The following is a 50791-nucleotide window of genomic DNA, read 5'->3' on the forward strand; positions in this document are numbered from 1 at the left end:
CCATGGAGAACGTCAAGGCCACGGCCACCGACGCAGCCCAAAACGTCAAAGCCGAAGGCCAACACGCGGCCACCGACGTCAAGGACCGCGCCACCGACGCCAAAACCAACGTCCAAAACACCTGACGGGTCTGCTGCGGCACCCGCAAGTACTAAGCACCACCCGACAGGCCGGCCCGCCAAACGCGGAGCCGGCCTGTCAGGTTCAGGCCCTGACCGAGAGGACACCCCATGGCCACTCACGACTCTTCCGAAACCAGTACTGCCAAAGCAGGACAGGCACCGGATCCGAACGACTCCCGGAAGCCGGACAGCCCCAGAGACCTGGACAAGCCGAACTGGAAATACATCCTCAAGAAGACCCTGCGGGAGTTCAACAAGGACCAGTGCCCGGACCTCGCCGCCGCTTTGACCTACTACGCGGTGCTGTCGCTGTTCCCGGCGATTCTGGCACTTGTGTCCCTGGTCGGAATCTTTGGTGACCCGCAAAAGACCACTGACGCGCTCCTGCAGATCGTCAGGGGATTTGTCCCGGCCGAGACTGCTGACACGGTAGGCGGAGTGGTCGCAGACCTTGCCAGTGCACCTGCTGCCGGTTTGACCCTGGTGATCGGCCTTGCCACCGCCCTGTGGTCTGCATCCGGCTATGTGGGCGCCTTCGGCCGTGCCATGAACCGGGTGTATGAGGTTGACGAGGGCCGTGCCTTCGTCAAACTGCGTGGCACCATGCTCGCCGTCACCCTCCTGGCCGTGGTCATCGTCGCCATCCTGGCAGGCATGCTGGTGCTGAGTGGTCCCGTGGCTGAGGCCGTGGGCGGCCTGATCGGCCTGAGCGGCATTTTCCTCACGATCTGGGACATCGCCAAATGGCCGGTCATGGTGGGGCTGATTATCGTTATCATCGCGGTCCTGTACTACGCAACCCCCAACGTCAAGCAGCCCAAATTCAAGTGGATGAGCATGGGCTCGGGCATTGCGCTGTTCGTCTTCCTCCTCGCGTCGGTTGGTTTCGGTTTCTATGTGGGCAATTTTGGAAACTACAACAAGACCTACGGCGCCCTCGGCGGCGTGATTGTCATGCTGCTGTGGCTGTGGATCCTGAACATGTCGCTGCTCTTCGGTGCGGAGTTTGATGCGGAGATGGAACGGGGACGCCAGCTCCAGGCCGGCATCAAGGCGGAAGAGACCATCCAGCTGCCGCCGCGGGATACCAAGAAGAGCGAGAAGCTGCAGAAGCAGGAAGAGGAGGACATTCAGCATGGCCGCGAGCTGCGCGAGAAGTACAGCGCTGACAACGGCCAGGACGGTGCCTCCGAGGGGGATGAAGGCAAGGCCGACGACGACGGCACGAACGGCGCCCAGCCTACGGAACCACATCGCGACAGGGTCCGGAACAAGCTTCGTGACCGCGCCAACGGCGGAGAACAAAACTAGGGAAGCGATGGAGCCATAGCCGGCGGGACTGTCCCCCGTTAGGCCCTGGCGGGGACTAGGCAGGACCTTCACAATGAGGGAAAATTGTTGTGGAGGTCCTGTTGAGTTTCCCGGGTTGGCATGGTGATCCGGGAGCAGGCGGGGTCGGCGGTGAGATGGCCTCTTCTGAGACCGAGGCCAGTCCCCCCAGTCGCCGTCGGCCCCCTCCATCCACTTCTGGAGTTGGGCCCTGTTCGGTGTGTCGTACCGGGTAATCCCGGGGTAACTGGACAAGCAGGGAATACTGCAATATTTTCAAGACTACGCTGCTGGCTTCTCCGGAGGCCGGCAGGACCGCTGAAGCAGATACGGCGGCATCACGGTCGACCCCGAATGAGCGGACATGCCTGCTACACACTTTGAAGAATTTCTTGCCGAAGCCGTCATACCGGACAGGGAGCCGGGACTGGGACTGGGACGGGATGAGCTCTACGGGCTTTACACCAGCTGGTGCCTCCTCCACAAAGCCCAGCTGCAGCCTCCCGAGGCACTGTGGGAAGCCCTGCTGGAGCACGGCATCAATCCGGACAGCAACAATCTGTCAATGACCGGTCCGGCAGCAGCCGACTACATCGTGGCCAGCGCGCCGGACCTGGTCTAACCCCATCAGCCCCCACTCGCGGACGCTGCCCGTCCACGCCTGCAAGGCCAGCCGGATCACCACCTTCACAGAACCTGTTGAAGTTACCTGGTGGTGGCTAGCATGAAGGCATGGCGGGGGCGTCGGCGCCTCCGGCACCAGCCGAAGGGAGAAATGCCATGGGTTTGGATGACAAAATTGACAATGCGGCCGAGAAAATGGGCGGCAAAGCCAAAGAAGCAACCGGCAAAGCAACTAATGATGAAAGCCTCCGGACCGAAGGCCAGATGGACCAGGCCAAAGCTGATTTGAAGCAGGCCGGCGAAAAGGTCAAGGACGCTTTCAAGAAAGAGTAGCCGCGGGGAAAAGGGGCTGTTGCGTAACGCAGCAGCCCCTTTGCCTTTAAAACCACAGCCGGCTTTACCTCTCAGGCGTCAGCTCAGGGTCCATGCCGAGCATCCGCAAATAGCCGCCGAACCCCTCAGGAGCGCGGGCTTCTGTCCGGCCGGAGGTCCGGACACGCACCGTATCTGTCGCCCGCACGTCAAACCCCTTCTCCCGCAGCCGTGCCGCCAGCACCCTGTCCTCATGCACCAGGTACCGCGGGAAACCGCCGGCCACCAGATAAGCGGAAGCACGGATGCCAAAGTTCGCGCCGAAAACGTGGGTATGGTCTTCCTCGAAAAGATGCAGCGACTGCCAGCGGCTGAGGAGCTCGGGCGCCACCCCGGCAGGGTCCATTTCAACGGAGCCGAGGACTGCATCGGCTCCCGCCGCGGCCAACGCCAGCTGTCCCACCAGCCAGTTGGCAGGAACGACCGAATCGGCGTCAGTATTTGCCAGCCACAGCCCGGCGGCGTCATCCGGGCTTCTGTCGTTTGCCGCACCCAGAACCTCCCATGTCCCGGATCGCCGGCTCCGCCCGACGCTTCGAAAGTCGACGGTATGGGCTGAAAAGCACCTGTTCCTGGTGGTGAACCCTGAGGTTATTTCCGCAGACCCGTCAGTGCAGGAATCAAGGACCACGAGAACAGTGACGTCCGTACCCGGCTGGACGAGCTGTACCGCGGATGCGGCGGCCTCCACGCCTGAAAGGGCGCGCTCCAGGTGCTCTTCCTCGTTGTGCACCGGAATCACCACGGCCACCCGGTCAATCGGGGTCAAGGGGCCGGCGCCGTTGCCCCGGGTGCTGTTAACGTCTCCAGGAGAAAGTCACGCTCCCGGTACACCGCGGCAGTGGGCCAGGACAGCCGGTTCCTCGCCATGGTGTGGACGGCTTCACCATCAAGCTCCCAGCCGGAAACGGGATGCCGCCAATGGCAGAGCAGCAGGGTGCCGCCCGGCAGCATCGAGGTCCTGATTTTCCTGAGCAGCAGATCAAACTCATCTGCGCCGAAGTAGTACCCCACCTCGGACAGCACCACCAGATCGTAGCTCCCGGAGGGCCACGCGGCGGGAAGCGTCAGTTGACGCAAGGAGACGCCCGGGAAGCTGAGCAGCCGTTCTTCCGCCCGATCCAGTGCTGCCCTGCTGGCGTCCACGCCCAGCAGAGTGGCGCACCGCGGCGCAAGATCAGCGGTCAGAGTACCGATGGAGCATCCAATTTCCAGCCCCGCGGAATAGCTTTTGTTGGGAAGTGCCGCCACCGTCAGGGCGCGTTTCCGCTGCTCGTACCAGCTGGTGGTGTAGTTCCAGGGGTCCGGATCCTGCGAGTGGACCCGGTCAAAGAGGCGCTCCGCCTCCTTGCTGGTGTAGGGCCTCTGTCCGGCCCCGGGAGTCCAGGCGAAGGTTTCGTAAGGGCGGGAAAAATGGCTCAGGAAGGAGCTGCCCAGGAGGACTTCGTCACCGGGATGCGGCGAAAGCGGCCTGGTCTGGCTGGCGTGCGTCTGCATGGCACGTTCTTTGACAGCCTGCTCTGCAGGTTCCAGCGGCAGCCGTAGCCAGGACTCCCATTCGGGGTGCCCGGGGTTTGCCCAGAGCCAGTACCAGACGGGGTACTCCAGCAGGGCATGGCCGCGGCCGGCGGCAACACCGGCGGCCACTGTCCCCAGGGTGTCATGGTCGCCGTGCCCGTCCGCGCGGTAGGGAGCAACGATGACCAGCTGCTCGGCCGGTCCTTCCAGCCGCTCCGCGGCTTCGGTGATGGAGCGGGCGATGTCCTCCGCGTGCTCCGCCAGGCCGCTGTCCGGAAGACCCAGGTATTGCCAGCGGTCTTCAAACCCCATCAGCCCCAGCGCCGCTGCGAACTCCGCCAGGCGGATGGATTTCAGCTCCTCCGGCGAGACGGTCTGCGAGTTGGGATGCGAGGCCTCCCCGGCCGTGCACAACAGGACGTGGGCCTCCGCCCCTAGTCCGTGGAGCCGCGCCAGCAGTCCGCCTGCTCCGAGCGTTTCGTCGTCGGGGTGGGCTGCGAGCACCAGGAACCGCATGGCGGCCAGCTCCTCTGGAGCCAGCGGGAGTTCGGGGATGAGCGGGAGTCCCCCGGCCGCCCAGGATGCTTCGTCAGTCCCTTCGTCAGTGTGCGCGAAGGTCACCACGCGGCGTCACCTTTCAGGGTCAAGGCGCCCAGCTGGGCGTCATCTCGCATGGCGTGGTGCTGGCGGACGTACAACGCCAGGTCCGCCATCCGCTTGGCATACTTCCCGTCAAAGGCCAGCGGGCCAGGTCCCCGGTTGCTGCCCACCATGGACAGCACGCGGTCGACGGCGGCGGCACAGGTTCCGCGCACCCGCAGGGCGTCGCTCCATGCCGAGGCCTGCCCGCCGGGAAGCCGGGCCCGGTCGGTTCGTTCCGCCGTGTGCGCAAGGTGCTGCAGTGCTGAGGTCAGCACGCGGTCCAATTCCCCGAGCGCGGCCAGCGCAATCTGGTCCGGTTCCCTGCCGGCGGACTTTCCTGCCTGCAGCGAATCGCGGTAGTCCCGGGCAAGACCTACCGCTCCTCCGATCCAGCACGCGGCCACGCCCATTCCACCCCAGGCAAACCCGGGCCGGCTGAAATACCAGTTTGTCCCCTGCAGCGGCTCGGCGGGGACCCGGTCAAAGTGAACGGTGCCGCTGGGAATTTCCTGCAGGCCCCTGGCCACCCAGGCAGGTTCCTCGCAGGTGACGCCGGGGTGGCGGAGGTTGACCGCGAAAGCCGCCCTCCCGCCGTCGTCCGTGTGCGCAGTGATCACCGCGTGGTCAAGGACGGGGGCGAGTGAGCACCACGGCTTGGCCCCGTCCAGGAGCACCCCTGAGCCGTGCGGCTCTGCGGAGAGCCGTGTTCCTTGGCCTTCCGCAGCAAAGACGCCCCAGGAACCGGTGGCACGTGAAGGGTCCCGGCCTGCCTGCTTAAGGATGGCCAGCGCATCCAGGTGCGGCTCGAAGACCCTGGCAGCAGCAACGTCGATGGCGGCCACAGTTGCCAGGAACTCCCACAGGAGTCCTGTGCTGCCACTGCCGGGTTGGGGCCACCGCTTCCCCGCTTCCCGGGCCAGGGCAAGCAAAGCGGGGACGTTCCCGGCAGCGGCGGCGATCTCCTGGAACAGGGGATCCGTACCGTGGGGCCCTCCCCCGTGAGGGGACAGGCGGACTACAGGGTTGGCGCGTTCCGGGAGGGAGACGGCGGATGGTGCGCTGCCTATATCGGAGCGTTCCGGCATCAGGGGCCGGGCGCCTAGTTGCTTGCCGGTTCGGTCACCTTGGCGGTGGGGGCCATGGTTTCGGCGTTGACCATCCAGGCCAACTGCTCCAGCCGTTCGATCGCCGCGTGCAGCAGGTCTGCGCTGGTGGGGTCTTCCTCGTCAACGTCATCGTGGACGTCGCGCATGGTCTGGACGGCCCGTTCCAGCCTGGCGGTGATGAGTTTGACGGTGTCTTTGGTGGAGGTCAGCCCTTCGGGGAACTCCTCAAGCCGGCTGCCGGCGGAGACCGTGCTGCTCCGGCCGTCGGGAAGTGCATGCAGGGCCCGCATCCGCTCGGCAGCCTGGTCAGCGAAAAGCCGGGCGGCAGCGATGATCTCGTCGAGTTGCAGGTGCAGGTCGCGGAAGTTCGCACCAACCACGTTCCAGTGGGCCTGCTTTCCCTGCACATGCAGTTCGATGAGGTCGGTAAGCACCATCTGTAGATTGCTGGCAAGGGTGGGTGACGCTTTCATCAATTTCCTCCACTGCTGCTGTCGGTCCCGGCTGAACTCCAGCCGGACATTATTCTAAGCATACTTAGCAGTTTCGATGGGCGGAGATGCAGGTGCTACCTGATGCGCGCCAGCGCGAACCCGTCCCAGCCCTTGGAGCCGACGGTCTGGATGACGGTGGCGTCCAGCCGGGGGTGCTCACCCAGGAGCTTGAGCGCATCGATGATGCCAGGGGCATTGGCCGGGTCAATCGAGGGGTCCAGGATTGCGCCCTCCCAGACGGTGTTGTCCAGCACCACCGTGGAACCGGGCCTTCCCAGCCGGACCGCCCAGTCCAGATAGCTGCTGTTGTTCTCCTTGTCCGCGTCGATAAAAATGAAATCGAAAGGCTCACGGCCTTCCTCCTCAAGCGCAGCCAGGGTTTTCAGCGCCGGCCCCAGCCTGATCTCCACCTTCTCCCCCAGCCCCGCTGCATCAATGTTGGCCCATGCGACCTCCGCGTGCTTGGGGAGGAATTCGCACGTGACCAAAGTGCCGTCGTCGGGCAGGCCGCTGCTCATCCAGATGGTGCTGAAGCCGGCGAGCGTGCCAATTTCCAGCACGCGCCGGGCGCCGGAAAGCTGGACCAGGAGCTTGAGCAGCTTTCCGGCATTGGGTGCCACCTCGATGGCGGGCATGCCTGCCTCGGCGGCGGAGCTGATGGCCCGTTCCAGCGCAGGATTAGGATGCACCACGACGCGGGTCAGGAAGTCTTCAGCGGCTGTCCACTCCGGCCGGGTCTTGTGCTCGAACATGGGCACAGTTTGGCACGCGGCGGGGTGCGGGTCCAGAGAAAAAGGGTCGACGGCGGGCAATGCCGCCCCGGTCAGGAGCCGTCGGCGAGGGCGTTTTCCAGGCGCTCGACTTTTGCCGTGAGCTCTCCCGTGTAGCCGGGCCGGATATCGGCTTTGATCACCAGGGAGACGCGGCTGCCGTACCGTCCCACTGCCTCCGTTGCCCGCTTGACGACGTCGAAAACCTCGTCCCATTCACCTTCGATGGTGGTGAACATCGAGTCCGTCTGATTGGGCAGCCCGGACTCGCGGACGATCTTGACAGCGGCCGCAACGGCGTCGTGCACCGAGGCGTCGGAGGAGCTGGAACCTTCGCTGGGGGTGCCGGACGGGGCAACTGAAAACGCGAGCAACATGATGCCAGTGTCCCACGCCGGGCCTGGACCACAGGCGTGAAGGCAGCCGGGAGCGTCACATAACCCCCTACCCTTCAGTAACGGTGAATGGTGCATGCTCCATTGCTAACCTTTTCGCATGAGCCTCGCAGTCGCCCGCAAGCCGCTCCGCGCCGACGCTGCGCGGAACGTGGACAAGATCATCACAGCGGCGCGCCAGTGCTTCCGCGAGTTTGGGCCCGAAGTGCCGTTGCAGACCATCGCGGCAACGGCCGGAGTTGGCCCGGCAACCCTCTTCCGTAATTTCGCTGACAAAGAAGAGCTGGTTCTCGCCGCGCTCAACCGGCAGCTCCGCCTCACGGTGGATCCGGTGATGGACGGTGCCCTCGCCGATATTGACGCGGCCGCCGGACTGTTCCGGGTCCTTGAGGCGCTGATGGCTGCTGCGAGTGCCGATGCCAACCTGTTGGGTGCCGTGGCAGGCAGGCGTGAGCTCCTGACCGGCATCACCGGATCGCTCATGGAATCCATGAGCGTGCTCCTTGTGCGCGCCCAGGGCCAGGGAAGCCTGCGGGAGGACATCTCGATGACTGACATGTTCCGGTTGCTGGCGATGCTCATCGGCGTGGTGGACACCATGGAACCCGGTTCCGACGCCTGGCGCCGCCCGCTGGCCCTGGTGGAGGACGCTATCCGGGCAGCAAGGCCCGCCCGCCCGCTTCCGGCCCACGTACCGGTTCCGGGCTCCGCCGTGGCAGGTCCACTGCCGGCCTAGCTCCCCGGGATCCGGGCAGGGGGAGCGCGAACCCGCGCCGGTGCCCCCGAAATGGTCCCGTTGTGGGCGCGCAGGCGGTGCAATACACTCAAGGAGGGTTACGCAGCCAGCCCGCCTACGTGGCATGGAATGGAGTGACCCTTGAACCAGTTTGGCTATTTCCGGCGCACCATGGCCGTGTCACGATGAACAGCTCCAAGCTGAACCACTATCTGAACGATCCCCGCGGGCCGGAGGAAGTCCTTCCCGGCCTGACTCCGGAAGAGCTGACAAACCTGCTGGACGGCCTGTACCAAAACCTGGACACGCCAGAACCCGAATTCGGCGCGCAGGCCTGGTACGAAATGGCTGTCGAAGAAAGCTGCCGGCGCGCCGCTTCGCCTGACGGCTACGGCGTGGCCTAGCCAGCCTGCTGAGCCGGTAAGTGTCCTGACCGGCGTCACCCCCCGGACGCCCTCTTTTTGATGCAGTACCACTTCCCCACAGGGTCTTAACGTGATGGGCCCTGGCCGCCGTCGCCATGGTGCTCATTGGGAATGTGGTCCTTCGCTTCGGCGAGGTGCTGCTGCAGCTTTTCCTCCGCGTCCCGGCGGCGCCGGGCCGTATCCCGCATCTCCCTGGTGGCTTCCGAACCGCGCGGATCGAGATAGTTTTGCCGCGCCTTTCCGTGCTGCTCGGTTGATGGCGGGCGGGAAGCTTGTTTTTCGGCGGCTTTTGGTGGCATCTCCCGGTGGGCGGCGCCCTGGGGAGCCCCGGCACCTGCGCCTTCCGTACCAGGGTTCGGAGCACCACCGTTCTCAGTGCCCTGCGCATCTTCCGGCTGTTCCGGACGTGACGGATTGTTCATCTCGGCTCCTCCTTGATGGCCGCCGCAGTGGAATGCGGCCCTGGTTCCAGTCCACCACACATCGGCCCCGGGATGGCTTTGCTACTCGCTGCCGGCTTCCCCCCTGGCATGAAGCTCCTGGCGCACCAACGCGTGCAGCGCCGGAATCCGGGACGCAGGATCCAGGTCAAGCGACGTCCGCAGGCTTTGGGCCAGGAACTCCAGGTCCTCAGCCGGAACGTCGGTCAAGCCGGCAAACCGGGTGAAGAAGCGTTTGGCAGGGAGGCCCGCCCGCCGTCGAACGTTCTTTTTGTGGGGACGCCCGGCTCTTTCCCCGGCTGCATGCAGCTGATTTTCCATCGTCACCGTTCATACGAGATCCCATGGCCGACTGCATAGCCGCTTTTATAGTACAACCGGACAGGACCGGCACAGGTGATGGTGCTCACAGCATTATTTCCTGCTGTTAATCAGTTCCAGCCAAGGATGCGTAACAAGGCAGCCGTTCCCGCACCTGCGAGCACCACCACCAGGAATGGCGCCCGGAGCGCCAGGGCCACGCCGGCGGCCACCAGCGCTCCGAGTCTGGCGTCAGCGGCGAGGGACTGTCCCGTGGCAAAGGTGTTGACGACTGTCAGGGAGGCGAGCAATCCGATGGTCATGGTGCCTGCCACCCGCGACATCCTGGGGTCTTCCAGGAGCCGGGCGGGAACGAAATAGCCGACGAGCTTCCATGCGTAAGCAAGGGCACACGCGATCAGCAGCCATATCCACAGGCTCATTCGGCTGCTCCCGGACGTTCGTCGCTCGACGCGCCTGGAGAGAGCCTGCCGGGAGAGTGGCTGTCCTGCCTGCCATGGTGGTGGCGGTCCCGGTAGGGGTCCACGTCGGGCTCCAGGCCTTCATCGCTGCGGCCATGGCTGAACCACCCGATCACGGCTGCAACCACGGCCGCCACCAGGATGGGCACCCCGGCGGGGACGAACGGCACCGCGATGACAGTTGCCACGGCGCACACCACGGCAATGGCAACCGGCTCGCGTCCCTTGAGCCGCGGCCAGAGCAGCCCTAAAAAGGCGGCCACAGCGGCCCCGTCCAGACCCCACTGCTTGGGATCGCCCAGGCCGCTGCCGGCGAGCGCGCCGATGGCCGTGAAAAGGTTCCACAGGACGTAGATGCCGATGCCGGCCGCCCAGAACCCGCGACGCTGCTCTGCCGGGTCAGTCTGGCCCGAGCTGGTTGCCGTGGATTCATCGATGGTCAGCTGGGCCGCAACGTATTTGCGCCAGCCCGTGGGGTGCAGGAGGGCGTTGAGCTGCATGCCGTAGATCCCGTTGCGCATGCCCAGGAGGGTGGCGGCGCTCATGGCGGCAATGCCGGAGCCGCCGCCTGCCACCACGCCGATGAACGCGAACTGGGAGCCGCCGCTGAACAGGAGCAGGCTCAGCGCCATGGTCTGCCAGAAGGTGAGCCCGGAGGTAACGGAGAGCGCCCCGAAGGACACGCCGTACAGCCCGGTGGCGATACTGATGGAAATGCCCATCCTCACCGCCGGAGAGGCCAGCAGGTTCACGGGCGGGCTCTCCCGGTCTCCCGCCGCAGGCTCCAGGCCCAGGCTATGAGCGGGGCCTGGAGCGGAAGCCTCAGGGTGTGCACCCTCTTCCGGGCCCGGCTTCCCTGCGGTCCGTAAGCCTGCCGGAGCGCGTCGAGGTGTCCTGCCAGGAAGGCGGTGAACATGATCGCCGTGCCCGTCGCGGTCACCCTGCGCGTTGCCGGGATGAGGATTCCGACGGCGGCTGCCAGTTCCACGAGTCCGCTGAGCGCGATCCATTCCTCCCGTGAGAGGAGGGCAAGCGGATGCGCCGACGCGGCACCGCGCGAGGCACCACCGTCGGACATCCCTGCAGCAGCGGCAAGCCCGGCAGCGGTGCTGCCGGAAGGAGCGTCCTCGCGGCAGAGGTAGTCCGGTACCACCTGGCGGTAGAAGCCTGGGTCACGGAAATGTTTCATGGCGCTGGCCAGCAGCAGCGTACTCATGGCTGCAGCTGACAGGTTTTGGACGGCCCGGCCGGAGCGGGGAAAAGGCATGGCTCCACTCAATCACAGGCAGGGCGGGCACCTTAAACCGTCGGGCCCGGGCCCGCTCCCCTACCTTCCCTGCGCCGGGGCCACCTGCAGCTGACCCAGCACCCTGGCAGGTACGTTGGTGGTGATCTCCTGGATTCCCAATCCCGCACACACCGCAACATCCTGCTCCGAGTCCACCGTCCACACGCGGAAGCGCCGGCCGGAAGCAAGCCAGCGGCGGACGGTGGAGGGATGCTTGCGCACATATTCGATGCCGGGCCCGGCGAGGCCAACCTCGCCATTGTTTAGGATCCTCTCGCCTTCCACCTGGGCGGCCTTCATCATGTTGGCGATTGCGCCCCCTGCAATCAGCCCGAATCCCAGTCCGCCGCGGATCACCCGGATGTCCACGTCGTCCACCAGCTGGCAGATGAATTCCGGCGGGACAGCAGCGAGCAGGTGCCGGACAGAGTCCGGGCTGAAACTCATGAACGTCACGGAGATGTTCCCTATCGAGGAACTCACGGCGTCCCAGCCCTCGCTCCGCAGCACCTCAAGCACGCGGTCCTCCAGCTTAAGCTGGTAGGGGCTGGGATGCTTGAGCTCGATGGCCAGTTTCACCGGCCGTCCGGCACCCCGGAGGATTTCCAGGAGCTCCGGAAGGGTCAGCAACTGTTCGGACCGTGCACCGTACAGCTCCGGGATGCGGACGCCCTTCCAGGATGAGAAATCCAGGCGCCGGAGCTCCCGCAGCGTCCGTTCCGCCACCGGCCCGGTACCGTCCGAGGTCCGGTCCAGGTTGGCGTCATGCAGGAGGACAACGTGCTGGTCACGGGTCAGGTGCACGTCGCACTCCACGCCGTCGGCGCCGTCGGCCAGGGCCTGGCGGTAGGCGGCACGGGTATGTTCGGCAAATGCGGCACTCGATCCCCGATGGGCAAACACCAGGGGCCGCTGCGGCGCTGACTCGTCAGTAGTCATGGAGCCACGGTAGCGGACCCGCCCCGTCCTGCGGGACTAGGCTTGGCACATGCAGGTGAACTCTGAGCCAACTACCCGGGAAGCACCCACCAGGCCCGCCCCTTCCGCACCCCCCGGCGCAACGGGCCGCACAACGGCCCGCGCCGCCGTCGGCCATGCCCTGAGTGAGGGTGACGCCGAAAAGGCGGCAGCGCTGCGGAAGATGAAACTGGTGGCGCTCGGGCTGCTGGTGGTGATGGCGGTGATTTTTGTCTTCGCGTTCGCGCTGCAGAAGGAGTATCCGTGGCTTCAGTACGTGCGGGCGGCGGCCGAGGGCGGCATGGTTGGCGCGCTTGCTGACTGGTTCGCTGTTACGGCGCTGTTTAAGTACCCCATGGGCATTAAGATTCCGCACACTGCCATCATTCCGCGCCGGAAGGACCAGATCGGCGCCTCTTTGGGCGAGTTCGTGGAGACCAATTTCCTTTCGGAGCAGGTGGTCCAGGACAAGCTGGCCAGCGTGAACATTGCGCGCAGGGCGGGTGAGTGGCTTGCCACGCCCGCAGGCTCGGAGCGGGTGGCCAAGGAAGGCGCCGCCGTCATCCGCGGCCTGTTCAAGGTACTGAATGACGACGACGTCCAGACGGTCATCGAGGGAATGGTGCGCAAGCACCTGCTGGCTCCCCCGTGGGGACCGCCGGTGGGCAAGCTGGCGGAACGGATTTTCCACGACGGGCACCACCACAAACTGGTAGACCTGCTGGTGGACCGCGCGGCCGACTGGGTGGACGACAACCACGAAACGGTCACGCACCTGGTGTCCGACCGCTCCCCCACCTGGGTGCCGCAGTTCGTGGACGGGCTGGTGGGTGACAAGGTCTATGTGGAGATCCTGAAATTCGTCCGTGCGGTACAGGCCGACCCCAACCACCAGGTACGGCAGTCCATCGACAAGTACCTGAACGACCTGGCGCAGGACCTGCAGCACGATCCCGCGATGATCGCCCGGGCTGAGGACATCAAAGCGCAGGTCCTGGGCGATCCCGAGGTCCGCGAACTTGCCTCCCGCACCTGGGGCACCGTCAAGAACGCGCTGCTGGGCGCCGTCGATGATCCGGACAGTGAACTGACCGTCAAATTCAAGGCGGCCGTGCGGGACTTCGGCTCCCGGCTGGTCAGCGACCCTGAACTGGCCGGGAAGGTCAACGCGTGGATCGGCGACGCCGCGGGCTACCTGGTGCGGACGTACAGGTCGGACATCGCCGGTGTGATCACGGATACCGTGGCCCGCTGGGACGCCGAAGAGACGTCGCAGAAGATCGAACTGCAGGTGGGCAAGGACCTGCAGTTCATCCGGATCAACGGCACCGTGGTGGGCGCCTTGGCAGGGCTTGCCATCTTTACGGTGGCGCACCTGATTTTCGGCTAGGCGAAGGACTCCAGCCCGATGCCGGCAGCTTCCAGCCCCGCCCGGACAGCGGCGGCCATCTCCACGGCACCCGGCGTGTCACCGTGGATGCACAGGGAATCCGGGCGGACCTGCACCACCGTGCCGTCAACAGCCACCACCTCGCCCTTGGCAGCCAGCCGCACCGCCCGCTCGACGATCGCGTCGACGTCGTGCAACACGGCACCCTCCTGCGAGCGCGGCACCAGCGTGCCGTCCCCACGATAGGCGCGGTCCACGAAGGCCTCGATGAACACCGGGTGCCCGGCGTCCCGGGCCTGCTTCAGCAGCTCAGAGTCCGGCAGCCCCAGGATGGGAAGGCCCGGATCATAGGCGTTCACCGCGGCAACCACGGCAGAGGCCTGTTCAGCGTCGTGCACCAGCCGGTTATAGAGGGCTCCGTGCGGTTTCACGTAGTCCACTGAGGCACCCACGGCGTGGGCCACGCCGTCGAGCGCTCCCAGCTGGTACAGCACATCGCCGAACAGCTCGTCGAAGCTCATGTCCAGGGAGCGGCGGCCGAAACCGGCCAGGTCCCGGTACCCAACGTGGGCGCCGACGGTCACGTCGAGTTCATAGGCCGCCCGGCAGCTGTCCAGCATGGTGACGGGATCCCCGGCATGGAAGCCGCAGGCAACGTTGGCGCTGGTGAGCAGCTGGAACATCGAGGCGTCGTCCCCCATCTTCCAGGAGCCGAATGATTCGCCGAGGTCAGCGTTAAGATCCAAAAGTATTGCCTTCCAGCATGTGGTTGTCCGGGGCTGCAGCCGCGGCTTTAAGCTCTCCGGGGATGGTGTCCGGCATGGGCCCGAACGCCTCCTTGGCATTGGCCACCACCGCGCGGCCCATCATGAGGTTGCCGGCTCCGCCTACAACGGCGCCGATGCCAAACGGGAGCGCCCGCCCGAACAGCGCGGTCCCCTGCCGCTTGAGGAGGTTCTTGAGGAACGCTTTCTGGATTCTGTTCCGGATGCTGCCGAAGCCCGGCACCGGCATGGACTTGGACAGGACGTTGCCCCAGGTCTTCGTGGCATTCATGCCGCTGCCGGCCGCCTGGCCGCTGAGTGTCCCCAGAAGCGCGGTCCCTTCCTCGCCCAGCATGATGGCCATGACCATGGTGCTGGCCTTTTCGGGGTTGGTGAGCCTGATCCCGTGCAGTTCGGCGAGGGAGGTGGAGTAGAGGGCTGTCGCTTCCAGGAACCCGACGGTGGCAGCGGCAGAGAGCCCGAGCGACGCGACAGTGCCGACACCGGGCACGACGGCGCTTGCACCAACCAGCGCACCGCCACCGGTGACCGCGCGCAGGTAGTCACGTTCCAAAATGTCCGCAAGCTGCGCGGCGGTGGCCCGGGGATGCTTCTTCTGCAGCCTGCGGATGTAGGCCACCACCAGCGGGCGCTGGATCTCCACCGCTTTCAGGAGCATGTTGTGGACACCCGGTTTGGGCTTTCCATCTGCGTCGAACACCGCACTGTGGGCGGTTTCCTGTGCGATTCGTACTGCCGGGTTGCTGCGCTTGGCCATGGTCACCCCTGTTTGTCTCGCCGGCCATCCTGATGCCGGAATTCCTAATACTAAGGTTGCTTAACATTAGGCCATCGCAGGAGCTGTTCCCCACCCGGGCCCCAGTGAAGGCGGCCTGGCTGGGCTCCCTTGGGACAGGCCCAAAGCCTAGACTTACCCTATGCCCACCCCGAAGGCCCTGCGGCCCTTTGCCCATCGCGAGTACCGGGTACTGATAGCGGCGCTGGCCATCTCCATTTTCGGTTCCGGCATGTGGGCCGTGGCCATGGTCTACCAGGTGATCCATCTGGGTGGCGGTCCGCTCGAACTTTCCCTGGTGGCCGCCGCCGGCAGCGTGGGGCTGGTGGCGTTCGTCCTGGCCGGCGGGATTGCTGCGGACCGGATTCCCCAGCGAAGGCTGATCATCGCGGTGGAAGGAGCCAACCTGGCGGTGATCGCCACCGTGAGCGGGCTGGCCATGGCGGACCTGCTCCAGTTGTGGCACGTCGCGGCAGGTTCCTTTGTCCTCGGCGTCGGGGCTGCCTTCTTCTTCCCCGCCTATTCGGCGATACTGCCGCGCATCCTTCCCGCCCAGGACCTGCTGGCAGCAAACGGGATGGAAGGCTCCATGCGCCCCGTCCTCCAGCAGGCGGCCGGTCCGGCCGTGGCCGGGATGGTGGTGGCTGCCCTCTCGCCGTCGCACGCGGTCACGGCGGTGGCGGCATGCCACCTCCTGGCATTCATCGTGCTGAACTTCCTGGGCCAGCATGCATTGGCAGCTCCCGTGAACGGCGTGGGGAGCACCGGCGGCGGACCGGAAGACGGGGACGTCCGCAGGCAATCCTTCGTCCAGGACCTGCGTGAGGGAGTCGTCTACACCCTGCGCACCCCATGGCTGTTATGGACCCTTTTGTGGGCGTGCATCTCGGTGCTGTTCCTGATCGGCCCCATCGAGGTCCTGCTGCCATTTGTGGTGCGCGACCAGCTGGGCGGGGATGCCCGCATGTTCGGTTTCCTGCTGGCCGTGATGGGGGTGGGCGCCGCCCTGGGCTCGCTGCTGACGGCGTCCTTCCGGCTGCCGCGCCGCTACCTGACAGTGATGATGGTGTCCTGGGGTGCGGGCAGCCTGCCGCTGGCCGCCGTCGGCATCATGGACAATTTCTGGGCCATCGCCGCGGCGCTGTTCATTTTCGGCGCCACCGGCAGCGTGGGCATGGTGATCTGGGGCACGCTGCTGCAGCGCCGGGTTCCGCCACATCTGCTGGGCCGGGTGTCCAGCCTGGACTTCTTCGTCTCGCTCGCCCTGATGCCGGTCTCCATGGCTTTGGCCGGGCCGGCAGCCGAAGTCCTGCCCATCTGGCTGATCTTCCTGGTGGCCGGCGGCGTGTGCCCGGTCATGGCGGTGATCGCCATGGCTGTTGCGCGGATGCCCGACGACGAACTCGCCCACCCCCTGGACCATTCCCCGCAGGTGGAGCGCACCGGGGCCGGGGGCAGCTAGCCAGCGGCGCCCCCGGCGCCTACTCCTGGACGCGAACCACCGGGATGCTGGCCGTCGGATGTCCGCTGGGAAACACTGTCGGATCCGGTTGCAGCACCGGCTCCAGCGCCACCTTGACCGGTTCCGCGCCTACCGTGAGCTGCTCGCCGCGGACGTTCACCTCCAGGGCCTCCCCTTCGCGGAGGGTGAGCAGGATGGCGCCGGTCTCGAGTTCCACCAGCAGCAGGCGGCCCCGGATCTTGAGGTGGAAGGCGAGCCCGTCCCACTCCAGCGGCAGCCGGGGGTCGAAGTAAGGCACCGGGCCCTGGTCACGCAACCCGGCGAAACCGCAGACCAGGGAGCTCCACACTCCGCCGGTGGAGGCGATGTGCACGCCGTCGATGGTGTTGCCGTGCGTGTCATCCAGGTCGATGAACACGGCGTTCGTGAAGTGCTCCAGCGCTTCACGGGAGTACCCCACCTCCGCGGCCATGATGCCCTGGACACAGGCAGACAGTGTCGAGTCCCCGGTTGTCAGGGGGTCGTAGAAATCGAAGGCGCGGTGTTTTTCCTCGGCCGTGAAGTCCTGCCACTGCAGGAACATGGCCAGCACCGTGTCCGCCTGCTTGAGGACCTGGTGGCGGTAGATCACCAGCGGATGGAAGTGCAGGAGCAGCGGGTACTTGTCACGGGGCGTGGCCCAGTCCCACGGCTCCAGCGTCATGAAGTCATTGTCCTGCGAGTGGACCTGCATCCGGTCATCAAAGGGCAGCTGCATGCGGTTCGCGGCCGCCTCCCACAACTGCCGTTCCTCGTGGCTGATGCCGTCGTGCTCCAGCGCGGCCGCGGCACGCAGGTTGAAGCGCGCCATCACGTTGGTGTACAGGTTGTCGTTGACCACCGCGGTGTATTCATCCGGCCCGGTCACGCCGTGGATATGGAAGAGCCCGTCCTTGCCGAAGAAGCCCAGCGAGATCCACATGCGTGCTGTCTCAATCAGCAGTTCCGCGCCCATCCCGTCGCGGAAGCCGGTGTCTTCAGTGGCCCAGACATACCGGTTGGCAGCGAAGGCGATGGCGGCGGCAATGTGGAACTGCGCTGTACCCGCCGCGTAATAGGCACTGGCCTCCAGCCCGTTGATGGTGCGCCACGGGAACAGGGCGCCGTCCACGCTCAGCTCCTTGGCCCGGACCTTGGCGTCGGGAAGCATGCCGTGGCGGAACTCGAGGACCTGGCGGGCGCCGTCGGGATTGGTGTAGGTCAGGTAGGGCAGAAGGTAGACCTCCTGGTCCCAGAAATAATGGCCCTCATAACCGGAGCCCGTGACGCCCTTGGCGGGAATGCCGGCAACATCGGCGCGGGCTGTTGCCTGGGCAAGCTGGAAAAGGTTCCACCGGATGGCCTGCTGCAGCTCGGACTGGCCGTGGACCACAATGTCCGAGCTGGCCCAGTAGTCGCGGTAATGCGCTTCGCTCTCGGCAAAGATCTCGGCTACGGAACGGAGTCCTTCTTCCGCAGCCGCGGCAGGGTCAACAGACGGATCCTGGATTGCGGGGCCGGCCGCGTAACTGACGCTTTTTTCCAGGCGGAAGGGCTCGGCCGGCCCGACAGCGAGCACATACCGGACGCTGCTGTCGTCCTGGTCCACCAGCGTTTCGAAAGGCTGGTGGCCCGCGGATGTCCAGTGGTCCACGGCAACGCCCACCCGCTGCTTCGATTCGGCAGCTTCCCAGGCAAGACGGAGCGACCCGTCGCCGCCGTCGAGGCGCAGGGGCAGCAGGACGCGCCCGGCGTGCCGGCCTGCCCTGCGGGGATCGTGGACCGAGTGGTCCTCCACCGGCTGGTCCTGCCGGTTGATCAACGAGGAGGTGACGTCCACGGAAACATCACGGTCCGTGGCCACCTCGAGGGAAATGCCCAGGGCTCCGCGCGTAGCGAATCCGACGGCGCGCTGCTCGGTGGTGGTGACGACGGCGCCGGAGCGGCACTGCCAGGTGACACGGCACTCGTACACACCGGTGGAGAAGTCAACCGAGCGGCGGTAGTCCAGCACCTCCGATTCGGCAAGGCTCAGCGGCTCCCCGTCCAGGATGACGGTGAAGTTGTTGGCATCGGGGATGTAGAGAATGCGCTGGCCGGTGCGGGCAAAGCCGAAGGCGTTCTCCGCGTGCTTGATGTCCCAGATTTCGTGCAGCCCGTTAATGAAGCTGCCCGGCAGGTCGGCATCAGCGGCCGCCCAGTGGGCGCCCCGGATCCCCAGGTGCCCGTTGCCCAGAGCAAACAGGGTCTCCAGTGTCCCCTCGCTGCCCGGGTCGTGGCGGGTTTCCACGAGTTGCCAGGGTGTGTTGGGGAATCTTTCGCGGTCCGCGGAGATCAGAGCCATGGTGTTGGGGTCCTTGTGCGTGTGCTGCAGCTGTCATGGGCCGCTTTTGGGCTTGGCAGCTTGGGGGTGCTGCTTGCTAAGTAATTCGTTGGGTTGCGGTGCCGGGGTTGGGGTGCCGGCGGATGCGAAAGCTGTTAGAGGAGCTCGTCGAGGTCGTTGACCACAAGGGTGGCTCCGGCGTCGAGCAGGGTTTGCCGTCCGGCGCCCCGGTCCACGCCGATGACGGAGTGGAAGGACCCGGCGTCCCCTGCCTGGACGCCGGAGACGGCGTCCTCCACCACGACGCATTCGCGGCTCGGCAGATCCAGCAGCCGGGCAGCGTACTCATAGGTGGCAGGGCTCGGCTTGCCCGGCAGGCCTTCGCCGGCCGCCACCACGCCGTCCACCACCACGGGGAAGTGGGAACTGAGTCCCGCTGCCGCGAGCACTGCAGGTGCGTTGCGGGAGGAAGAGACGACGGCGACCTTCAGCCCACGCTCCAGCGCAGCTTCGAGGAAACGCACCGAGCCTTCGAAGGGCTCCACCCCGGCGCTCACGATGTCGTTGAAAATCCGGTTCTTTCGGTTTCCCAGGCCCTGCACGGTGGTGCTGGAGGGGTCATCGTCAATGGGACCCTCGGGAAGCACAATGCCGCGCGAGGCAAGGAAGTCGCGGACGCCGTCGAAGCGCGGCTTACCGTCGATGTGGTCGAAGTAGTCGCTTTCGCGGTAACCGGCCACATGCGGCTGTGACGCGAGGTAGCCCTCGAACAGTTCCTGCCATGCCTGCTCGTGGACGGTTGCCGTGGGGGTCAGCACCCCGTCCAGGTCGAAGAGAATGGCGGACGCACCTGCCCAGGCGGAGAGTTCGCCGGCTGCATGGTTTGTTGCCGTGGTTTCACTCATGGGGATGGGTTGTCCTTTCAGGACGGCAGGCAGCCTCGAAGGAGGAATGCTGTGGAGTGTGGAGGCGCCAATGCCCTGATGATCTGCCGGTGCGTGGTCGAATGCCTGCGGAGGAATGCGGCGGCCGCGACCCTGCTGATCGGTGTATCCCTCTAATCATGAGCACCTTACCGCCGCCAGACAAGCCCGGGAACGACCAATTCCCGCCTGCCGGGCAAAAAGTATCGGCCCGCCTACGGTTGCAGCACTCCGCTCCCACCGCGCCGATCTCCTTGTCCGCCCAGTTCAGTGCCCATATCAGGGCCGAGGACGAGTGTAAGCGCTTACAAATCCGATCAGCAACTGTTTTTTCTCCAGCCGCTAATGTGACGCACTTCTCACTTCTCCGGCAGCACCCGGCGTCAGCTTTTGGACGAACCGTCCGGCCTGAGAACGTAGTGGCGCAGGAAGACGCTCACATCCACCATCTCCGTCTTGGACATTGCATGCCCCATCCCGGGGTAGGTCCTGGCCGTGAGCAGGGTGTTCTGCTGAAGCCACTCCCCTGTGTAGGCGATGGCGTCCTCGTTGATCACCAGGTCCGCCTTGTCCCGCCCCCAGAAGAAGGGCGGCTTGGTGTCGAACGATTCCGTCAGGGACAACAGTTCGTTTTGGAGCACAAAGCCGGATAGCCCCACAACCGCTTCGTAATCCTTGGGGTGGAGCCGCAGCAGCGTGCTCGCCATCGCCATGCCCTGGGAGTAGCCCAGCAGGCTCACGCTGCTGTGCTGGGCCTTGACACTGTTGATCCACGCCTGCACCGCGCTCGTGGCCCTGATGACGTCGACGAAGTCATTGGCCAGGAAGTAGTCCAGCAGGAACCAGCCATAGTGGTCCCCAATGTCCATGGGGGCGCGCAGGGCCGCGCACGTGAATTCCGCCGGAAGGTACTCAAACAAACGGACCATGCGCGATTCATCAGTGCCATACCCGTGCATCATGACCAGCAGGGGCGTGCCCGCGCGCTCGCCTTCCGGCTTGGACCAAACGACTGTTTCCATCGAATCAGCCTAGCCAAGCGGCGGCGCCCACACGGCCAAGCCGTGCCGGCGGGGACGCGGCAGGACCACGGGCCCATAGGCCCCATCCTCCACAGTGGCACCAGCACAACGAAAGGGTTACACGCCACCCGGAAGCATTGAACACGGCAACGCGGCGCTGTAGCGTGACGATTAACGGACAGCATGCTTAGCAACCGTCAACGGGTTAAGACCAGGCCCGGCCCACAATCAAGGAGCAACTCCCATGAGAATCGGATCTTCCATCTTCCTCATCGCCCTCGGCGCCATTCTCGCCTGGGCGGTGGCCCCGGGCCTCATCCCCTTTGTGGACCAGGTACTCATCGGCTACATCCTCATTGCGGTAGGCGTCATTGGCCTCATCGCCTCGCTCATCCTCGCCTCCCCCGGCCGCACCAGGCGCGTGAGCGAAAGCCGCTCGGTGGTGGATCCGAATACAGGGGAACGCATTACCCGGAACGAAAGCCGCGACGGCGGACTGTAAAAACCTGGGGAAAGTCCCCGCCGGAATAATGGCTGGAGACACATGAACCCGACAAGCCGGGCCAGACCATTGCGGTGTGGCCCGGCTTTTTTGCTGCCGCCGGTGTAGGCATCCGATTTTGTTTCGTGTGGGTTTCCATTGACAAACCAACATAAGCAAAGATAAAGTCAAGTAACTCAACATCATGTGATGCCAGTCACGCACCCATCACCTGACCACAGCACCAACTGAACTTACGCAACGGAGGGTATGTGTTCGCCGAGGAGCGCCAACAAAAGATTGCCGAGCTTGTAGCCGGCAGTGGCCGGGTCAGCGTGACCCTCCTGGCCGAGCGCTTCCGCATCACCACCGAAACGGTCCGCAGGGATCTTGCCACCCTTGAGAACGCCGGAACAGTGCGCCGCGTGCACGGCGGGGCCGTGGCGGCAGACCGGTTCAGCACTACAGAGGAAAGCGTCACCGAACGCGCCATCCAGCGGCCTGACCAAAAGATCCGGATTGCAGAGGCCGCATTGGCCCTCATTCCACGGAACTCCGGGGGAAGCGTCCTGATCGACGGCGGCACCACCACTGAAGTCCTGGCTGACATGCTCTCCCGGCACGCCGCCGTCGAACCGTCCGACGGGAACGGGTTGCACCACGAACTGGTAGCCATCACGCACGCCGTTCCGATCGCCGGCAAGCTGTCCAACGTCCCCGGCATCGCCCTCGATGTCCTGGGTGGCCGGATACGCGGCATCACCCAGGTGGCTGTAGGGCAGGCAACGGTGGACGCCGCCGGCAGGCTCCGGCCGGACATCGCTTTCATCGGCACCAACGGAATCCACGCACGTTTTGGCCTGAGCACTCCCGATCCTGAAGAAGCCGCCGTCAAGGCGGCCTTCGTCCATTCGGCCCGCCGCATTGTGGTGCTGGCCGATTCCTCCAAGCTGGACACGGAAACCCTGGTCCAGTTCGCCTCTCTGAAAGATCTGGACACCTTGATTACAGACAGCCAGCCAGGCCCGGAACTCGCGGCCGCCCTGGAAGAAGCAGGCGTTGACGTGGTGATCGCATGATCGTCACGTTTACCGCCAACCCAAGCCTGGACCGGACAGTTGCACTCCCCGGCCCTTTGGAACGGGGCGAAGTACAGCGCGCCGTTTCCGTAAGCCAGGAGTCCGGCGGCAAGGGCGTTAACGTTTCGCGCGCCCTGGTTGCTTCCGGCCTGGAATCCATAGCGGTCCTTCCCGGCGCGGACAGTGACCCTGTCCTGGCCGGCTTGCGGGACATCGGGGTGCCCTTCGTATCGCTTCCCATCGATGAGCCGCTACGCACCAACGTTGCCCTCACCGAGCCCGGCGGGGTGACTACCAAGATCAACGAACCTGGTCCGCTCCTGGACGCCGGCCAGCAGGAGTCGCTGATCAAACTGCTGCTGGAAAGCTCCCGCGGAGCACGCTGGGTGGTCCTTGCCGGTTCGCTCCCGCCGGGTTTTCCAGCGGACTTCTACGCTACGGTATCCGGCCGGATCCGGGCGGCCGGAGACGGCCGCGCACCGCATATCGCCGTGGATTCTTCCGGACCGCCGCTCGCAGCGGCGATGTCCGGAGACGGTTCCGGGAAACCGGACCTCCTCAAGCCCAACGCCGAAGAACTGGCGGAACTGGCTGCAGCAGCCGGCTTTGCCACGGCCACCGCTGACGAACTGGAAGCGGATCCGGGGGCTGCCGCGGCAGCCGCCGCCGCCGTCGTGCGTTCGGGTGTGGGTGCTGTGCTGGCAACTCTCGGATCCAAGGGAGCTGTCCTGGTTACGGCCGACGGCGCGTGGCTGGCCACGCATCCGCCGGTCGCCGCAGTGAGCACGGTGGGCGCGGGCGATTCCGCACTGGCCGGCTATCTGCTCGCCCACAGCCAGGGCGCCGCCCCGGCTGATTGCCTGCGTCAGGCTGTGGCCCACGGTGCCGCAGCCGCCTCCCTGCCCGGTTCCACGGTTCCGGCAGTACACCAAACCACCCCGGATGCCGTAACCATCACGGCCCTTCGAAAGGATTGACAGTGACCCAGCTCATCACCACGGAACTGGTCGAGCTCGACCAGAACCTGGGCAACGCGCCCGAGGCGGTGATCCGGCACCTGGCAAGCAAGGTAGCTGCCGCCGGACGCGCAACAGAAGTTGAAGGCCTCTTCGCCGATGCCTACGCCCGCGAGCAGAAGACCGCCACCGGAATCCCCGGCGGCATCGCGATCCCGCACTGCCGCTCCGCTGCAGTCACGGAACCGACCCTTGCCATGGCCCGCCTCAACCCCAAGGTGGACTTCGGCGCCAAGGACGGTCCTGCGGACCTGATCTTCTTCATCGCAGCACCGGACGGAGCAGACCAGGCGCACCTGAAACTGCTCTCCAAGCTCGCCAGGTCCCTCATCAAGAAGGATTTCACCGCAGCCCTGCGCAACGCCTCTTCCAGGGAGGAGATCGTGGAGCTGGTGGACGGCGCCCTCGCTGACAAGCCTGCCGCCCACGCAGCACCGGCCGCGTCCGACTCAACCGCAGGAGCCGCTGCTGCCGCCGGGACCGGCACCCTTAACGCATCCGGCCAGTCCGGAGCTTCCGCAGTGTCCGGTTCCGGGGCGGCTGGCTCCGCCGCCGCTGGTCCCAGGCGCCTCGTGGCTGTCACTGCCTGCCCCACCGGCATCGCCCACACCTACATGGCAGCGGATTCCCTCGTCGCCGCAGCCCAGGAAGCCGGCGTTGACCTGCAGGTGGAAACCCAGGGTTCCTCAGGTGCCAAGCCGCTGGACCCGGCTGTCATCGCTGCAGCCGACGCCGTAATTTTTGCGGTGGACGTGGACGTGCGCGGCAAGGAGCGTTTCGCCGGGAAGCCCGTCATCAACGCACCCGTCAAGCGCGGCATCGATGAGCCCGCAAAGATGGTCCAGGAAGCGCTGGCCGCCGCGGACAACCCGAACGCCCGGCGCGTCCCGCACTTCGGTGCCGAGGAACAGGCCGAGCACGACGCCGATGAAAAGGGCGAGCACATCGGCCAAAAGCTGAAGCGTGCCCTGCTGACCGGCGTCAGCTACATGATCCCGTTCGTCGCCGGCGGCGGCCTGCTGATCGCACTGGGCTTCCTGCTGGGTGGCTACGACATCACCGATGTTGCGGACACCGTGGTTGTGGAAAACAACTTCGGCAACCTGCCCGAGGGCGGCCTGACCACTTACCTCGGTGCCGTGCTGTTCAAGATCGGCGCGCTGTCCATGGGATTCCTGGTCCCTGCATTGGCCGGCTACATCGCCTACGCCATTGCTGACCGGCCAGGCATTGCACCCGGTTTCGTCGCCGGCGCCGTCTCCGGTTTCATGGGTGCCGGCTTCCTCGGCGGCATCGTCGGCGGCCTGCTCGCGGGCTACATGGCCCACCTGATCGGGACCTGGCAGGTTCCGCGCTGGCTCCGCGGCCTGATGCCCGTGGTGATCATCCCGCTGCTTGCTTCCATCTTCGCCTCCGGCCTGATGTTCCTTGTCCTCGGCGGTCCCATTGCAGGCCTGACCCTGGCCCTCAACGACTGGCTGTCCGGTATGACCGGCGCATCCGCCGTCGTCCTGGGAATCATCCTCGGCCTGATGATGTGCTTCGACCTCGGCGGTCCGGTCAACAAGGTGGCTTACGCCTTCGCGGTAGCCGGCCTGAGCGCCGGCAGCGCCGACAACCAGGCGCCATGGCAGATCATGGCCACCGTCATGGCTGCGGGCATGGTCCCGCCGCTGGCCATGGCCCTGGCGACCGTCCTGGACAAGAAGCTCTTCAGCCTGGCCGAGCGTGAAAACGGCAAGGCCGCCTGGCTGCTGGGTGCGTCCTTCATCTCCGAAGGCGCCATCCCGTTCGCCGCAGCCGACCCGCTGCGCGTCATCCCCGCCAGCATGGTGGGCGGTGCCCTCACCGGCGCACTGACCATGGCCTTCAACGTCACGTCGCAGGCACCCCACGGCGGCCTTTTCGTCTTCTTCGCCATCGGCAACCTGCTGATGTTCGTCATCTCGATCATCGCCGGCACCATCGTCAGCGCGCTGGCCGTTGTGGCGCTGAAGCGCTGGGCAGCCCCCAAGACCGCTGATACCGTGGAGAGCGTTCCCGCCACGGTCTGACCGGCCACTCATTACTATCCGGCACTGGACCAACAGCAAGCCGAAAGACAAAGGAGCAACAATGCCAGAACGCACCGCAACCGTCGCCAGCCGAGTAGGCCTGCACGCCCGCCCCGCCGCCATCTTTGCCGAGGCAGCAGGCGAATACGACCTGGACATCACCATCGCCCGTGAAGGCGAACCCGCTGATGAGGCCATGGACGCTGCCAGCATCCTGTCCCTCATGAGCCTGGGCGCTTCCCACGGTGACGTGGTGGTCCTCCGGGCCGAGGGCAACGGCGCAGACGATGCGCTGAACCACCTGGTCCAGATCCTGGAAACGGATCACGACGCCGAGTAGCACCGCGCGCCCCAGCGGCCGCCGTCGGGCCTTCCCACTCCGGGAAACGTCCGACGGCGGCCGCTGCTTTTAAGTTCCTCCTGACCGAATCAGGTTGGGGCCTACTTTGCCTTCTTCGCCGTGAACAGCAGGTATTCCCATTCCATCTGGAAGGGCGTATCGCCGTGGGCGTCGCCGAAGGATTCAGCGAGCTCGGTGAGGGCCTTATCCAGGGCTTTGACCTTGTCCCCGTCCCCGGCAATGAACTTATACAGGGAGATGGTGGGGCCGTAGTGGGACTTGAAGTAGCGGACGAAGTCCTCTGGCTGGTGGAAGCTGCGGACGGCGAGCGTCTGCTTGCGGGAGTGGATATCCGAAATCCTGTCCCCCAGCAATTCACGGACGTGGTCCTCGCTCCCCCACAGCGGCGCGGGCTGGGCACCGGGTGGCGGCGGCGGGGCGAAGGGCTTCATGGTGGCGAACATCCTGCCGATGAACCCGTGCGGTGTCCAGCTGAGCAGTCCGATGGTGCCGCCGGGCCTGCAGACGCGAACCAGCTCATCCGCTGCGGCCTGGTGGTGGGGCGCGAACATGACGCCAAGGCAGGACATGACGACGTCGAAGCCGGCGTCATCGAAAGGCAGGGCCTCAGCGTCCCCCTCCTTCCAGTCGAGCTGGACCCCCCGGTTGGCAGCCTCGCGGCGGCCGGCTTCGAAAAGCTCAGGGGTAAGGTCGCTGGCCACTACCTTTGCGCCCATCATCGCCGCAGGGATAGCGGCGTTGCCTGAACCTGCGGCAACGTCCAGCACGCTGCTGCGGGAGGTGATGCCGCAGGCTTCAACCAGGATGGCGCCCAGTTCCAGGAGCATCTCGTCGGCGAGAGCCGGGTAGTCACCCGAGGCCCACATGGCCCGGTGCTTCTGCTTGAGCTCCCGGTCCGCCTCCACTGCTTGCGTCTGATCGTTCATGTCCGCGCCCCTCTCAGGTGGCAGGTCAGAGTGACTGGCAGCGCGCTGTTTGCCACAGCGGAGGCTGTGATGCGACTCATTGTGGACGCCCCGGCGCCGGCTGTAAAGGAGTCCGCGGTAAGGGACTCCCAAGGGGCGCGGCTACCAAAAGGCAAGCAAGCTTAGTAGTTTGATCACCATGGCATTGAGCACCGCCTCCGGCTCCCCAGGCCTGGCACCATTACGCCGGCTTGCGCGCCCTGGTGCCCGTTGCCTTCGCGGCCGTGGTTTTCGCAGCGGGCTTGTCGGCGGCCTTGGCAACTGCGGATTTAGCGGTACCCGATTTTGCTGCCGCGGACTTAGTCGCCGCGGTCTTGGTTCCGGACGACTTGGCTGTGCCGGTCTTTGCGGTTCCGGCCTTTGTACCCGTCGACTTCGCGGCGCTGGATTTGCCGGCAGTCCCCGTGCTTTCTTCGGCCGCGGCGGCCGTGGATTTGGCGGCGGTGGACCTCTCGCGGGCCGGCTTGGCGGCTCCTTCGTCGTCGCTGCCGGCCTCGTCACCGGAGTCCTTCCCCGAACTGCCGCCGGCGGCATCGGATCCGCCACGTTTCCGGTCGAGGCTGCGCTTCAGCGCCTCCATCAGGTCGATGACTTCGCCCTTGCCGCCCTCGCCCGCTTCCACGCCGAACGTTTCCTCGGTATCCAGCGATTCGCCCTGTTCCAGCTTGGCCTCGATGAGCTGGCGGAGCTGGACCTGGTAATCGTCCGTAAAGGAGGCTGGATCAAAATCCGCCGCCATGGACTCCACCAGGGCCGCGGACATGTCGCGTTCCTGGGCGCTGATCCGGACGTCAGCCTCCAGCGACGGGAAGTTCGCCTCCCGTACCTCGTCCGGCCAGAGGAGGGACTGGAGCACCAGAACGTCGTCCTTGATCCGCAACGCCCCGAGCCGCGTCTTTTCCCGCAGGGCGAACTGGACAATCGCCACCCTGTCCGTGTCCTCCAGCGCCCGGCGCAGCAGGACGTAGGCCTTCGGCGACTTGGAGTCCGGCTCCAGGTAGTAGCTCTTCTCGAACATCATGGGTTCCAGCTGCTCGGACGGGACGAACTGCACCACTTCAATTTCGTGGCTGTTCTCTGCCGGAATGGCCTTGAGCTCGTCCTTGGCCAGGATCACCGTCCTGCCGTCTTCCTCGTAGGCCTTCTCAATGTCCGAATAGTCGATGACCTGGCTGCAGACCTCGCACCGTCGCTGGTAGCGGATCCGGCCGCCGTCGGCATTGTGGACCTGGTGCAGACTGATGTCATGATCCTCAGTGGCGCTGTAGACCTTGACAGGAACGTTGACCAGGCCAAACGCGATGGCACCTTTCCAGATGGCTCTCATCCCTCAAGTCAACAGCACGCAGCGCCGGAGGTGAAGACCTGTGGCCGCGGCTAAAGAGCGTGTCCGGGTTGCCGGACGGGAACTGACGCTCACCAACCTGGACAAAATCATCTATCCGGAGACCGGCACCACCAAGGCGGACGTGCTGGCGTACTACGCCGCGGTGGGCCACGTCCTGATCCCCGCCGCAGCCAACCGCCCTGCCACCAGAAAACGGTGGGTGAACGGAGTCGGGACCGCGGAGAAGCCCGGCGAGGTGTTCTTCCAAAAAAACCTTGAAGATTCCGCACCGGGCTGGCTCCCGCGGGCAGCGATTACCCACAAGGACCGGACCATCCACTACCCGATGGTTGACGACGCTGCCACGCTGGCATGGTTCGGCCAGATCAACTCGCTGGAAGTCCATGTCCCCCAGTGGCAGGTGGATTCCCACGGCAACCAGCTGAATCCCGACCGGCTGGTGCTGGACCTGGACCCAGGGGAAGGCGCGGGCATCGAGGAGTGCGTGGAAGTGGCGCTGCTGGCCCGTGCCATCCTCGAGGACGTGGGAATGGAGCCGGTCCCCGTGACCAGCGGCAGCAAGGGCATCCACCTCTATGCCGCCCTGGACCGGAGCCAGACCTCCGAGCAGATCTCAGCGTTCGCCCGCGAACTCGCACGCGCCCTCGAAGCCGACCATCCCGACCTCGCCGTCAGCGACATGAAAAAGACCCTGCGCAAAGGCAAGGTGCTGGTGGACTGGAGCCAGAACAACGCAGCAAAGACCACCATCGTGCCGTATTCACTGCGCGGCCGGCCCACCCCCATGGTGGCGGCACCCCGGACCTGGGACGAGATCAGTTCCCCCGGGCTCGCGCACCTGGACTACAAGGCGGTGATGAAGCGGGTGCAGGAGGGCGCTGACCCGTTCGCCGCCGTCGTCAACGCCGGCGGCAACCCCCGCCTGGAAAAGTACCGCTCCATGCGCGATCCCAACGCCACGCCGGAACCCTTCAGCGGTGCCGCGGGCAGCGGTGACGCCTTTGTCATCCAGGAGCACCACGCCAGCCGGCTGCACTTCGACCTGCGCCTGGAACACGAGGGCGTCCTGGTGTCCTGGGCCCTGCCCAAGGGCGTTCCGGAATCCGGCGGCAAGAACCACCTGGCTGTGCAGACCGAGGACCACCCCATGGACTACCTCACCTTCCACGGGACCATCCCCAAAGGGGAGTACGGCGCCGGCGAAATGACCATCTGGGACCACGGCACCTACGAGCTGCACAAGTGGATCAACGGCAGGGAGGTCATCGTTACCCTGAAGGGTTCCGACGGCGGCGGCCTGGGCGGGACCAGGAAGTTCGCGCTGATCCATACCGGCCGCGGCCAGGGCAGGGAATCCGAAGGGCAATGGCTGATCCATCTTATGGAACCCGAGCGGCACGGCGGCCGGCGGCATGCGCCGGACGGCGGCGAGCCGGAAGAGCCGGAAGAGCCGGAAGAGGCGCCGGCTCCAGCGCGGCACAGGCAGCCGGCACAGGAAAAGCAGCACGGCGAGGCGCCGGACGAAGGCGTTGGGGAACCAACCCATCACGACGCCGGAACGTCAGCTGATGACACAGCAGGACTTTCCGACGTGGCGCCGGAGGACTACCGGCCCATGATGGCCACGCTGGGTGACGCAGCCGACCTGCAGGGCAGTAACTGGCAGTTCGAACTCAAGTGGGACGGTGTGCGGGCGATCCTGGCGGCCGATGAAGAATCAGTGCGGATCTTCAGCCGCAACGGCAACGACGTCACCGGGACCTACCCCGAATTTGCAGACCGGAACTGCTGGCCACCCCAGCCGTTCGTTGCGGACGGCGAAATCTTCTCGGTGGGCCCGTCGGGCAGGCCTGATTTCGGGCTGCTCCAAGGACGGATGAAGCTCACCCGGCCCGCCGATGTCGCAAGGGCGCGGACTGCCATCCCCGTACAACTGATGCTGTTCGACCTGCTGCACGAGGGCGGGAAGGACCTCCGAAGGCTGCCGCTCGCCAAGCGCCGGCAACGGCTGGAGGCCTTCTTCACGCCGTCCGGCTGCCCCGCCGGGCTGTCCCCCGTGTTGAAGGAGCGGGTGGAGGACATCCTCGAAAGCGCCCGGGAGCTGGGCCTGGAAGGGGTGATGGCCAAGCGGACGGACAGCCGCTACGTGAGCGGGCAGCGGACCCGTACCTGGATCAAGCTGAAAGTGGAGCAGACACAGGAAGTGGTTGTGGGCGGCTGGCGGCCCGGCAAAGGCGGCCGCCAGGACACTGTCGGATCTTTACTGGTGGGCATCCCGGACGGCACAAAGCTGCAGTACGCAGGGCGCGTCGGCAGCGGGTTCAGCGGAAGGGAACTGGCCGAACTGCGGCAAACGGTCGAGCGCCTGGCCCGGAAGACCTCGCCGTTCCTCGACGTCCCGCGTCCGGACGCTGCCGATGCGAACTGGGTGGCACCGCAGCTGGTGGGCGAGGTGACCTACAGCGAGTGGACCGGAACGGGGCGCTTGCGGCACCCGGTGTGGCGGGGCTGGAGGTTGGACAAGGACCCTGCGGAGGTAGTCCGGGAGGGGTGATCTGCTGCGCGACGCGCAAATTCCGCTGGGACAAGGAAAGAGCTGGCGACACCGGTACTCCAGGGCCGCCAGCTCTTTTGCACGTCGGCAGGTTCTATCTGCGTCGGCAGAAGGTGGCCCCGGCTATGAGGAGTGGGGCATTTGCGGCCGGCTGGTGCGATGAATCGCGGTCACGGCAGCTCCCTGGCCCATCTGGCCGTGGGACATGCCGCGTTCCTTCGGGTGCCGCCGCTTTCCGTTGCCGTCCGGCCATGACCGCTGGCCGCCGGCTCCCAACGGGGAAAGCGGGGCTGCTGCGCCTGGCAGGTCCGGGGTATCCATGGCCGCTGCGAGGTGGTCTGCAACCTCGGGGGTGATGGAGGGTTCATGTTTGTGCTCAGCCATTTGTTCTTCCTTTCCACGGTGAAACGAGAGCCGCGGGCCTGGGCCTGCAGGCCAGGGGCAGCTGGAGGTGCCAGGGACTTCTGGGGGTTTCGGAGTCTGCCGTTACCGGCGTCCGTTGAACGGGGAGATCCGTGTTCTGCGGCAAAGAGTCCAGGCCGCAGGTGCGCCTACAAGAAAGAGTGTGTTCCCATGGCATAACCATAGGCATCACGGGTGCGCCTGTGAACCCCTCCGGCGGCGCAGGGCGCAACCAGTGTGCATATAAGGGTCACAACAAACAGGTACGACGGCGGCTTCCACGGCGGCGTGGAAAGTTCCGGGACAGCGTGGGCGGCGTCACTTTTCCCGGCAGATCCTGGCGAAAATCGGGCTGAAGGCGGCCCTGGCAGAAAAATGTTGGGCATCATGGGGCGGCATCCCTGTGCTTCCCAGTAACGGCGCGGGAAAAGCCGGGAAAAGATTTTTCCGATTTCGGCTCATCATGCCCTCAAAAGGTGCGATCCTACGGCATGAATCGCTAATGCGCCATGGTTTTCGCGTAAAATTGAAGGCCTGCCCGGAGCGGGGCAGCTACACGTCGCAAGCAAATGACCTCCACAGGAGTTGCCCAAATGCCCACAGACCGAAGCAGGACCGACTCTTCCGCAGGCCTTAACAGCGCTTCCGGAACCAACCATGCTGCACCACCCGGCACCCCGTCGCCGGCTGTTTCCAGGCACCCCCGGAAACCGAAAATACTGGGGCGCCGCCGGCTCAAGGAGTCGGACGTCAACGTCGTGAACCAACCCATGCTGAAGAGGGCCCTCGGCGGAACCATCGTGGGCAACACCATGGAATGGTACGACGTCGGCGTCTTCGGCTACCTCATCACCACCATGGGCCCGGTCTTCCTGCCGGAATCCGATCCCACCACCCAGACGCTGTTCCTGCTGGGTACTTTTGCCGCAACGTTCATTGCCCGCCCCCTGGGCGGTGTGATCTTCGGCTGGATGGGCGACAAGATGGGCCGCCAGAAGATCCTCGCCGCCACCCTGATGCTGATGGCCGCCAGCACCTTCGCTATCGGGCTCCTGCCCGGCTACGCCCAGATCGGACTGTGGGCTGCCGGCCTGCTGGTGCTGCTCAAGATCGTCCAGGGCTTTTCCACCGGCGGCGAATACGCCGGCGCCACCACCTTCGTCAGCGAGTACGCCCCGGACAAGCGCCGCGGGTACTTCGCCAGCTTCCTTGATATGGGCAGCTACTTCGGTTTCGCCCTTGGCGCGGCCCTCGTGTCGGTGCTGCAACTGACCCTCGGGCAGTCGGCCATGGAGGAGTGGGGCTGGCGCATCCCGTTCCTTATCGCCGGCCCGCTGGGCCTGATCGCCGTATACTTCCGGAGCAAAATTGAGGAATCCCCGCAGTTCCAGGCAACCATGGACGCCCAGGAGGAGCTCGCCAAGCACGCTGCCGGCAGTGACGCTGCCGCCGTCAAGGGACCGGTTGGAATTGTGAAGGCCTACTGGCGCTCCATCATCGTTGCCATGGTCCTGGTGGCTGCCGCCAACACGGCCGGCTACGCACTGACGTCCTACATGCCCACCTACCTGACAGAGTCGAAGGGCTACGATCCGGTGCACGGCACCCTGCTGACCATCCCCGTGCTGGTGGTCATGAGCCTGTGCATCCCGCTGACCGGCAAACTGTCCGACAAGATCGGCCGCAGGCCCGTCCTGTGGATCGGCGCAGTCAGCACCGTGGTCCTGGCAACCCCGGCGTTCATGCTGATTGGCATTGGCGAGATCTGGTCAACCCTGGCCGGCCTGGCGCTGATCGCCTTCCCGGTGACGTTCTACGTTGCCAACCTTGCGTCCGCGCTCCCGGCACAGTTCCCTACCTCCAGCCGGTACGGCGCCATGGGAATCGCCTACAACTTCTCCGTGGCGATCTTTGGCGGCACGACGCCGTTCATCGTGGCAGCCCTCATCGGGGCTACCGGCAATGACATGATGCCGGCCTATTACCTGATGGGAACCTCGCTGGCGGGTGCTGTGGCCATCTACTTCCTGAAGGAGTCCGCCCAGCGCCCGCTGCCCGGATCCATGCCGAGCGTAGACACCCAGGCCGAGGCCCGGGAGCTTGTAGCCACGCAGGATGAGAACCCGCTGATTGACCTGGACGAACTTCCGTTTGATACCCAGGACGTCACGGACTCGCGCGATGACGGAAAGGTCCCCGCCGGCGTCTAGCGCTTCCCACACCGGGCACGTTGTGCAGCCCACGCTCAGAAGGCCCGTCCGGCGTGTTTCCTTGGGGGAAGCACGCCGGGCGGGCCTTTGGCCTGCCAGTCACAATGACGTTCCAAGTCCTGCGGTTGCGGACGGAAATGACCGGCCGGACCACGCGGTGGTAACTTCCAGAAGGCCAGTACGGGAAGCAGCAGGAGGTGTGGGCATGGAACGCGTCCTCCTGCAGGTACGCGCGCTCCACCGGCTGGAGCCCGCCAACAATGACCACCTCGCCGCGCTGCGCGTGGCCCTGAGCGTGGCAGTACCATCGCTCCTCCTCCTGGCCGCGGGCCGCACAGACCTCATCATTTACGCCGTGTTCGGCGCCCTCACGGGCATGTACGGACGCTCAGAGCCGCACCAGCTCCGCCTTCGGCACCAGTCCCAGGCCGCCGTCGTCCTGCTGGGTGGCGTGGCGGTGGGTGTGTTCCTGTCCGTCAACCACCTTCACTCGTGGTGGCTTGTGGGAGTGGAGGCGCTCCTGGCCGGCGCCGGCTCAGTTTTCGCGGACCGCGTGCGACTCAAGCCCAACGGGCCCTTCTTTGGGATCCTCGCACTGGGCGCCTGCGCGTCGGTACCCACCGTTGTTCCGTGGCAGGTGGCCCTGCTCATCGCCGCCGGATCCGCGGCCTTCTCGATGCTGGTGGGTTTCGGCGGCTGGATCCGCCGCAGGTCCTGGCAGCCCGGTGCGGTCCGTGCGGTTCCCGCCGCAACCCCGGCAGGGCACCGGGAAGTGCTGGTGCACGCCACCCGCTACGTCCTGGCTGTGGGTGCCGCCGGTGCCGTGGGTGTCCTGACAGGCAGCGGCCACCCCCACTGGGCCATGGCAGCTGCTGCCGTGCCCCTGGCCGGGGCCGACCTGCCCAGCAGCGTCCGGCGCGGCATCCACCGCATCGTGGGAACGTTCGTGGGGCTGGCGGTCACTGCCGTCGTCATTCTTCCCGCCCCGTGGTCCCTGGCCGGCCTGTACCCGCACCGGCAGGCAGTGGTACTCGCGCTCCTGGTGATCCTGTTCCAGTTCACCACCGAGCTGTACATGACCCGGCACTACGGCCTGGCCATGGTGTCCTTTACTCCGGTGATCCTGCTGATGACCCAGCTGGCCGATCCGATCGATCCCGCGGTCCTGATCCTCGAGCGCGGCATCGAGACCCTGGTGGGCGCACTGGTGGGGATTGCTGTGGTGGTGGCTGTCCGGCGGTCAGGAACCCGGACACCGTCAGCACTACTGGGGCTTGGGCCGCTGCTTCGGCTTCCGCGAAGGCCCCGCCACTAGCCTCGCCGGCGCCACCCGCGCCACGGCCGCCACCACCTTGTAGCGCTTGGAGGGGATGGAAACGGCCTTGCCCCCCGCGTTGTCCGCCAACCCCTCACGCACTACGCGCCCGGCACGCAGCCAGGCCCACGACGGCGCCACCGACTTGTCCATCCCCATCCGGTCGTGGAACTCCGTATGGGTGAAGCCGGGGCAGACGGCAGTGACTTTGATGCCCTGCTTTCCGTACGCGAGGTTGGCCCAGCGGCTGAAGCTCACCAGCCAGGCCTTCGCCGCGGAGTAGGTGCCGCGCGGCAGGAAAGCGGCGATGCTGGCCACGTTGATGATCCTGCCCTCGCGCCTTTCCAGCATGCCCTTCAGTGCGGCATGGGTCAGCTCCATGGCCGTCTCCCCATGCAGTTTCAGGTGCTTCTTTTCCTCCGCGATGTGGTTGTCCTCAAAGTTGTGCAGCAAACCGATCCCGGCGTTGTTCACCAGGATGCCCACCGGCCGCTGCGCATCGGACAGGCGTCCGACGACGGCAGCCACGCCTGCGTCGTCCGTCAGGTCGGCGGGCAGCACCTCGGCCGTGATCCCGTAACGCCGTTCCAGGCTTACCGCAGTTTCCTCGAGGCGGGACCGGTTCCGTGCCACCAGCACCAGGTCACAGCCCTGGGCTGCCAGCTGGCGCGCGAACTCAGCGCCCAGGCCCGCGCTGGCACCGGTGATCAGGGCTGTTGTTGCCGGGGATTCTGCAGTCATGATGCAAGCCTAGCCACCTGTGAGGACGGTGTGACAAGACGGCGGGACGTGCTGAGGCTAGGGTTGGCGTACCAGCAGCCAGTGGCTGCACGATTCATCGGGGGAAAGCATGGAGCAGGGACAAACAGGCGCAATCGGATTTCGGGAAGTGGACCGAAACGGGAACGCTGTCAGCACGGAGGACAGTGCGGTAACGGCGGAAGAACCGGGCCGGCGGAAAGCTCTTTCGGTCAACCCGTTCATCGCGGCTTTGTGGCTGCTGTCAGCCCTCCTGATCGGCGGCGGAGCGTGGGTCTTTCTTAACGCCAACGCGATGGTGGGTCCGTCGGCCGGCGGGATGCCCACATCCTTCCTGGTTTTTACCTTTGCGCCTTACGCGATCTTCGCCGGACTCGCTGCCCTGATCTGCCTGCTGCTCTGGCATGCCCTGCAGTGGCAGCGCGGGCACAGGTAGGACGCCAGGAAGACTCAGGTCCCGGACGGCCACGGCCGTTGCGCGGCGAGGCGGCGGCTGTGCCCCGGGCCACAACCGATTTGCCCGAACATTAGTAAGCATGCTTAGCTATTGCGGTAATGAAACCTCCGCAAGCAGTTCGCGGCGGGGCTGCCAACGCCGGCGGCTCCGTGAAGAAGCCCAAGGATGACCATCATGACCACCGCTACAAACAGCCAGCTTACGGTGCCCTTCGAGCCGGACGCGCCAACAGACGTGTCCTTGGACTCCACCTTTGCCGCAGACCTGGGCCTGCTCCTCACGCTCAACACCCGCACGCACTGCCGCGCTCCCATGCAGCTCGTGGACCCGGAAGAACTGCCCGTCCGGCTGCCCGTTTATGTTGATGGCACCAACGCCGCCCCGGTTGCCGTCAGCGCCCTTCCGGAGCACGTGGAAACCTACCGGTGCGCGTGCGGATTTACCATCGACGCCCCCGTCCTCAGCGAACACGCCCTCGCCAGCTGACCGCCAGGGCAGGGACCTGGCAGCAGGCCCCTGCCGCCACCCCTAGCGTGCCGGGACCTGCGCGGCTCCGGCCCTCGCCAGCGCCACCGCCTGGCGGGTATCTTCCCGCACCAGATCCGCATTAATGGCGGCGGCGGCCTTCAAACCGGCAGCTGCCGCTGTCATTACCTGCGCCGAGACGTCCGTGGCATTTCCGGCTGCCCATACTCCCGGGCAGGATGTGAGCCCGGATTCGTCAGTAGCCAGCCGTGTCCCCGGCCCTTGTTCCAGGCCTTCCGGTTCCAGCCCGAGGGCCTGGAGCATGTTGGCCTTGCTGACCGCGGCGGGGCTGACGGCCAGCACCTCCAGCGGCAGCGCTGATCCGTCGTCGAGCATGACACCGGTGAGCCTGTCGTCCTGGACCACCAGGCCGCGGACCCTGCCATCCACCACCTGGACGTTCCGTGCATCCAGCTGCTCGGCCTCCCCGGGGCTGAGGGTCACGGTGCCGTTGAGCAGGAGGGTCACGTCCTGGCTCCATTGCCGGAAAGTCAGGGCCTGAAGGACGGCATGCGCATCAGCTGCCAGCACCCCCAGGCTCTGGTTCCGGACCTCCCAGCCGTGGCAGTAAGGGCAGTACAACACGTCCCGGCCCCAGCGTTCGGCCACTCCCGGCAGGTCCGGAAGCTCATCCGCGATGCCCGCCGCGATCAGCAGCCGCCTGGCCGTGCACGTGGAGCCGTCGTCGAGTGAGAGCACGAAGGTGTCGCCCTCCCGGCGGGCCGATCTCACGAAGCCGGTGAGCGCCTCGCCACCGAACGACAGCAGCTCGTCCCTTCCGGCGCCCAGGAGCTCCTGGGGACGCACACCCTCCCTGCTCAGGAAACCGTGGACCCCTTCCGCCTGCAGGTTTCGTTGCCGGCCGGCGTCGATTACCACCACGGACCGTAAGGCCCGGGCAAGGGCAACGCCTGCACTCAGCCCGGCCGGTCCCCCACCGATCACGGCAACGTCGAACAATTGATCTTGGCGATTCATCCAGGATTCCTTCCCCGGTGCGCGCTGTCCCCGCGCAGGGCGCGCATGTAACTGCGAGCGCCCACTGCAAGACCGCGCTCAGGAAAGGTACCCGGCGGAACCGCACAATAACGGCCAGTCCGGATCCCGGAAGGGGATGTTTTGCTGCTTACCGGAGCAGCGTGGGGCTCTAGGCTCCCGAACCGTTCGTGGCCGGTGCGTCCGGCCAGTCAACGAACTGCCCGTACCCCTCGTGCTTGCGAAGGTAACCGGCGATGAACGGGCAGTGCGGCACGATGCGTTTGCCTGTGGCCACGACGTCGTCAAGGGCGAAATGCGCCAGCACCTTGCCCAGGCCCTTGCCCTCAAAGTCCTTCCCGGTCTCTGTGTGGGTGAAGTCGATGTGGCCGGGCAGGTCCCGGTAGAAGGATTGGACAGCCAGCGTGCCGCCCACATGCAGCTCATAACGGTGCTGCCCATCGTTGCGCCGCAGCGTTACATCAGGAGTGAACGTATCCTCGGTGGACATCATGTTCTCGGTCATGGTTCGACACTGGCACTACTTCACTCCGGTGGCAATGCCCCCGGATACCCCTTCGCCTTGACGGGTACAGGGAAGCCGCCAGGAGCTAGACAGCGAGGGCAATCAGGCCAAGCACGACGGCGAGCAGCGGCAGCAGCCCCTGGGTTGCGGCCGCCCTGAGGTACTTGCGCCCTGTCAGGGCAAGGACAACTGCGGCGAGCAGCATGGAGCCACAGCAGCTGAAGATCAGGGTCCAGCCTGCAACAGCCTGCGCTGATCCCTCCGCTCCCCAGGCCACGCAGCCGACGCCGATGAACGCACCGAGCGCCAGGAACAGGTTGTAGAACCCCTGGTTGTAGGCCAGCGGCCTGGTGGTCTCGGCGTCAGCCTGGGATGCCACGCCAAAGCGCTTCCAGGTGGCCGGCCTGGTCCAGGTGAGGGACTCCATAATGAAGATGTAGACGTGGAGCGCGGCTGCCAGGAAGGCAAAAACAAGGAAGGCCAGGATCATTCACTGATCCTAGCCTCCCTGATCCCTGCCGCGGTCAGCGCGTGAGCGTGGCCAGGGTGAGGGCTGCGAAGCCACGGGCGGAACTGTTCCAGTGGCCCAGCAGCCCCTGCAGGTTTTCACCATCAGCCCGGTGGCCGGGCAGCTCTTCCTGGAGGGTGGCCAGCACGCCGGTCCTCAGCTCGGTGTTGAAGTTGACCTTGCCAACGTTCATGGCCGCAGCCTTCACCAGCTCCTCCTCGGGAATTCCGGAGGCACCGTGAAGCACCAGCGGTATGTGCGTCCGCACGGCGATATCCTGCAGGACATCCCAGCGCAGCCGGGGCTCCCCCTTGTACTTCCCGTGGACATTTCCGACGGCGACCGCCAGCAGTTGCGCACCGGTCCGGGACACGAAGTCCTCCACCAGGGCCGAATCCGTCAACCCGGCCACGGCGGCACCGGACTGGTCGGCACCAAAGGCGCGGTCCTCGTCGCCGGCGAGGCCGCCGAGCTCCGCTTCCAGCACGACGTCGGGGCCCAGCAGCGCGCGGGCCGCAACAACCAGGGCGATGTTGTCCTCGTAAGGAAGGGACGAACCATCAGCGAGGACGGAATCCGCCCCGGCGGCAACGGCGTCGGCCATCACCTGAAGGTCCGATGCGTGGTCAAGCTGCACGGCGACCGGCACTGAGGCTGCGTCCGCGAGGCCACGCAGCGCTGCGATGAGGCGCAACCCGTTGGGGGTGGAAGCGGTCTTCGGGGCCACCAGGAGAATGACGCCGCGGCCGGACTCCTCTGCAGCACCCACCACGGCCAGTGCTGTAGCGAAGTCGTAGCAGGTGAAGGCAGGAACTGCGGAACCGTGCTGGAGGGCAGTGGTGACAAGGTGGTCGAGTCGGGTGCGCATCAGACGCCCAGGCCGCCAACCAGGAGCCAGACCAGGAAAGTCAGCGCGAAGCCCGCCAGGCCAAGGATGGTCGTGAGGACAGTCCAGGTCTTCAGGCCGTCGGCCACGGACAATCCAAGGTACCGGGTGACGATCCAGAAGCCGGAGTCGTTCACGTGGCTGAGGCCGAAGGCGCCGAAGCCAATGGCAATGAGGATAAGCGCAGTCTGGATGGGTGAGAATCCGCCGTCGGCAACGGATGCCGCCAGCAGCCCGGCAGTGGTGATGATGGCAACGGTGGCGGAACCCTGGGAAGCGCGCAGGATGGCGGCGAGGACGAAGGCCATCACGATGACGGGAAGTCCGGCCGTCTGCAGGCCTTCAGCGAGGGCCTTGCCGATGCCGGAGACGGTGAGGACCTTGCCGAAAACGCCGCCGGCGCCGGTCACCAGGATGACGATCGCGGTGGGGGCCAAGGCGGAATCCATGACTTCACCGGTGTGCTGGGAGGACCAGCCGCGGCGGATGCCCAGGAAGTAGTACGCCAGGCCCAGTGCGGTGAGGAGGGCAATGAGCGGTGCGCCCACGAAGGCGGCGAGCTGCGCGGGGAAGGAATCCTTGGGCAGGATGACTGCACCTACGGTGCCAACCATGATCATCAGGATGGGAAGGACGATGAGCGTGATGATCATGGCCGGGCTTGGCGCGGTCTTGACCTCGTTTTTGACGGCGACGGCGGAAGTACCCTGCGCCGCTTCCTGCTCAACCTGGGAAGTGCCGGTACCAAAAAGGCGGAACTGCTCGGCGGTGGCGGGCAGCATGGTGAAGTCGCGGCGGTTGAGCCTGCGGGCAACAAAGTAGCCGAGGACGCCAACGGGGATGCAGAGGACCAGGCCAAGGATGGTAGTCCAGCCGATGTCCGCACCGAGGATTCCGGCACCGCCCACGACGCCGGGATGCGGGGGGACAACAACGTGGATGGCCAGCATGATTGCACCGACGGGGAGGCCGATCTTGACCGGGTTGACCCCGGCGGCCTTCGCAAATCCGTAGATGATGGGGATGAGGATGATGAATCCGACGTCAAAGAAGACAGGTATGGCCAGCAGGAACGCTGCAGCGGTGAGCGCGGCGATGACCCTGCGCGGGCCAAGCAGCTGGGTGAATTTCCCGGCGAGCGACTGTGCGCCGCCGGAAATTTCGATCATCTTGCCCAGCATGGCGCCGAGGCCCACCAGGATGGCCACGGACCCGAGGGTGCCGCCCATGCCCTCGGTCACGGTCTTGATGATGTCCGGCAGCGGGATGCCTGCCACCAGCGCAACAGCGACGCTGACCACCAGAAGGGCGAGGAAGGCCGGGATTTTGAACTTGATGACGGCCACCAGCAGCAGGGCGACGCCTGCCGCTGCTATGGCCAGGAGAGCTAGTGCGCTCATCGTGTGTCTCCTTTGACATCGCCAGTTAAGACTAGCGAGCTTAATTTTCGGGGGAACGCTGGGAGGTACGACGGCGGCGGAGGGGGGACCGCCGCCGTCGTACGTTTTCGGGGGGGTGGGCTAGTTGGTGCGCTTGGTGGGGGCGACCACCTTGATGACGGCGGAGTCATCAGCGGCGGCGAGGCCCTGGGCCTGGCCCAGGAGGTAGAGCTGCTCTGCGGCTGCAGCAACGGGGGCTGCGAGGCCGGCGGCGCGGGTGGCTTTGCCAACAATCCCCATGTCCTTGACGAAGATGTCCAGGCGGGACAGGACCTCGGCGCCTTCCTCGTTGTAGGCCTCGAGGATTCGCGGGCCGCGGTTGGACAGCATGAACGAGCCGGCAGCGCCGGCTTCCAGCGCGGCGAGGGTCTTCGCCTGGTCAAGTCCCAGGGCATCTGCCAGCGCCATCGCTTCTGCGGCGGCGGCAATGTGGACGCCGCAGAGGAGCTGGTTGACGGTCTTGAGCGCCTGGCCGTCGCCGGGCTTGTCGCCAACGACGGTGAGGGTGGAGGCGAGCAGTTCCAAAGCGGGGGCTGCCTTTTTCCGGGCTTCGGGGGAAGCGCCGACGACGATCAGCAGGTCCCCTTCGCCGGCACGCTTGGGTCCGCCGGAGAGCGGGGCGTCCACCAGCTCAACGCCGTATTCGGCCAGCCTGGCCACGGTGGCCGGGATGGCTTCAGTGCCGACGGTGCTCCCCAGGATGACGACGGCGCCCGGCTCCAGTACGGAGGCCACACCGTTCGCGCCAAAGAGCACGTCATTGAGCTGTTCGCCGTTGCGGACAGCCAGGAGCACGGCGTCGGCACCCTTCGCGGCTTCGCGGGCAGTGGCGAAGGTGGCGATGCCGGCTTCTTCCGCGAGCTTGAGGCGGGGTTCGGCGATGTCGAAGCCGTGGACAGTCAGCTGTGAGGCCAGGCGGGTGGCCATGGGCAGGCCCATGGCGCCGAGGCCCAGGACGGTGACGGTGTAATTGCTGGTCATGGTGTTCTCCATTGAATTGAATAGGGCCACGCTCGCGGGGTCCCCTGGCCGAGCTTGCGAGGTTAGGGGGCGAGTGGGGATGTGTTGCTGAGCTTGCGGGTGACGTCGGCGAGGGACTGGTCATTGCCCACGTTGCCGGCGAAGACGATGTAGGGGATGCCCTTGGCGGGGCCGTCCACGGGCTCCCAGAGGGAGACGATGCCCGGCAGCATGGGGCCGCGGACAATCGCGTGCCGGATTTCCAGGCCGTGGGCTGCGACGTCCGAGGAAGTGATGCCGCCCTTGGCGATGACGAACCGCGGCGGGAACGTTTTGAGGGTGCGGTTGACCACGGCGACGACCGCGGCGGACACGGTGCGGGCGATCCGCAGGCTTTCGGCGGGGTCGTCCGCCTTGATGAGCAGCCGGCTGGTGTGCACGATGACGTCACCGCCCTTGAGGGCTTCGACGACGGTGTCCACGGTTTGGTCCAGGTGCCCGTCGGCCTCGGCACCGAGGAGCTTTTCGACGTCGATCTCCACGATGCGGGCGGAGCTGTGCTGTTCCGTCAGGGCCTTGAGCTGGCGGGTGGTGACCCCGACATGGGAGCCGACGACGATGAGGCCGCCGGCCTCGGACGGGGTGTTGCCGGCGTAGGCTTCGGCGCCGGTCAGTTCCGTGCGGATCTCCTGGCCGATCCGGGCGCGCCCGAACGGGGGGCCTACGCGGTAGAGCAGCTTCTTGCCGCGCCGTTCGGCTTCCTCCAGGCCCAGCGACAAGGCACGGAGATCGTTTTCAGTAACGATGTCCGCCACGATCGGGGTGGAGTCGGTGGCGGCTTCGATGGCGTCGGCAATCGCGTCGGCGCTGATCTTGGCACGGGCGGCGTCGTCCCCGGTTCCGGCGGCAGCACCGGCGCGGATGATGTTGAGGTCCAGCACGATCACCGAGTCGGCGGTGAAGCGGCCCTGGGACTTCTCTTCCACGTAGTCAGCCATCACGGACGTGCTGAAGCCGAAGCTGGCATCCTTGGCGAATTCCGTGTCAGAGACCGGGACGAGCCTGCCGGTCTCTTCTCCCGTGCCGCGCATGTAGTGGACACCGCCGATCGTGACCCGCCCGGCGTCCGGGAAGGCCGGGACCAGCACTACGCCGTCGGTCTTTTCACCGCTGACGTCCGCCACGGTTGCAGCAATGACGTCCGGCTCCAGGGGGTAGTGGCCGCGGAGGGTTGAATCGCTCCGGCTGACGAAGCCCAGCCGGAGCGTGTCCGGTGAACCGGCGGCGGCGAGGGCGTTGCGGACCACTTCCTCGTTGCGGGCGGCGGCCTCGGCGGGATCCAGGCTCCGGGTGTTGGTCAGGACGTAGACGGCGGGCTTGCCCTGGCCGAAGGCCCAGATAAAGTCTTCCGCTTCCCACCGGGTGAGTACTGGCAGATCGGCCACTGACTGTGTTCCGGTGGGGTCGTCGTCGAGCACTACCAGCACGCGCGGGGTCTCCGCGTTGGAAGCAGCCAGCGTGCTGGCCACCAGTTCGGCGGGAATCCGGACCTCGGCCGGGTAGGTGGCCAAAACCTCTGCTTCAAGCGTCACGGTGCACTCCATTGTGTATGGATCCGGCCTGGGATCCTGATGTAAAGGTATCTGTAAGATGTCTGACATCTTGCATTTGCTTTAGTGTGGCACACCACATAACGACACGCAAGTAGACTTGTCCGACATATGCATTGAGGAAGTAGCGGGGGCAGCATGGCGAGGCAATCACTGGTAGGTCAGGTGGCGGACGAGCTCCTGGATCGCATCATCACCGGTGAGTTTCCGCCCGGCGCAACAGTGCCCGGAGAGCACGAACTCAGTGCCCGGCACGAGGTCAGCCGGATGACGGTGCGCGAAGCCATGAAGACTCTGCAGGCGCAGCGGATCCTGAGCGTGGAACGCGGCCGGGGAACGTTCGTTAACCCCCTCAACCGCTGGGCGTCGCTTGAGGCCGTGCTGCGTGCCGCGTCAGAGGGAAAAAACGAAGCTGAAACCTCCGTCCAGCTCATCGAACTCCGCCGCATGCTGGAAACAGGAGCGTGTGAACTGGCGGCAACACGGATACGGGACGAAGATGTCCACACACTCCACCGGCACGTGGCAGAGATGCGCGCCGCCCACGAAATCAACGACGTCGCCGCCTTCGTGGAAGCGGACCTGGCTTTTCACGACGTGATCCTGCAGGCCTCCGAAAACGTGTTTGTGTCAGTCCTGTTCGAACCGCTGCACCAGGTGCTGCAGAAGCGCCGCATGCAAACGTCAGCGGTCCGCGAGATCCAGGAGCACGCCATCGGGCACCACCGGAACATTGCCGAGGCCCTGGAATCCCGTGATCCGGTGCGGTCACGGCAGGCCATGGACGCCCACATGCAGCAGACGCTGGACGACCTCAAGAACCTCGTGCTCGAGGCCAAGTAGCAGTTGGCTCAGCGCGCCGGCGCGGCAGTGGTTCCGCGGACCACCAGTTCCGTCGCGACTTCAAGGGCAGTGGGGACGGCGGAATTCGGCAGTTCCTGCTGCTCCGTCAGCATGCCCACAGCCATGGAAGCCAGCTGGGCCAGCGGCTGGCGGACAGTGGTGAGCGGCGGCGACGTCAATGCTGCCTGGGCAATGTCGTCAAACCCCACAATGCTGAGGTCTTCCGGAACATGCAGCGAACGCTGGGCGGCTGCATTCATGACGCCCAGGGCCTGCAGGTCGCTGCCCGTGAGGATGGCCGTAGGGGGCTGGGTCAGGTCCAGCAGTTCCCCGCCCAGCCGCATACCCGACTCAGTGCTGAAATCGCCGTCCTTGACCAGTTCGGGCAGGACCGGTAGGCCGGCCTCGTGCAAGGCAGCGGCGTAGGCCGCATAACGTGCCCGGCCGTGTCCGGGGCTGTGTTTTCGGCCGGTGATGATGCCTATCCTGCCGTGGCCCTGGCCCAGCAGGTGGCTGACAGCTGCAAGGGCACCGGAGAACGACGCCGGGCTGACGCTGGGGATTACCAGCCCTTCGGTGCGTTCGGGGTCTATGGCGACGGCCGGAATCTTGAGGGTCCGCAGCGTGTCGACCAGCCGCGAGCCCTTGCGGGGAGCCAGCAGCAGGACGCCGTCGAGCCGGTTGACCGAGGGTTCGCGCAGCTTGCGCCAGCGTTCTGCCGTTGCATGCTCCGCCCGGGTGTAGGCCACCGCATAGCCCAGGCGGTCCGCTGCCGCCTCCACACCAGCCATGATCTCCAGGACCCACGGCGAATCGAAGTTGTTCACCACCAACTGCAGGACGCCCGGCTGCGCAGTGGCTGCTGCCCGTTTTGAGTAGTCAAGCTCCTCAAGTGCCTGTTGAACCTTTGCCCGCGTGGCGTCCGACACGTGAGTCCGGCCGTTGAGGACCTTGGAAACCGTAGGGACGGAGACGCCTGCTGCGGCCGCGACGTCAGCAATCTTGGGGCGCGGGGAGGCGGTCACAGGGGCAGTCCTAAGGGTCATGTAGCTGCGGCGGCGAGTTGGGGAGAGCTGGTGCGGCGTGCAGGCGCAACGTCCACGCGCACGGGTCCCACGATAACATTGCCGCCCTCCTCGCAGCCCAGCGGCGAGGTGGCAAAGAGCCCCAGCTCGGCGCCGATCCACTGCCCCTTGACCACGTCGAAATTCCAGCCCTGGACTTCCCATGGGTCGCCGGGTCCTGAACGCCAGGCAAAGGTTGACCGGGGCGTGCCGTCGGTGCGGATCTGCAGCTCAATCCGCGGCCCCGCCAGGGGGGTCTTCCTGCCGGGGCGCTGTTCGGACGGGCCTTCTCCGCCGGTACCGCCTCCGAGGATCCAGCCGTCACTTGTCCTGACGATGCCCAGCCAGGCGTACTTCTGGCCCAGGACCACCACTCCCGCCCGGGTTCCCACGGGAACGTCCTGCAGTTCGATCGACGTCGTAAAAGTGGACGGGGTGCCCGGCAGTATTTGCCCCAGGACGTTGGGGAGTTCACGCAGGTTGACGGGGTCGTTGGCCCGAGGTTTGAGAACCAGGTGCCCTCCCCCGCATTGATGCGCCCAGTCGTCCTCCGGGTTTGCCTGCCAGTGCCACTGCGGTCCCAGCCGCGGCGAGGAAAAATCGTCACTTACGGGCAGCCCAACATCCGCCGGGGAAGTACCCGCGGGATAGGGATGGGCGGGCACCGGGGTGCCCGGCCCGCCGTCGGTATTCCGGGCGCCCATCCACGGCCAGCCATCTTCGGTCCAGCCCATCGGCTGGAGGTGGACCACCCGGCCGTAGGGTCCCCGATCCTGGAAGTGCAGGAACCAGTCCTCCCCCCGGGGACTGGTCACCCAGGCTCCCTGATGGGGCCCGTTGACCTCGCTGTTCCCTTGCTCCAGGACCCGCCGCCCCTCGTACGGCCCGAACGGGGACCGCGAACGGAACACGGACTGCCAGCCGGAGGCCACACCGCCGGCCGGGGCGAAGATCCAGTACCAGCCATCCCGCTTATAGAATTTCGGGCCTTCAAGGGTGGTGTAGCCGGGCAGGTCGGCACCGTTGATCACATGGGTACCGCCATCCAGGAGCCTGGTGGCATCGGGGCTCATGCGGTGGACCGTAAGCCTGTTCTTCACACCGATCCGGCTCTGCGCCCAGCCGTGAACCAGGTAAGCCTGGCCGTCCTCGTCCCACAACGGGCAGGGGTCAATCAGCCCGCGTCCGCCGTACAGAAGGTGGGGCTTTGTCCAGGGACCCTCCGCCTTTTCCGAGCTCAGCACGAAGATGCCGTGGTCCGGGTCCGGGTAGAAGATCCAGAAGCGCCCGTTGTGGTGGCGCAGCGACGGAGCCCACACACCGCTCCCGTGACGCACCAGTGAATAATGGCCGGCTTGGGGCAGTTCTGCCAGGGCGTGGCCGGCGTGCTCCCAGTCCACGAGATTGCGCGAACGCAGGACCGGGAGCCCCGGGACGCGGTTGAAGCTCGAGGCGATGAGGTAGTAGACGCCGTCAACCTGTACAGCATCCGGGTCCGGCCAATCAGCATTGAGGATCGGGTTTTGGTAGACGGGGGCGGGGAGGCGGGTGGTCATGACGTCCTGTCTGGTGGGCTGTTGCTAAGGAGAGGGTGCTGCTGGAGGAGTTCGAGGGCATGGGCGGCGGTAGACACGGGGCCGTCATGAATGACGGCATGCAGGGCCAGCTTCAGCGGGTTGTTGTGGTCCACTACTGCGGCTTGTGTCCACGCCACGGAAGGGCCGGCGCCGAGGTAGCCTTCAGTCCGAATGAACCACGGGAGCAGGCGGTCCGGATCCTGGCCAAGCACAACAGTCACCGCTGCGCCGCCAAGGTCCATGCTGATGGAGAGCCAGCGCGAGAGGGAACCGTGGGCGGCATCGGCGCCGCTGCCGGCATCGGAGAGGACAAGCGGCTGGCCTGTGGGTTCAGGAAACCGCCAAAAGATGCCGCCGTATCCGGCACCAGCCCTGCCCTTGACGGCCGACGACGACACTTCCAGCCGTTCTGCGTCCCCCGCCGGGACCATCACTGAGAACAGGGAAAGGGACCAGGTGGCGGGTGCGGGGTGATGAAGGTATTCGATGCGCCGCTGCTCCGCTCCGAGGTGTTCGCCGGACCGGGAAATCCAGGAAACATCCCCGAATTCGGTGTTCGACGTTGACTGCCAGCCGTGGGGACGCTGAACCCCGTGGTTGTCCAGGAGCATGGATCCGCCCGCGGGGGTATAGGTGGACCCGCCCCAAAAGTTGGTCCCGTTGATGTCCGAGAACGCGATGGACAGGCCCAGGTGGTGAGGATGATCGGCGGGCCGTGCCTGGCTGACCACAGTGCCCGCAAGGGACCGCACCGGATGTAAATAGGGACGGGGTGCGTGGTCAGCCGGCTCCTGCAGGTACCTGTTGTGCAACGCGGGGAGCTCACTGCCCGGGGCTCCATCCGGCACCGCCAAGGGCTTGGTATGCGTGGCCAAACGTAACCTCCAATGACGGCCTTCCGGGATGTGGGATCAGCATGCCAGATCAGAAATATTTCGGCAATAGCTAAAGAAAGTTTCTGAGCTTGGCCGCTCGGACGCTGCAGAAAATTGTGTTGACAGTCACAGCGTTTACTTGCTAGAAATCGTTTACTGAGTTATCGCTTCGCCTGACCGCGAGGTTCCATGTTCAGCCGCAACAGGATTCAATCCAGACCAGCAGCCAAAAACTTTCCGTAGATTTTCCAGCTTTGATAACCGCCTGCTGTACGTGGGCAAACCCTAGAGAGGCGTCATTCAATGATGAAGACAGTCAATATCCCCATCTCCCGCAGGCTGGCCCTGGGTGCAGCCATCACTGCTGCAGGCCTGGCGCTCAGCGGTTGCGGCGGAGGTTCAGCTCCTGCTGCGGGCGGCGGCGGCAATGTGGAGCTGAACTTCGTTTACTGGGGCGACTCCAACCGCGCCAAAATGACGGACGCGGCCATTAAGGTTTTTGAAGAAAAGAACCCGGGCATCACCGTCAAGAGTGAATACCAGGACAGCGGCCCCTATGCTGACAAGCTGGCTACCCGCTTCGCCGGCGGTAACCCGCCGGACGTCCTGAACATGGCCAACCGCAGCCTGCTTGAGTACGCCCAGCGGGGCACGCTCGCAGATTTGAAGTCTTTCCCGGAGGTTGACCTCGGGAACATTCCGGAAGCCATCCAGAGCCGCGGCGAGGTGGACGGAAAACTGTACGGCCTGGCTACCGGCGTCACGACCATCGGCATGGTGGTCAACAAAACGATTACCGACCAGGCTGGCGTCACCATTCCCGATGACAAGACCTGGGGCTGGGAAGACTACGCAAAGTTCGCCTCAGAAGTGACCCAAAAGACCGGCGGCAAGATCTACGGCGCCGGCTACGACGTCGCCACTGAGACTGGACCCATCCTGTTTGCCCGGCAGCGCGGCGAGGATTTCTACACCAAGGACAACAAGCTCGGGGTCAGCGAGGAAACCATCCGGGACTGGTTCCAGTACAGCGTGGACCTTCGCGCCGCCGGGGGCTACCCGCCGGCCGGCTTCTTTGAACAAGTGGGCGGTTCAGCTGCCCAGTCCTACCTGGCCAAAGGCACCGTGGCCTCGCAAATCATTCCTATCAACAACTACAAGGCCTACAACGAAGCGGCGGGCGGCAACCTGGTCCTCCTCCGTATGCCCGGCGAAACCACGGAACAGCGTCGCGGCTACTCTGCTGACCCCAGCATGCTCTGGTCCATCGCGGCAAAGTCGAAGCACCCGAAGGAAGCGGCGAAGCTGATGAACTTCCTGATTAACGACGTCGACGGCGCCGCAGAGACGCTGACGCAACGCGGCGTGCCGATCAACCCTGAGGTGACAGAGGCCATCATGCCCAAGCTGGGCGCGGATGACACAAAGTTTGTGCAGATGGTCGCCGACATCCAGGAGGACGAACTGGCACCGGCTTACGTCTACCCCAAGGGCGCCAGTGTTGTAGCCGACACCCTCAAGCAACTGGCCACCGAAGTCGAGTTCGGCCGCGTCACACCTGCGGATGCAGCCAAGACTTTCCTCGAGAAGAGCAATGCGGCCATCAACAAGTAGCCACCCTGCCGGTCTCCGCACCGTGCCCCTGGCACATCTGACGATAGGAGCCTGACGCCATGTCAGTGCTGACCAAGCAAGCCCCGGCCGCGGCCGCCACTTTGGCCGGCCCGGGCGGGCGCCCCGGCCGGGCACGCCCCAAGCGCAAGAACCAGCGCTCCGGTTACCTCTTCCTGCTGCCGTGGTTCATCGGCATGCTGTTCACGATCATTCCGTTCTTCGCCTCCCTCTACCTGGCGTTTACGGATTACAACCTCTTCACGGAGCCGAACTTCGTGGGCCTGGCGAACTTCCAGGCGATGTTCGAGGATCCGCGGCTCCTTCAGTCCCTGAAGGTAACGTTCATCTACACCTTCGTTTCCGTGCCCATCTCCCTGGCCGTGGCCCTGCTGATCGCCATTGTGCTGAACCGCGGCCTCCAGGGCCTCGCGATCTACCGTTCGGTGTACTACCTCCCGTCGCTGCTGGGCGGCAGCGTAGCCATCGTCATGTTGTGGCGCTACATTTTCGGCAACGACGGCATCGTCAACAGCGCCCTCGGATTCCTCGGAATCCAGGGCCCTGCATGGGTGACCGACCCGGAGTACGCGTTGAGCACGCTGATCGTGCTGAACGTCTGGACCTTCGGTTCGCCCATGGTGATCTTCCTGGCCGGCCTGCGGCAGGTGCCCACCATGTACTACGAGGCGGCTTCCATCGACGGCGCCTCCCGGTGGCGGCAGTTCCGCAGCATCACCCTGCCGCTGATCAGCCCCATCATCTTCTTCAACCTCATCATGCAGCTGATCGGGTCCTTCCAGACCTTCACCCAGGGCTATGTGATGAGCGGCGGCACCGGCGGCCCGGCAGACTCCACGCTGTTCTACAACCTGTACCTCTACCAAAAGGGCTTCACCGAGTTCGAGATGGGCTATGCCTCCGCCATGGCGTGGCTGCTGTTGATGATCATCGCGATTTTCACCGCCATCAACTTCATCGCATCCAAGTTCTGGGTCTTCTACGACAATTAAGGCACCGCTATGGCTCTCCTCGAACTACCCCTGAAGAACAAGCAAAAGAAGGAAGCGCCTCCCTCCGAGGATGCGCTGACAGGCACCCCGGGCACCCGCTTCTCCCGCCACCTCATCCTGTGCCTTGTGGGCCTGGTCATGCTGTACCCGCTGCTGTGGCTGATTTCCAGCTCGTTCAAGCCCAGCAACGACATCTTCCGGCAACTTGGGCTGTGGCCTGAGAACTGGGACTTCAGCAACTATGCCCAGGGCTGGACGGCGCTGAACCAGCCGTTCCACGTCTACCTGATCAACTCCCTGATCGTGGTGGTGTTCTCGATCGTGGGAAACATCTTTTCCTGCGCCCTGGCTGCCTACGCCTTCGCCCGCATGGAGTTCACCGGCCGGAAGCTGTTCTTCGCCCTGATGCTGGGAACCCTGATGCTCCCCGGCCACGTACTCCTGGTACCGCAGTACATCATTTTCTCGCAGTTGGGCTGGCTGGATACCTATCTCCCGCTGATCGTGCCCAACTTCATGGCCACCAACGCGTTCTTCATCTTCCTGATGGTCCAGTTCATGAAGGCGCTGCCCAAGGAACTCGACGACGCCGCCCAGATCGACGGCTGCGGGCCCTTCAGGACATTCCTGCGCGTCATCCTGCCGCTGTGTGTTCCGGCGATGGCCACCACCGCCATTTT

Annotated in this window: 52 protein-coding genes; 21 read left to right on the plus strand and 31 right to left on the minus strand. The window is 65.4% G+C overall.

Translation table 11 applies throughout. From position 1 onward, the window contains the following. Window positions 1-230 precede the first annotated feature (230 nt). From CXX84_RS18495 to CXX84_RS18505, 3 genes are all read left to right on the plus strand, one after another. The gene (locus tag CXX84_RS18495) at window positions 231-1433 is read left to right on the plus strand and encodes a YihY/virulence factor BrkB family protein (RefSeq protein ID WP_102978190.1); all 1203 of its coding nucleotides are present in this window, start codon (window positions 231-233) and stop codon (window positions 1431-1433) included. A gap of 382 nt (window positions 1434-1815) precedes the next feature. After that, window positions 1816-2073: a hypothetical protein gene (locus CXX84_RS18500; protein ID WP_102978191.1), complete on the plus strand. Its 258-nt coding sequence runs from the start codon at window positions 1816-1818 to the stop codon at window positions 2071-2073. Window positions 2074-2231: 158 nt separating this feature from the next. Beyond that, window positions 2232-2408, plus strand: a complete 177-nt coding sequence (locus CXX84_RS18505; protein ID WP_102978192.1) for a CsbD family protein — start codon at window positions 2232-2234, stop codon at window positions 2406-2408. Window positions 2409-2472: 64 nt separating this feature from the next. Here the strand turns inward: CXX84_RS18505 and CXX84_RS18510 are convergent, their stop codons facing one another. The 6 genes from CXX84_RS18510 to CXX84_RS18535 form a co-directional block, all read right to left on the minus strand. After that, entirely contained in the window at window positions 2473-3216 is a 744-nt protein-coding gene (locus CXX84_RS18510) for a glycosyltransferase (RefSeq protein WP_223253164.1), read from the minus strand. Next, window positions 3213-4589 carry a bifunctional PIG-L family deacetylase/class I SAM-dependent methyltransferase gene (locus CXX84_RS18515; protein ID WP_102978193.1) on the minus strand — a complete coding sequence of 459 codons (1377 nt, stop codon included), beginning with the start codon at window positions 4587-4589 and terminating at the stop codon, window positions 3213-3215. Before CXX84_RS18515 ends, CXX84_RS18510 begins: the two co-directional genes overlap by 4 nt. Then, window positions 4583-5692, minus strand: a complete 1110-nt coding sequence (locus CXX84_RS18520) for a hypothetical protein (RefSeq protein WP_102978194.1) — start codon at window positions 5690-5692, stop codon at window positions 4583-4585. The genes CXX84_RS18515 and CXX84_RS18520 overlap by 7 nt, the downstream gene beginning before the upstream one ends. Window positions 5693-5706: 14 nt before the next feature. Further along, on the minus strand, window positions 5707-6186 hold the full coding sequence (locus CXX84_RS18525; RefSeq protein ID WP_102978195.1) for a Dps family protein: 480 nt from the start codon (window positions 6184-6186) through the stop codon (window positions 5707-5709). Between the two features lie 95 nt (window positions 6187-6281). Continuing rightward, window positions 6282-6959, minus strand: a complete 678-nt coding sequence (locus CXX84_RS18530) for an O-methyltransferase (RefSeq protein WP_102978196.1) — start codon at window positions 6957-6959, stop codon at window positions 6282-6284. Window positions 6960-7030: 71 nt separating this feature from the next. Further along, window positions 7031-7354 carry an MTH1187 family thiamine-binding protein gene (locus tag CXX84_RS18535; protein ID WP_102978197.1) on the minus strand — a complete coding sequence of 108 codons (324 nt, stop codon included), beginning with the start codon at window positions 7352-7354 and terminating at the stop codon, window positions 7031-7033. A 118-nt stretch (window positions 7355-7472) separates the two neighbouring features. Between CXX84_RS18535 and CXX84_RS18540 the strand changes: the two genes are divergently transcribed. Together CXX84_RS18540 and CXX84_RS18545 are read left to right on the plus strand one after the other, a co-directional pair. Then, window positions 7473-8108, plus strand: coding sequence for a TetR/AcrR family transcriptional regulator (locus tag CXX84_RS18540; protein WP_102978198.1), 636 nt, complete (start codon window positions 7473-7475; stop codon window positions 8106-8108). Between the two features lie 185 nt (window positions 8109-8293). Then, window positions 8294-8512, plus strand: a complete 219-nt coding sequence (locus CXX84_RS18545) for a hypothetical protein (protein ID WP_102978199.1) — start codon at window positions 8294-8296, stop codon at window positions 8510-8512. Window positions 8513-8598: 86 nt separating this feature from the next. Here CXX84_RS18545 and CXX84_RS18550 read toward each other — a convergent pair whose 3' ends face one another. The 6 genes from CXX84_RS18550 to CXX84_RS18575 all read right to left on the minus strand — a co-directional run bounded on the left by CXX84_RS18550 (window position 8599) and on the right by CXX84_RS18575 (window position 11982). Beyond that, complete coding sequence (locus CXX84_RS18550) at window positions 8599-8955, minus strand: hypothetical protein (RefSeq protein WP_102978200.1); 357 nt, start codon at window positions 8953-8955, stop codon at window positions 8599-8601. A gap of 81 nt (window positions 8956-9036) precedes the next feature. Beyond that, window positions 9037-9294, minus strand: coding sequence for a hypothetical protein (locus CXX84_RS18555; RefSeq protein WP_102978201.1), 258 nt, complete (start codon window positions 9292-9294; stop codon window positions 9037-9039). A 110-nt stretch (window positions 9295-9404) separates the two neighbouring features. Then, window positions 9405-9716, minus strand: a complete 312-nt coding sequence (locus CXX84_RS18560) for an AzlD domain-containing protein (RefSeq protein WP_102978202.1) — start codon at window positions 9714-9716, stop codon at window positions 9405-9407. Further along, window positions 9713-10507, minus strand: a complete 795-nt coding sequence (locus CXX84_RS18565; RefSeq protein ID WP_223253165.1) for an AzlC family ABC transporter permease — start codon at window positions 10505-10507, stop codon at window positions 9713-9715. The genes CXX84_RS18560 and CXX84_RS18565 overlap by 4 nt, the downstream gene beginning before the upstream one ends. Then, window positions 10504-11022, minus strand: a complete 519-nt coding sequence (locus tag CXX84_RS18570) for a hypothetical protein (RefSeq protein WP_102978203.1) — start codon at window positions 11020-11022, stop codon at window positions 10504-10506. The genes CXX84_RS18565 and CXX84_RS18570 overlap by 4 nt, the downstream gene beginning before the upstream one ends. A 60-nt stretch (window positions 11023-11082) precedes the next feature. Then, entirely contained in the window at window positions 11083-11982 is a 900-nt protein-coding gene (locus CXX84_RS18575) for a glycerophosphodiester phosphodiesterase (protein WP_102978204.1), read from the minus strand. Window positions 11983-12031: 49 nt separating this feature from the next. Here CXX84_RS18575 and CXX84_RS18580 point away from each other — a divergent pair, with 49 nt between their 5' ends. Beyond that, a complete protein-coding gene (locus CXX84_RS18580) occupies window positions 12032-13390 on the plus strand; it encodes a DUF445 domain-containing protein (RefSeq protein WP_102978205.1) in 1359 nt (452 codons plus the stop codon). On the opposite strand, the gene CXX84_RS18585 is transcribed toward CXX84_RS18580, so the two are convergent. Together CXX84_RS18585 and CXX84_RS18590 are read right to left on the minus strand one after the other, a co-directional pair. Continuing rightward, window positions 13387-14136, minus strand: a complete 750-nt coding sequence (locus CXX84_RS18585; RefSeq protein WP_102978206.1) for a LamB/YcsF family protein — start codon at window positions 14134-14136, stop codon at window positions 13387-13389. The genes CXX84_RS18580 and CXX84_RS18585 overlap by 4 nt on opposite strands. Then, window positions 14126-14932, minus strand: a complete 807-nt coding sequence (locus CXX84_RS18590; RefSeq protein WP_102978207.1) for a hypothetical protein — start codon at window positions 14930-14932, stop codon at window positions 14126-14128. The genes CXX84_RS18585 and CXX84_RS18590 overlap by 11 nt, the downstream gene beginning before the upstream one ends. A 160-nt stretch (window positions 14933-15092) precedes the next feature. On the opposite strand from CXX84_RS18590, the gene CXX84_RS18595 reads away from it, so the two are divergent. Next, window positions 15093-16412 (plus strand): MFS transporter, encoded by a 1320-nt coding sequence (locus CXX84_RS18595; RefSeq protein WP_102978208.1) that lies wholly within the window; start codon window positions 15093-15095, stop codon window positions 16410-16412. Between the two features lie 19 nt (window positions 16413-16431). Here the strand turns inward: CXX84_RS18595 and CXX84_RS18600 are convergent, their stop codons facing one another. The 3 genes from CXX84_RS18600 to CXX84_RS18610 form a co-directional block, all read right to left on the minus strand. Then, on the minus strand, window positions 16432-18774 hold the full coding sequence (locus tag CXX84_RS18600; RefSeq protein WP_102978209.1) for a glycoside hydrolase family 65 protein: 2343 nt from the start codon (window positions 18772-18774) through the stop codon (window positions 16432-16434). Window positions 18775-18908: 134 nt separating this feature from the next. Further along, complete coding sequence (locus CXX84_RS18605) at window positions 18909-19658, minus strand: HAD family hydrolase (protein WP_102978210.1); 750 nt, start codon at window positions 19656-19658, stop codon at window positions 18909-18911. Between the two features lie 401 nt (window positions 19659-20059). Further along, window positions 20060-20698: an alpha/beta hydrolase gene (locus CXX84_RS18610; RefSeq protein WP_102978211.1), complete on the minus strand. Its 639-nt coding sequence runs from the start codon at window positions 20696-20698 to the stop codon at window positions 20060-20062. A gap of 244 nt (window positions 20699-20942) precedes the next feature. Between CXX84_RS18610 and CXX84_RS18615 the strand changes: the two genes are divergently transcribed. From CXX84_RS18615 to CXX84_RS18635, 5 genes are all read left to right on the plus strand, one after another. After that, window positions 20943-21200 (plus strand): DUF6458 family protein, encoded by a 258-nt coding sequence (locus CXX84_RS18615; RefSeq protein WP_102978212.1) that lies wholly within the window; start codon window positions 20943-20945, stop codon window positions 21198-21200. A 251-nt stretch (window positions 21201-21451) separates the two neighbouring features. Then, entirely contained in the window at window positions 21452-22258 is an 807-nt protein-coding gene (locus CXX84_RS18620; RefSeq protein ID WP_102978213.1) for a DeoR/GlpR family DNA-binding transcription regulator, read from the plus strand. Further along, the gene (locus tag CXX84_RS18625) at window positions 22255-23235 is read left to right on the plus strand and encodes a 1-phosphofructokinase family hexose kinase (protein ID WP_102978214.1); all 981 of its coding nucleotides are present in this window, start codon (window positions 22255-22257) and stop codon (window positions 23233-23235) included. The genes CXX84_RS18620 and CXX84_RS18625 overlap by 4 nt, the downstream gene beginning before the upstream one ends. 2 nt (window positions 23236-23237) lie before the next feature. Then, window positions 23238-25328 carry a fructose-specific PTS transporter subunit EIIC gene (locus CXX84_RS18630; protein WP_102978215.1) on the plus strand — a complete coding sequence of 697 codons (2091 nt, stop codon included), beginning with the start codon at window positions 23238-23240 and terminating at the stop codon, window positions 25326-25328. Window positions 25329-25389: 61 nt separating this feature from the next. After that, window positions 25390-25668, plus strand: coding sequence for an HPr family phosphocarrier protein (locus tag CXX84_RS18635; RefSeq protein ID WP_102978216.1), 279 nt, complete (start codon window positions 25390-25392; stop codon window positions 25666-25668). 101 nt (window positions 25669-25769) lie between these two features. On the opposite strand, the gene CXX84_RS18640 is transcribed toward CXX84_RS18635, so the two are convergent. Then, window positions 25770-26615 carry a class I SAM-dependent methyltransferase gene (locus CXX84_RS18640; RefSeq protein WP_102978217.1) on the minus strand — a complete coding sequence of 282 codons (846 nt, stop codon included), beginning with the start codon at window positions 26613-26615 and terminating at the stop codon, window positions 25770-25772. 220 nt (window positions 26616-26835) lie between these two features. After that, window positions 26836-27981, minus strand: coding sequence for a Ku protein (locus CXX84_RS18645; protein ID WP_102978218.1), 1146 nt, complete (start codon window positions 27979-27981; stop codon window positions 26836-26838). A 40-nt stretch (window positions 27982-28021) separates the two neighbouring features. Between CXX84_RS18645 and CXX84_RS18650 the strand changes: the two genes are divergently transcribed. Beyond that, window positions 28022-30556 carry an ATP-dependent DNA ligase gene (locus CXX84_RS18650; RefSeq protein WP_102978219.1) on the plus strand — a complete coding sequence of 845 codons (2535 nt, stop codon included), beginning with the start codon at window positions 28022-28024 and terminating at the stop codon, window positions 30554-30556. Between the two features lie 123 nt (window positions 30557-30679). Here CXX84_RS18650 and CXX84_RS18655 read toward each other — a convergent pair whose 3' ends face one another. Then, window positions 30680-30940: a hypothetical protein gene (locus CXX84_RS18655; RefSeq protein WP_102978220.1), complete on the minus strand. Its 261-nt coding sequence runs from the start codon at window positions 30938-30940 to the stop codon at window positions 30680-30682. Between the two features lie 611 nt (window positions 30941-31551). On the opposite strand from CXX84_RS18655, the gene CXX84_RS18660 reads away from it, so the two are divergent. Both CXX84_RS18660 and CXX84_RS18665 read left to right on the plus strand, forming a co-directional pair. Then, the gene (locus tag CXX84_RS18660; RefSeq protein ID WP_102978221.1) at window positions 31552-33168 is read left to right on the plus strand and encodes an MFS transporter; all 1617 of its coding nucleotides are present in this window, start codon (window positions 31552-31554) and stop codon (window positions 33166-33168) included. Window positions 33169-33373: 205 nt separating this feature from the next. Then, window positions 33374-34483, plus strand: coding sequence for an FUSC family protein (locus CXX84_RS18665; protein ID WP_102978222.1), 1110 nt, complete (start codon window positions 33374-33376; stop codon window positions 34481-34483). Here the strand turns inward: CXX84_RS18665 and CXX84_RS18670 are convergent. Beyond that, window positions 34433-35224 (minus strand): SDR family NAD(P)-dependent oxidoreductase, encoded by a 792-nt coding sequence (locus CXX84_RS18670; RefSeq protein ID WP_102978223.1) that lies wholly within the window; start codon window positions 35222-35224, stop codon window positions 34433-34435. The genes CXX84_RS18665 and CXX84_RS18670 overlap by 51 nt on opposite strands. Window positions 35225-35372: 148 nt before the next feature. Between CXX84_RS18670 and CXX84_RS18675 the strand changes: the two genes are divergently transcribed. Together CXX84_RS18675 and CXX84_RS18680 are read left to right on the plus strand one after the other, a co-directional pair. Then, complete coding sequence (locus tag CXX84_RS18675) at window positions 35373-35678, plus strand: hypothetical protein (RefSeq protein WP_102978224.1); 306 nt, start codon at window positions 35373-35375, stop codon at window positions 35676-35678. A gap of 195 nt (window positions 35679-35873) precedes the next feature. Beyond that, complete coding sequence (locus CXX84_RS18680) at window positions 35874-36185, plus strand: hypothetical protein (RefSeq protein ID WP_102978239.1); 312 nt, start codon at window positions 35874-35876, stop codon at window positions 36183-36185. Between the two features lie 42 nt (window positions 36186-36227). On the opposite strand, the gene CXX84_RS18685 is transcribed toward CXX84_RS18680, so the two are convergent. The 7 genes from CXX84_RS18685 to CXX84_RS18715 all read right to left on the minus strand — a co-directional run bounded on the left by CXX84_RS18685 (window position 36228) and on the right by CXX84_RS18715 (window position 43110). Further along, window positions 36228-37202 (minus strand): NAD(P)/FAD-dependent oxidoreductase, encoded by a 975-nt coding sequence (locus CXX84_RS18685; protein WP_102978225.1) that lies wholly within the window; start codon window positions 37200-37202, stop codon window positions 36228-36230. Between the two features lie 169 nt (window positions 37203-37371). Then, on the minus strand, window positions 37372-37725 hold the full coding sequence (locus CXX84_RS18690; protein WP_102978226.1) for a GNAT family N-acetyltransferase: 354 nt from the start codon (window positions 37723-37725) through the stop codon (window positions 37372-37374). Window positions 37726-37810: 85 nt separating this feature from the next. Beyond that, entirely contained in the window at window positions 37811-38215 is a 405-nt protein-coding gene (locus CXX84_RS18695) for a DUF1304 domain-containing protein (protein ID WP_102978227.1), read from the minus strand. A gap of 34 nt (window positions 38216-38249) precedes the next feature. After that, window positions 38250-39101, minus strand: a complete 852-nt coding sequence (locus CXX84_RS18700) for a class II fructose-bisphosphate aldolase (RefSeq protein ID WP_102978228.1) — start codon at window positions 39099-39101, stop codon at window positions 38250-38252. Then, window positions 39101-40519: a GntP family transporter gene (locus tag CXX84_RS18705; RefSeq protein WP_102978229.1), complete on the minus strand. Its 1419-nt coding sequence runs from the start codon at window positions 40517-40519 to the stop codon at window positions 39101-39103. Before CXX84_RS18705 ends, CXX84_RS18700 begins: the two co-directional genes overlap by 1 nt. 120 nt (window positions 40520-40639) lie before the next feature. Further along, window positions 40640-41539, minus strand: a complete 900-nt coding sequence (locus CXX84_RS18710) for an NAD(P)-dependent oxidoreductase (RefSeq protein ID WP_102978230.1) — start codon at window positions 41537-41539, stop codon at window positions 40640-40642. Window positions 41540-41601: 62 nt separating this feature from the next. After that, window positions 41602-43110 carry a four-carbon acid sugar kinase family protein gene (locus CXX84_RS18715; protein WP_102978240.1) on the minus strand — a complete coding sequence of 503 codons (1509 nt, stop codon included), beginning with the start codon at window positions 43108-43110 and terminating at the stop codon, window positions 41602-41604. A 156-nt stretch (window positions 43111-43266) separates the two neighbouring features. Here CXX84_RS18715 and CXX84_RS18720 point away from each other — a divergent pair, with 156 nt between their 5' ends. Further along, on the plus strand, window positions 43267-43971 hold the full coding sequence (locus tag CXX84_RS18720; RefSeq protein WP_102978231.1) for a FadR/GntR family transcriptional regulator: 705 nt from the start codon (window positions 43267-43269) through the stop codon (window positions 43969-43971). An 8-nt stretch (window positions 43972-43979) separates the two neighbouring features. Here the strand turns inward: CXX84_RS18720 and CXX84_RS18725 are convergent, their stop codons facing one another. The 3 genes from CXX84_RS18725 to CXX84_RS18735 are packed head-to-tail and all read right to left on the minus strand — an operon-like array spanning window position 43980 to window position 47487. Next, window positions 43980-44996 (minus strand): LacI family DNA-binding transcriptional regulator, encoded by a 1017-nt coding sequence (locus CXX84_RS18725; protein WP_223253166.1) that lies wholly within the window; start codon window positions 44994-44996, stop codon window positions 43980-43982. A gap of 17 nt (window positions 44997-45013) precedes the next feature. Next, window positions 45014-46591 carry a glycoside hydrolase 43 family protein gene (locus CXX84_RS18730; RefSeq protein ID WP_102978233.1) on the minus strand — a complete coding sequence of 526 codons (1578 nt, stop codon included), beginning with the start codon at window positions 46589-46591 and terminating at the stop codon, window positions 45014-45016. Continuing rightward, window positions 46588-47487, minus strand: a complete 900-nt coding sequence (locus CXX84_RS18735; RefSeq protein WP_189337657.1) for a DUF6807 family protein — start codon at window positions 47485-47487, stop codon at window positions 46588-46590. Before CXX84_RS18735 ends, CXX84_RS18730 begins: the two co-directional genes overlap by 4 nt. 303 nt (window positions 47488-47790) lie before the next feature. Here CXX84_RS18735 and CXX84_RS18740 point away from each other — a divergent pair, with 303 nt between their 5' ends. The 3 genes from CXX84_RS18740 to CXX84_RS18750 form a co-directional block, all read left to right on the plus strand. Next, window positions 47791-49101 (plus strand): ABC transporter substrate-binding protein, encoded by a 1311-nt coding sequence (locus CXX84_RS18740; RefSeq protein ID WP_102978235.1) that lies wholly within the window; start codon window positions 47791-47793, stop codon window positions 49099-49101. A 59-nt stretch (window positions 49102-49160) separates the two neighbouring features. Continuing rightward, complete coding sequence (locus CXX84_RS18745; RefSeq protein WP_102978236.1) at window positions 49161-50111, plus strand: carbohydrate ABC transporter permease; 951 nt, start codon at window positions 49161-49163, stop codon at window positions 50109-50111. 9 nt (window positions 50112-50120) lie between these two features. Continuing rightward, window positions 50121-50791, plus strand: a 671-nt coding sequence (locus CXX84_RS18750) for a carbohydrate ABC transporter permease (protein ID WP_102978237.1), incomplete at its 3' end; no start/stop codon positions are given.

The sequence above is a fragment of the Arthrobacter sp. AFG7.2 genome (assembly GCF_002892835.1).
Classification (GTDB): domain Bacteria; phylum Actinomycetota; class Actinomycetes; order Actinomycetales; family Micrococcaceae; genus Arthrobacter.

Excerpts from the sequence above, each read along its gene's own strand:
- CXX84_RS18495 (WP_102978190.1), top strand. The coding sequence starts at position 231 with ATGGCCACTCACGACTCTTCCGAAACCAGTACTGCCAAAGCAGGACAG.
- CXX84_RS18500 (WP_102978191.1), top strand. The coding sequence starts at position 1,816 with ATGCCTGCTACACACTTTGAAGAATTTCTTGCCGAAGCCGTCATACCG.
- CXX84_RS18505 (WP_102978192.1), top strand. The coding sequence starts at position 2,232 with ATGGGTTTGGATGACAAAATTGACAATGCGGCCGAGAAAATGGGCGGC.
- CXX84_RS18520 (WP_102978194.1), bottom strand. The coding sequence starts at position 5,692 with ATGCCGGAACGCTCCGATATAGGCAGCGCACCATCCGCCGTCTCCCTC.
- CXX84_RS18525 (WP_102978195.1), bottom strand. The coding sequence starts at position 6,186 with ATGAAAGCGTCACCCACCCTTGCCAGCAATCTACAGATGGTGCTTACC.
- CXX84_RS18530 (WP_102978196.1), bottom strand. The coding sequence starts at position 6,959 with ATGTTCGAGCACAAGACCCGGCCGGAGTGGACAGCCGCTGAAGACTTC.
- CXX84_RS18535 (WP_102978197.1), bottom strand. The coding sequence starts at position 7,354 with ATGTTGCTCGCGTTTTCAGTTGCCCCGTCCGGCACCCCCAGCGAAGGT.
- CXX84_RS18540 (WP_102978198.1), top strand. The coding sequence starts at position 7,473 with ATGAGCCTCGCAGTCGCCCGCAAGCCGCTCCGCGCCGACGCTGCGCGG.
- CXX84_RS18545 (WP_102978199.1), top strand. The coding sequence starts at position 8,294 with ATGAACAGCTCCAAGCTGAACCACTATCTGAACGATCCCCGCGGGCCG.
- CXX84_RS18550 (WP_102978200.1), bottom strand. The coding sequence starts at position 8,955 with ATGAACAATCCGTCACGTCCGGAACAGCCGGAAGATGCGCAGGGCACT.
- CXX84_RS18555 (WP_102978201.1), bottom strand. The coding sequence starts at position 9,294 with ATGGAAAATCAGCTGCATGCAGCCGGGGAAAGAGCCGGGCGTCCCCAC.
- CXX84_RS18560 (WP_102978202.1), bottom strand. The coding sequence starts at position 9,716 with ATGAGCCTGTGGATATGGCTGCTGATCGCGTGTGCCCTTGCTTACGCA.
- CXX84_RS18570 (WP_102978203.1), bottom strand. The coding sequence starts at position 11,022 with ATGCCTTTTCCCCGCTCCGGCCGGGCCGTCCAAAACCTGTCAGCTGCA.
- CXX84_RS18575 (WP_102978204.1), bottom strand. The coding sequence starts at position 11,982 with ATGACTACTGACGAGTCAGCGCCGCAGCGGCCCCTGGTGTTTGCCCAT.
- CXX84_RS18580 (WP_102978205.1), top strand. The coding sequence starts at position 12,032 with ATGCAGGTGAACTCTGAGCCAACTACCCGGGAAGCACCCACCAGGCCC.
- CXX84_RS18590 (WP_102978207.1), bottom strand. The coding sequence starts at position 14,932 with ATGGCCAAGCGCAGCAACCCGGCAGTACGAATCGCACAGGAAACCGCC.
- CXX84_RS18595 (WP_102978208.1), top strand. The coding sequence starts at position 15,093 with ATGCCCACCCCGAAGGCCCTGCGGCCCTTTGCCCATCGCGAGTACCGG.
- CXX84_RS18600 (WP_102978209.1), bottom strand. The coding sequence starts at position 18,774 with ATGGCTCTGATCTCCGCGGACCGCGAAAGATTCCCCAACACACCCTGG.
- CXX84_RS18605 (WP_102978210.1), bottom strand. The coding sequence starts at position 19,658 with ATGAGTGAAACCACGGCAACAAACCATGCAGCCGGCGAACTCTCCGCC.
- CXX84_RS18610 (WP_102978211.1), bottom strand. The coding sequence starts at position 20,698 with ATGGAAACAGTCGTTTGGTCCAAGCCGGAAGGCGAGCGCGCGGGCACG.
- CXX84_RS18615 (WP_102978212.1), top strand. The coding sequence starts at position 20,943 with ATGAGAATCGGATCTTCCATCTTCCTCATCGCCCTCGGCGCCATTCTC.
- CXX84_RS18625 (WP_102978214.1), top strand. The coding sequence starts at position 22,255 with ATGATCGTCACGTTTACCGCCAACCCAAGCCTGGACCGGACAGTTGCA.
- CXX84_RS18635 (WP_102978216.1), top strand. The coding sequence starts at position 25,390 with ATGCCAGAACGCACCGCAACCGTCGCCAGCCGAGTAGGCCTGCACGCC.
- CXX84_RS18640 (WP_102978217.1), bottom strand. The coding sequence starts at position 26,615 with ATGAACGATCAGACGCAAGCAGTGGAGGCGGACCGGGAGCTCAAGCAG.
- CXX84_RS18645 (WP_102978218.1), bottom strand. The coding sequence starts at position 27,981 with ATGAGAGCCATCTGGAAAGGTGCCATCGCGTTTGGCCTGGTCAACGTT.
- CXX84_RS18655 (WP_102978220.1), bottom strand. The coding sequence starts at position 30,940 with ATGGCTGAGCACAAACATGAACCCTCCATCACCCCCGAGGTTGCAGAC.
- CXX84_RS18660 (WP_102978221.1), top strand. The coding sequence starts at position 31,552 with ATGCCCACAGACCGAAGCAGGACCGACTCTTCCGCAGGCCTTAACAGC.
- CXX84_RS18665 (WP_102978222.1), top strand. The coding sequence starts at position 33,374 with ATGGAACGCGTCCTCCTGCAGGTACGCGCGCTCCACCGGCTGGAGCCC.
- CXX84_RS18670 (WP_102978223.1), bottom strand. The coding sequence starts at position 35,224 with ATGACTGCAGAATCCCCGGCAACAACAGCCCTGATCACCGGTGCCAGC.
- CXX84_RS18680 (WP_102978239.1), top strand. The coding sequence starts at position 35,874 with ATGACCACCGCTACAAACAGCCAGCTTACGGTGCCCTTCGAGCCGGAC.
- CXX84_RS18685 (WP_102978225.1), bottom strand. The coding sequence starts at position 37,202 with ATGAATCGCCAAGATCAATTGTTCGACGTTGCCGTGATCGGTGGGGGA.
- CXX84_RS18690 (WP_102978226.1), bottom strand. The coding sequence starts at position 37,725 with ATGACCGAGAACATGATGTCCACCGAGGATACGTTCACTCCTGATGTA.
- CXX84_RS18695 (WP_102978227.1), bottom strand. The coding sequence starts at position 38,215 with ATGATCCTGGCCTTCCTTGTTTTTGCCTTCCTGGCAGCCGCGCTCCAC.
- CXX84_RS18700 (WP_102978228.1), bottom strand. The coding sequence starts at position 39,101 with ATGCGCACCCGACTCGACCACCTTGTCACCACTGCCCTCCAGCACGGT.
- CXX84_RS18705 (WP_102978229.1), bottom strand. The coding sequence starts at position 40,519 with ATGAGCGCACTAGCTCTCCTGGCCATAGCAGCGGCAGGCGTCGCCCTG.
- CXX84_RS18710 (WP_102978230.1), bottom strand. The coding sequence starts at position 41,539 with ATGACCAGCAATTACACCGTCACCGTCCTGGGCCTCGGCGCCATGGGC.
- CXX84_RS18720 (WP_102978231.1), top strand. The coding sequence starts at position 43,267 with ATGGCGAGGCAATCACTGGTAGGTCAGGTGGCGGACGAGCTCCTGGAT.
- CXX84_RS18730 (WP_102978233.1), bottom strand. The coding sequence starts at position 46,591 with ATGACCACCCGCCTCCCCGCCCCCGTCTACCAAAACCCGATCCTCAAT.
- CXX84_RS18740 (WP_102978235.1), top strand. The coding sequence starts at position 47,791 with ATGATGAAGACAGTCAATATCCCCATCTCCCGCAGGCTGGCCCTGGGT.
- CXX84_RS18745 (WP_102978236.1), top strand. The coding sequence starts at position 49,161 with ATGTCAGTGCTGACCAAGCAAGCCCCGGCCGCGGCCGCCACTTTGGCC.